At 72.7% G+C, this 57,671-nt stretch carries 51 protein-coding genes and 1 tRNA gene (2 of these 52 running past the window's edge); 31 read left to right on the top strand and 21 right to left on the bottom strand.

Going from position 1 to position 57,671, the window contains the following annotated elements; all coding sequences use genetic code 11:
• From iolC to AQJ58_RS01530, 8 genes are all read left to right on the top strand, one after another.
• On the top strand, positions 1-891 hold the 3' portion of the coding sequence (gene iolC / locus AQJ58_RS01495) for a 5-dehydro-2-deoxygluconokinase (RefSeq protein WP_067244044.1). It extends 60 nt beyond the left edge of the window; the window shows 891 of its 951 coding nt (coding positions 61-951); its start codon lies off the left edge, out of view; the stop codon is at positions 889-891.
• The gene (locus AQJ58_RS01500; RefSeq protein ID WP_067244045.1) at positions 888-1,769 is read left to right on the top strand and encodes a Cgl0159 family (beta/alpha)8-fold protein; all 882 of its coding nucleotides are present in this window, start codon (positions 888-890) and stop codon (positions 1,767-1,769) included. Before iolC ends, AQJ58_RS01500 begins: the two co-directional genes overlap by 4 nt.
• A 7-nt stretch (positions 1,770-1,776) precedes the next feature.
• Entirely contained in the window at positions 1,777-2,592 is an 816-nt protein-coding gene (iolB, locus tag AQJ58_RS01505; RefSeq protein WP_067244047.1) for a 5-deoxy-glucuronate isomerase, read from the top strand.
• A complete protein-coding gene (iolD, locus tag AQJ58_RS01510; RefSeq protein ID WP_067244049.1) occupies positions 2,589-4,466 on the top strand; it encodes a 3D-(3,5/4)-trihydroxycyclohexane-1,2-dione acylhydrolase (decyclizing) in 1,878 nt (625 codons plus the stop codon). Before iolB ends, iolD begins: the two co-directional genes overlap by 4 nt.
• 14 nt (positions 4,467-4,480) lie before the next feature.
• On the top strand, positions 4,481-5,983 hold the full coding sequence (gene mmsA / locus AQJ58_RS01515; protein ID WP_067245614.1) for a CoA-acylating methylmalonate-semialdehyde dehydrogenase: 1,503 nt from the start codon (positions 4,481-4,483) through the stop codon (positions 5,981-5,983).
• 227 nt (positions 5,984-6,210) lie between these two features.
• A complete protein-coding gene (locus AQJ58_RS01520) occupies positions 6,211-7,626 on the top strand; it encodes an APC family permease (RefSeq protein WP_067244051.1) in 1,416 nt (471 codons plus the stop codon).
• Positions 7,627-7,757: 131 nt separating this feature from the next.
• A complete protein-coding gene (locus tag AQJ58_RS01525; protein WP_067244052.1) occupies positions 7,758-10,394 on the top strand; it encodes an alpha/beta fold hydrolase in 2,637 nt (878 codons plus the stop codon).
• Positions 10,391-11,245, top strand: a complete 855-nt coding sequence (locus AQJ58_RS01530; protein WP_067244054.1) for an ABC transporter permease — start codon at positions 10,391-10,393, stop codon at positions 11,243-11,245. Before AQJ58_RS01525 ends, AQJ58_RS01530 begins: the two co-directional genes overlap by 4 nt.
• Positions 11,246-11,361: 116 nt before the next feature.
• On the opposite strand, the gene AQJ58_RS01535 is transcribed toward AQJ58_RS01530, so the two are convergent.
• Both AQJ58_RS01535 and AQJ58_RS01540 read right to left on the bottom strand, forming a co-directional pair.
• Positions 11,362-11,769, bottom strand: coding sequence for a rodlin (locus tag AQJ58_RS01535; protein WP_067244055.1), 408 nt, complete (start codon positions 11,767-11,769; stop codon positions 11,362-11,364).
• Positions 11,770-11,955: 186 nt separating this feature from the next.
• Complete coding sequence (locus AQJ58_RS01540) at positions 11,956-12,366, bottom strand: rodlin (protein ID WP_067244057.1); 411 nt, start codon at positions 12,364-12,366, stop codon at positions 11,956-11,958.
• 228 nt (positions 12,367-12,594) lie between these two features.
• Between AQJ58_RS01540 and AQJ58_RS01545 the strand changes: the two genes are divergently transcribed.
• The 3 genes from AQJ58_RS01545 to AQJ58_RS43705 all read left to right on the top strand — a co-directional run bounded on the left by AQJ58_RS01545 (position 12,595) and on the right by AQJ58_RS43705 (position 14,540).
• Complete coding sequence (locus AQJ58_RS01545; RefSeq protein WP_067244059.1) at positions 12,595-13,005, top strand: rodlin; 411 nt, start codon at positions 12,595-12,597, stop codon at positions 13,003-13,005.
• Between the two features lie 220 nt (positions 13,006-13,225).
• The gene (locus tag AQJ58_RS01550; RefSeq protein WP_067244061.1) at positions 13,226-13,453 is read left to right on the top strand and encodes a chaplin; all 228 of its coding nucleotides are present in this window, start codon (positions 13,226-13,228) and stop codon (positions 13,451-13,453) included.
• A gap of 106 nt (positions 13,454-13,559) precedes the next feature.
• On the top strand, positions 13,560-14,540 hold the full coding sequence (locus AQJ58_RS43705; protein ID WP_199844507.1) for a hypothetical protein: 981 nt from the start codon (positions 13,560-13,562) through the stop codon (positions 14,538-14,540).
• 61 nt (positions 14,541-14,601) lie between these two features.
• Here the strand turns inward: AQJ58_RS43705 and AQJ58_RS01560 are convergent, their stop codons facing one another.
• Positions 14,602-15,876, bottom strand: coding sequence for a carboxylate--amine ligase (locus AQJ58_RS01560; RefSeq protein ID WP_067244064.1), 1,275 nt, complete (start codon positions 15,874-15,876; stop codon positions 14,602-14,604).
• A 152-nt stretch (positions 15,877-16,028) separates the two neighbouring features.
• Here AQJ58_RS01560 and AQJ58_RS01565 point away from each other — a divergent pair, with 152 nt between their 5' ends.
• On the top strand, positions 16,029-17,471 hold the full coding sequence (locus tag AQJ58_RS01565) for a glycoside hydrolase family 26 protein (RefSeq protein WP_067244066.1): 1,443 nt from the start codon (positions 16,029-16,031) through the stop codon (positions 17,469-17,471).
• Between the two features lie 25 nt (positions 17,472-17,496).
• Here the strand turns inward: AQJ58_RS01565 and AQJ58_RS01570 are convergent, their stop codons facing one another.
• The 8 genes from AQJ58_RS01570 to AQJ58_RS01605 all read right to left on the bottom strand — a co-directional run bounded on the left by AQJ58_RS01570 (position 17,497) and on the right by AQJ58_RS01605 (position 27,124).
• Complete coding sequence (locus AQJ58_RS01570; RefSeq protein WP_067245617.1) at positions 17,497-18,588, bottom strand: GNAT family N-acetyltransferase; 1,092 nt, start codon at positions 18,586-18,588, stop codon at positions 17,497-17,499.
• Between the two features lie 116 nt (positions 18,589-18,704).
• A complete protein-coding gene (locus tag AQJ58_RS01575; protein ID WP_067244067.1) occupies positions 18,705-19,355 on the bottom strand; it encodes a YveK family protein in 651 nt (216 codons plus the stop codon).
• A complete protein-coding gene (locus tag AQJ58_RS01580) occupies positions 19,352-20,521 on the bottom strand; it encodes a glycosyltransferase (protein WP_067244069.1) in 1,170 nt (389 codons plus the stop codon). Before AQJ58_RS01580 ends, AQJ58_RS01575 begins: the two co-directional genes overlap by 4 nt.
• The gene (locus AQJ58_RS01585) at positions 20,518-21,252 is read right to left on the bottom strand and encodes a polysaccharide deacetylase family protein (protein WP_067244071.1); all 735 of its coding nucleotides are present in this window, start codon (positions 21,250-21,252) and stop codon (positions 20,518-20,520) included. Before AQJ58_RS01585 ends, AQJ58_RS01580 begins: the two co-directional genes overlap by 4 nt.
• Complete coding sequence (gene murJ / locus AQJ58_RS01590) at positions 21,239-22,864, bottom strand: murein biosynthesis integral membrane protein MurJ (protein ID WP_079078632.1); 1,626 nt, start codon at positions 22,862-22,864, stop codon at positions 21,239-21,241. The genes AQJ58_RS01585 and murJ overlap by 14 nt, the downstream gene beginning before the upstream one ends.
• 71 nt (positions 22,865-22,935) lie before the next feature.
• Positions 22,936-24,516 (bottom strand): O-antigen ligase family protein, encoded by a 1,581-nt coding sequence (locus AQJ58_RS01595; RefSeq protein ID WP_420712127.1) that lies wholly within the window; start codon positions 24,514-24,516, stop codon positions 22,936-22,938.
• A gap of 8 nt (positions 24,517-24,524) precedes the next feature.
• Entirely contained in the window at positions 24,525-25,952 is a 1,428-nt protein-coding gene (locus tag AQJ58_RS01600; RefSeq protein WP_079078633.1) for an exopolysaccharide biosynthesis polyprenyl glycosylphosphotransferase, read from the bottom strand.
• Positions 25,949-27,124 carry a glycosyltransferase gene (locus AQJ58_RS01605; RefSeq protein ID WP_067244073.1) on the bottom strand — a complete coding sequence of 392 codons (1,176 nt, stop codon included), beginning with the start codon at positions 27,122-27,124 and terminating at the stop codon, positions 25,949-25,951. Before AQJ58_RS01605 ends, AQJ58_RS01600 begins: the two co-directional genes overlap by 4 nt.
• Before the next feature lie 447 nt (positions 27,125-27,571).
• Between AQJ58_RS01605 and AQJ58_RS01610 the strand changes: the two genes are divergently transcribed.
• The 7 genes from AQJ58_RS01610 to AQJ58_RS01640 all read left to right on the top strand — a co-directional run bounded on the left by AQJ58_RS01610 (position 27,572) and on the right by AQJ58_RS01640 (position 31,740).
• A complete protein-coding gene (locus tag AQJ58_RS01610; protein ID WP_067244075.1) occupies positions 27,572-27,811 on the top strand; it encodes a chaplin in 240 nt (79 codons plus the stop codon).
• Between the two features lie 152 nt (positions 27,812-27,963).
• Positions 27,964-28,254 (top strand): hypothetical protein, encoded by a 291-nt coding sequence (locus AQJ58_RS01615; protein ID WP_067244077.1) that lies wholly within the window; start codon positions 27,964-27,966, stop codon positions 28,252-28,254.
• 135 nt (positions 28,255-28,389) lie between these two features.
• Positions 28,390-28,893 (top strand): DUF5949 family protein, encoded by a 504-nt coding sequence (locus tag AQJ58_RS01620; protein WP_067244079.1) that lies wholly within the window; start codon positions 28,390-28,392, stop codon positions 28,891-28,893.
• A gap of 5 nt (positions 28,894-28,898) precedes the next feature.
• Entirely contained in the window at positions 28,899-29,519 is a 621-nt protein-coding gene (locus AQJ58_RS01625) for a vitamin K epoxide reductase family protein (RefSeq protein ID WP_067244081.1), read from the top strand.
• Positions 29,520-29,725: 206 nt separating this feature from the next.
• The gene (locus AQJ58_RS01630; protein ID WP_067244082.1) at positions 29,726-30,244 is read left to right on the top strand and encodes a hypothetical protein; all 519 of its coding nucleotides are present in this window, start codon (positions 29,726-29,728) and stop codon (positions 30,242-30,244) included.
• A 145-nt stretch (positions 30,245-30,389) separates the two neighbouring features.
• A complete protein-coding gene (locus AQJ58_RS01635; protein WP_067244084.1) occupies positions 30,390-30,890 on the top strand; it encodes a tyrosinase cofactor in 501 nt (166 codons plus the stop codon).
• The gene (locus AQJ58_RS01640) at positions 30,874-31,740 is read left to right on the top strand and encodes a tyrosinase family protein (protein WP_067244086.1); all 867 of its coding nucleotides are present in this window, start codon (positions 30,874-30,876) and stop codon (positions 31,738-31,740) included. Before AQJ58_RS01635 ends, AQJ58_RS01640 begins: the two co-directional genes overlap by 17 nt.
• 191 nt (positions 31,741-31,931) lie before the next feature.
• Here AQJ58_RS01640 and AQJ58_RS01645 read toward each other — a convergent pair whose 3' ends face one another.
• From AQJ58_RS01645 to AQJ58_RS01660, 4 genes are all read right to left on the bottom strand, one after another.
• Positions 31,932-32,279, bottom strand: coding sequence for a chaplin (locus AQJ58_RS01645; RefSeq protein WP_067244087.1), 348 nt, complete (start codon positions 32,277-32,279; stop codon positions 31,932-31,934).
• 142 nt (positions 32,280-32,421) lie between these two features.
• Complete coding sequence (locus AQJ58_RS01650) at positions 32,422-32,700, bottom strand: acyl carrier protein (RefSeq protein ID WP_067244089.1); 279 nt, start codon at positions 32,698-32,700, stop codon at positions 32,422-32,424.
• Positions 32,697-33,782, bottom strand: a complete 1,086-nt coding sequence (locus AQJ58_RS01655) for an HAD-IIIC family phosphatase (protein ID WP_067244091.1) — start codon at positions 33,780-33,782, stop codon at positions 32,697-32,699. Before AQJ58_RS01655 ends, AQJ58_RS01650 begins: the two co-directional genes overlap by 4 nt.
• Positions 33,779-35,764 (bottom strand): GNAT family N-acetyltransferase, encoded by a 1,986-nt coding sequence (locus AQJ58_RS01660; protein ID WP_234359929.1) that lies wholly within the window; start codon positions 35,762-35,764, stop codon positions 33,779-33,781. The genes AQJ58_RS01655 and AQJ58_RS01660 overlap by 4 nt, the downstream gene beginning before the upstream one ends.
• Before the next feature lie 414 nt (positions 35,765-36,178).
• On the opposite strand from AQJ58_RS01660, the gene AQJ58_RS01665 reads away from it, so the two are divergent.
• Both AQJ58_RS01665 and AQJ58_RS01670 read left to right on the top strand, forming a co-directional pair.
• Entirely contained in the window at positions 36,179-36,559 is a 381-nt protein-coding gene (locus AQJ58_RS01665; RefSeq protein ID WP_055639048.1) for an S-adenosylmethionine decarboxylase family protein, read from the top strand.
• A gap of 28 nt (positions 36,560-36,587) precedes the next feature.
• The gene (locus AQJ58_RS01670) at positions 36,588-37,298 is read left to right on the top strand and encodes a 4'-phosphopantetheinyl transferase family protein (protein ID WP_067244092.1); all 711 of its coding nucleotides are present in this window, start codon (positions 36,588-36,590) and stop codon (positions 37,296-37,298) included.
• 71 nt (positions 37,299-37,369) lie between these two features.
• On the opposite strand, the gene AQJ58_RS40295 is transcribed toward AQJ58_RS01670, so the two are convergent.
• Positions 37,370-37,570 carry a dehydrogenase gene (locus AQJ58_RS40295; protein ID WP_079078635.1) on the bottom strand — a complete coding sequence of 67 codons (201 nt, stop codon included), beginning with the start codon at positions 37,568-37,570 and terminating at the stop codon, positions 37,370-37,372.
• A gap of 119 nt (positions 37,571-37,689) precedes the next feature.
• Between AQJ58_RS40295 and AQJ58_RS01675 the strand changes: the two genes are divergently transcribed.
• The 4 genes from AQJ58_RS01675 (at position 37,690) to AQJ58_RS01690 (ending at position 43,846) form a co-directional block, all read left to right on the top strand.
• On the top strand, positions 37,690-38,361 hold the full coding sequence (locus tag AQJ58_RS01675; protein ID WP_067244094.1) for a hypothetical protein: 672 nt from the start codon (positions 37,690-37,692) through the stop codon (positions 38,359-38,361).
• Between the two features lie 392 nt (positions 38,362-38,753).
• Positions 38,754-39,398: an RNA polymerase sigma factor gene (locus AQJ58_RS01680; protein WP_067244096.1), complete on the top strand. Its 645-nt coding sequence runs from the start codon at positions 38,754-38,756 to the stop codon at positions 39,396-39,398.
• On the top strand, positions 39,395-40,474 hold the full coding sequence (locus AQJ58_RS01685; protein WP_067244098.1) for a CU044_5270 family protein: 1,080 nt from the start codon (positions 39,395-39,397) through the stop codon (positions 40,472-40,474). The genes AQJ58_RS01680 and AQJ58_RS01685 overlap by 4 nt, the downstream gene beginning before the upstream one ends.
• Positions 40,475-43,846 carry a S8 family peptidase gene (locus tag AQJ58_RS01690; RefSeq protein WP_067244099.1) on the top strand — a complete coding sequence of 1,124 codons (3,372 nt, stop codon included), beginning with the start codon at positions 40,475-40,477 and terminating at the stop codon, positions 43,844-43,846.
• A gap of 528 nt (positions 43,847-44,374) precedes the next feature.
• On the opposite strand, the gene AQJ58_RS01695 is transcribed toward AQJ58_RS01690, so the two are convergent.
• A tRNA-Arg gene (locus AQJ58_RS01695) sits at positions 44,375-44,447 on the bottom strand.
• 321 nt (positions 44,448-44,768) lie between these two features.
• Between AQJ58_RS01695 and AQJ58_RS01700 the strand changes: the two genes are divergently transcribed.
• The 5 genes from AQJ58_RS01700 (at position 44,769) to AQJ58_RS01720 (ending at position 51,761) form a co-directional block, all read left to right on the top strand.
• On the top strand, positions 44,769-46,376 hold the full coding sequence (locus AQJ58_RS01700) for a dynamin family protein (protein ID WP_067244101.1): 1,608 nt from the start codon (positions 44,769-44,771) through the stop codon (positions 46,374-46,376).
• Between the two features lie 3 nt (positions 46,377-46,379).
• Entirely contained in the window at positions 46,380-48,314 is a 1,935-nt protein-coding gene (locus tag AQJ58_RS01705) for a YfjP family GTPase (RefSeq protein ID WP_067244103.1), read from the top strand.
• A 244-nt stretch (positions 48,315-48,558) separates the two neighbouring features.
• On the top strand, positions 48,559-49,041 hold the full coding sequence (locus tag AQJ58_RS01710) for a single-stranded DNA-binding protein (RefSeq protein WP_067244105.1): 483 nt from the start codon (positions 48,559-48,561) through the stop codon (positions 49,039-49,041).
• Positions 49,042-49,327: 286 nt separating this feature from the next.
• On the top strand, positions 49,328-50,743 hold the full coding sequence (locus tag AQJ58_RS01715) for a thioester domain-containing protein (protein WP_067244107.1): 1,416 nt from the start codon (positions 49,328-49,330) through the stop codon (positions 50,741-50,743).
• Between the two features lie 406 nt (positions 50,744-51,149).
• Positions 51,150-51,761: a hypothetical protein gene (locus tag AQJ58_RS01720; RefSeq protein WP_067244108.1), complete on the top strand. Its 612-nt coding sequence runs from the start codon at positions 51,150-51,152 to the stop codon at positions 51,759-51,761.
• Between the two features lie 30 nt (positions 51,762-51,791).
• Here the strand turns inward: AQJ58_RS01720 and AQJ58_RS43710 are convergent, their stop codons facing one another.
• The 4 genes from AQJ58_RS43710 to AQJ58_RS01740 all read right to left on the bottom strand — a co-directional run bounded on the left by AQJ58_RS43710 (position 51,792) and on the right by AQJ58_RS01740 (position 55,738).
• Positions 51,792-52,412, bottom strand: coding sequence for a hypothetical protein (locus AQJ58_RS43710; RefSeq protein WP_199844509.1), 621 nt, complete (start codon positions 52,410-52,412; stop codon positions 51,792-51,794).
• Positions 52,413-52,595: 183 nt separating this feature from the next.
• Positions 52,596-53,195, bottom strand: coding sequence for a hypothetical protein (locus tag AQJ58_RS01730; protein WP_067244112.1), 600 nt, complete (start codon positions 53,193-53,195; stop codon positions 52,596-52,598).
• Positions 53,196-53,320: 125 nt separating this feature from the next.
• Positions 53,321-53,914 (bottom strand): DUF4760 domain-containing protein, encoded by a 594-nt coding sequence (locus AQJ58_RS01735; protein ID WP_067244113.1) that lies wholly within the window; start codon positions 53,912-53,914, stop codon positions 53,321-53,323.
• 180 nt (positions 53,915-54,094) lie between these two features.
• A complete protein-coding gene (locus tag AQJ58_RS01740) occupies positions 54,095-55,738 on the bottom strand; it encodes a flavin monoamine oxidase family protein (RefSeq protein ID WP_067244115.1) in 1,644 nt (547 codons plus the stop codon).
• Positions 55,739-56,195: 457 nt separating this feature from the next.
• Between AQJ58_RS01740 and ettA the strand changes: the two genes are divergently transcribed.
• Positions 56,196-57,671, top strand: partial view of an energy-dependent translational throttle protein EttA gene (ettA, locus tag AQJ58_RS01745; RefSeq protein ID WP_067244117.1) — the 5' portion only. The gene runs 189 nt beyond the window's last position; 1,476 of the gene's 1,665 nt are visible here — the first part of the coding sequence; its start codon is at positions 56,196-56,198; its stop codon lies off the right edge, out of view.

The raw sequence follows: 57,671 nt of genomic DNA on the forward strand, positions 1-57,671 counted from the left end.
GGTGTGCCGCTCCCGCAGGTCACGTCCTTCGGGAAGTTCCTCGGCGGCTCGGCGTCCAACGTCGCGGTCGCCGCGGCCCGCCTCGGCCGGTCCGCCGCCGTGATCACCCGCACGGGCGACGACCCCTTCGGCACGTACCTGCACGAGGCCCTGCGCGGCTTCGGCGTCGACGACCGCTATGTCACGCCGGTGCCGGGCCTGCAGACGCCGGTCACCTTCTGCGAGGTCTTCCCGCCGGACGACTTCCCGCTGTACTTCTACCGCCGGCCCAAGGCCCCGGACCTGGAGATCGACGCCCACGAGCTGGACCTCGACGCCATCCGCGAGGCCGGGATCTTCTGGGTCACCGGTACCGGTCTGAGCGAGGAGCCCAGCCGCACCGCGACCCTCGCCGCCCTCGCGCACCGCGCCAAGGCCGGCATCACGGTCTTCGACCTCGACTGGCGCCCGATGTTCTGGACCGACCCGGACGCGGCCCGCCCGTTCTACGCGGAGGCCCTCAAGCACACCACCGTCGCGGTCGGCAACCTCGACGAGGTGGAGGTCGCCACCGGCGTCCGCGAACCGCGGGCCGCCGCCCAGGCGCTGCTGGACGCGGGCGTCGAGCTCGCCGTCGTCAAGCAGGGCCCCAAGGGGGTCCTCGCCGTCCACCGCAGCGGTGAGTCCGCCGAGGTCCCGCCGCTCCCGGTGAACGTCCTCAACGGCCTCGGCGCGGGCGACGCCTTCGGCGGCTCCCTGTGCCACGGTCTGCTCGCCGACTGGGACCTGGAGCAGATCATGCGCCACGCCAACGCGGCCGGCGCGATCGTCGCCTCCCGGCTGGAGTGCTCCTCCGCGATGCCGACCGGCGACGAGATCGAGGCCGCGGTCGAGGCGGGGGCCGTCCTGTGACCGTCGACATCTCCGACATCGTCCGGCTGCGCGCCGAGCGGCCCGAGGCGATCGCCGAGGCCGCCGCCCGCCGCCCCCGCCGCCCGCTGCTGGGCGACAACGGCCGGCTGATGATCGTCGCCGCCGACCACCCCGCCCGGGGCGCGCTCGGCGTCGGCGGAGACAAGCTGGCCATGGCCAACCGCGCCGACCTGCTGGAACGCCTGATGCTGGCGCTGTCGCGGCCCGGCGTGGACGGCGTCCTCGCCACCGCCGACATCCTCGACGACCTGCTGCTGCTCGGCGCTCTCGACGCCAAGGTCGTCATGGGCTCGATGAACCGCGGCGGTCTCCAGGGCTCGGTGTTCGAGCTCGACGACCGCTTCACCGGCCACCGCGCCGAGGACATCGAGCGGCTGAACTTCGACGCCGGCAAACTGCTCCTGCGGATCGACTACGACGACCCGGGCTCCCTGACCACCATGGAGACCACGGCCCGGGCCGTCGACGACATGGCGGCCCGCAGACTGCCCCTGTTCGTCGAGCCGTTCCTCAGCCGGCGCACCCCCGGGGGCAAGGTGCAGAACGACCTCTCCGCCGAGGCCGTCACCAAGTCGATCGCCATCGCCTCCGGCCTGGGCGGCACCTCCGCCTACACCTGGCTGAAGGTCCCGGTCACCGACAACCCCGACGACATGGCCCAGGTCATGGAGACCTCCACCCTCCCCGCCGTCCTGCTGGGCGGCGAGGTCGGCGACGACCAGGACGGGGCGTACGAGAAGTGGCGCGGGGCGCTGCAACTCCCCACCGTCCGGGGCCTGGTGGTCGGCCGTTCGCTGCTGTACCCGGCCGACGGGAAGGTCGCCGCCGCCGTGGACACCGCCGTAGGACTGCTGTGAGGGCCGCATGACGAACGACAGCCTGTACGTAGCGCGCGGCACCACCGCCGACGCCGACCACGTCCTCGACATCGACCCGAAGCGGGCCGGCTGGACCTACAGCAGTCTGAGGATCATCGAGCTCGCCCCGGGCGGCAGCCACACCCTCACCACCGGTGAGAGCGAGTGGATCGTGCTTCCGCTCGAAGGCGGATGTACCGTGCAAACAGACGAGAACGAGTTCCAACTCCTGGGCAGGGAAAGCGTGTTCGCGTCGGTCTCCGACTTCGCGTACGTTCCCCGCGACGCCCGGGTCACGATCGCCTCCGGCGCGGGAGGCCGCTTCGCCCTGGCAGGAGCGAAGTGCGAGCGACAACTCCCCGCCCGCTACGGCCCCGCGCCGGAGGTCCCCGTCGAAGAACGCGGCAGCGGCACCCAGTTGCGCCATGTGCGCAACTTCGCCTCCGCCGACGCCTTCCACTGCGACAAGCTGATCGCCGTCGAGGTGATCACCCCCGGCGGCAACTGGTCCTCGTACCCGCCGCACAAGCACGACGAGAACCGGCCGGGCGAGGAGGCCGAGCTCGAGGAGATCTACTACTTCGAGATCGACGGCCCGCACGGCTTCGGCTACCAGCGCGTGTCCCCCTCCCGCGAGGGCGGCTCCGACGTGCTCGCCGAGGTCCGTTCCGGTGACGCCGTCCTCGTCCCCGACGGCTGGCACGGCCCGTCGATCGCCCAGCCCGGCCACGCCATGTACTACCTGAACGTCATGGCGGGCCCCGGCGAGAACCGCGAGTGGCGGATCTGCTTCCACCCGGACCACACGGAGGGTTACCGATGACCATCAGGCTCACAGTGGCCCAGGCCCTGGTGCGCTTCCTCGCCGCCCAGTACACCGAACGCGACGGCGTGCGGCAGCGGCTGATCAGCGCCACCTGGGGCATCTTCGGGCACGGCAACGTGGCCGGCCTCGGCCAGGCACTGATCGAGTACGGCGACGACATGCCGTTCCACCAGGGCCGCAACGAACAGTCGATGGTGCACGCGGCCGTGGGCTACGCCCGCCAGTCGAACCGGCTCTCCACGCACGCCGTGACGACGTCCATCGGCCCCGGCGCGACCAACCTGGTCACCGGCGCCGCGCTGGCCACGGTCAACCACCTCCCCGTCCTGCTGCTGCCCGGCGACATCTTCGCCACCCGCGTCGCCGACCCGGTGCTCCAGCAGCTGGAGGTGCCGTACGCGGGCGACGTGTCGGTCAACGACTCGCTGCGCCCGGTCTCCAAGTACTTCGACCGCGTCACCCGCCCGGAGGCGCTGATCCCGGCCGCCCTCCAGGCCATGCGGGTCCTCACCGACCCCGTGGAGACGGGCGCGGTCACCCTCGCGATGCCGCAGGACGTGCAGGCCGAGGCGTACGACTGGCCGGAGGAGTTCTTCGCCGAGCGCACCTGGGTGGTCCGGCGCCCGGGCGCCGACCCGACCGAACTCGCCGAGGCGGTCCGGGTGATCCGCGCGGCGCGGCGCCCCCTGGTCGTCGCGGGCGGCGGTGTCCACCACAGCCGCGCCGAGGAGGCCCTCGCCGAGTTCGCCGAGGTCACCGGCATCCCGGTCTCCTCCACCCAGGCCGGCAAGGGCTCCCTGCCGTACGACCACCCCCAGGACGTCGGCGGCGTCGGCCACACCGGCACCGCGACCGCCGACGAACTGGCCCGCACCGCGGACCTGATCATCGGCGTCGGCACCCGCTACACCGACTTCACCACCGCCTCCCACACCCTGTTCCAGGGCCAGGGGGTGCGCTTCCTCAACCTCAACATCGCCGCCTACGACGGCCACAAGCTCGCCGGGCAGCCGCTCATCGCGGACGCGAGCAGCGGCCTGGCGGAGCTGACGGCGGCCCTGCGTACGCACGGCCACCGGGTCGCCGACGCGTACGTCACCGAGTACACCGAGGACAAGGAGCGCTGGGAGCAGCGCGTCGACGCCTGCTACGAGGCCGAGGAACCCGACGCCCGCCCCACCCAGCCGCAGGTCCTCGGCGCGCTCGACGCGCTCGCCGACGAGTCCGACGTGATCATCAACGCGGCCGGTTCGCTCCCCGGCGACCTGCACAAACTGTGGCGGGCCCGCTCCCGGGACCAGTACCACCTGGAGTACGGCTACTCCTGCATGGGGTACGAGATCCCGGCGGCCATCGGAGTGAAGATGGCCGCGCCCGAGCGCAACGTCTGGGCGCTGGTCGGCGACGGCACGTATCTGATGATGCCGACGGAGATCGTGACGGCCGTGCAGGAGGGGATCGCGATCAAGATCCTGCTCGTGCAGAACCACGGCTACGCCTCGATCGGCGGGCTCTCGGAGTCCGTCGGCGGTGAGCGGTTCGGCACCGCCTACCGCTTCACCTCGCAGGACGGCACCTTCACGGGTGCGCCGCTGCCCGTCGACCTGGCCGCCAACGTGGCGAGTCTGGGCATGCGCGTACTGCGCGCGAAAACCGTCCGTGAGCTGCGTGAGGCCCTCGCCGAGGCACGCGCCGCCGACACTCCCACTTGTGTCTACGTGGAGACCGAAACGGCCGACACTGTGTCGGGCCCGCCGCCCGCGCAGGCCTGGTGGGATGTACCTGTCGCCGAGACCGCGACCCGATCGTCCGCGGTGAAGGCACGAGAGCTGTACGAACGGCACGTCTCCACCCGACGCCGCCATCTGTGAAGGAGTACTCGGTCATGACGAAGATCGTCAACCACTGGATCGGCGGCAAGACCGTCGAAGGCGCGTCGGGCACGTTCGGTCCGGTCACGGACCCGGCGACCGGCGCGGTCACCACCAAGGTCGCGTTCGCGACGGTGGACGAGGTCGACGCGGCGGTGCGGACCGCCAAGGAGGCCTTCGTGAGCTGGGGCCAGTCCTCGCTGGCCCAGCGCACGGAGATCCTCTTCCGCTTCCGCGCGCTGCTGGACGCCAACCGTGACGCCATCGCCGAGCTGATCACCGCCGAGCACGGCAAGGTGCACAGCGACGCGCTCGGCGAGGTGGCCCGCGGCCTGGAGATCGTGGACCTCGCCTGCGGCATCAACGTGCAGCTGAAGGGCGAGCTGTCCACCCAGGTGGCGAGCCGGGTGGACGTCTCCTCCCTCCGCCAGCCGCTGGGTGTGGTCGCCGGCATCACGCCGTTCAACTTCCCGGCGATGGTCCCGATGTGGATGTTCCCGATCGCCATCGCGACCGGCAACACCTTCGTGCTGAAGCCCTCCGAGAAGGACCCCTCGGCCTCGATCAAGCTCGCCGAGCTGCTGGCGGAGGCCGGTCTGCCCGACGGTGTGTTCAACGTCGTCCACGGTGACAAGGTGGCGGTGGACCGCCTCCTGGAGCACCCGGACGTCAAGGCCGTCTCCTTCGTCGGCTCCACCCCGATCGCCCGCTACATCCACGCCACGGCCTCGGCGAACGGCAAGCGCGTCCAGGCCCTGGGCGGCGCCAAGAACCACATGCTGGTCCTGCCGGACGCCGACCTGGACGCCGCGGCGGACGCCGCCGTGAGCGCGGCCTACGGCTCCGCGGGCGAGCGCTGCATGGCGATCTCGGCCGTGGTCGCGGTCGGCGCGATCGGCGACGAGCTGGTGGAGAAGATCCGCGAGCGCGCCGAGAAGATCAAGATCGGTCCCGGCAACGACCCGACCTCGGAGATGGGCCCGCTCATCACCGCCGTCCACCGCGACAAGGTGGCGTCCTACGTCACCGGCGCGGCCGCCGAGGGCGCCGAGGTGATCCTCGACGGCACCGGCTACACGGTCGACGGCTACGAGGACGGCCACTGGATCGGCATCTCGCTCCTCGACAAGGTCCCGACGACCGCGAAGGCCTACCAGGACGAGATCTTCGGTCCCGTGCTGTGCGTCCTGCGCGTGGACTCCTACGACGAGGGCGTGGCGCTGATCAACAGCTCCCCGTTCGGCAACGGCACCGCGATCTTCACCCGGGACGGCGGCGCGGCCCGCCGCTTCCAGCTGGAGATCGAGGCCGGCATGGTCGGTGTGAACGTCCCGATCCCGGTCCCCGTCGGCTACCACAGCTTCGGCGGCTGGAAGGACTCGCTCTTCGGCGACCACCACATCTACGGCAACGACGGCACGCACTTCTACACCCGCGGCAAGGTCGTCACCACCCGCTGGCCCGACCCGGCGGACGCCCCGGCAGGCGTGGACCTGGGCTTCCCGCGCAACCACTGACGCAGGGACAGGGGCCGTCCGCAGAGCGGACGGCCCCGTTTTTTTGCGCTCCGCACCTACGGTTCCCGTACGACCGAATGAGGCGAGTTCCCGCACAGGTGTGCCGTATCCGGGACCGAAAGGCGATTTGATCTACGGATTTCGTAGGTAGAGGGCTATTGACGCGCTGGTTTTCGTTGGGATTCCATGCAGCACACTCTGCTGCTCCCCGGCGATCGGAACCGCGCATGACCGACACGCTCCGCCCCGTCGACACCGCCGCCGACACCAACGTCGGCACCGCCGTCGACGCGCCCCACGGCGCTCAGCTCAAGCGCTCCATCGGCGTGGTGGGCGGAACACTGCTGACCCTGTCGTGCGTGACCCCCGCCTCCACCCTCTTCGTCGTCGTCCCGGACCTGTTCGGCTCGCTCGGCACCGCGACCGCCCTCACGATCGCGATCGGCTCGCTGCTCTGTATCGCCGTGGCGTTCTGCTACTCGGAGCTGGGCACCCTCATCCCCAGCGCGGGCGGCGAGTACGCCATGGTCTCCACGCTCGCCGGACGCCTCGCCGGCTGGCTGGTCTTCGTCCTCTCCCTGCTGGTCGTGATGATCGTCCCGCCGGTGATCGCCATGGGCACCGCCGACTACCTCGCCCCGGTCGTCCACCTCGACCCCGCCCTCGCGGGCGCCGGCGTCATGCTGCTCGCCACCCTCGCCGGGCTGCTGGACCTGCGCGCCAACGCCTGGATCACCGGCGTCTTCCTGGTCCTGGAGGTCATCGCCGCGGCCGTGGTGGCCGTCCTGGGCTTCGCGCACGGCCACCGCGGCCCCGGCAGCCTGGTCTCGATGCAGGTCGCGGACGCCCACGGCGGCACCGACACCGTCACCGCGATGCTGGTCGTCTCCGGCCTCGCCATCGCCCTCTTCGTCACCCAGGGCTTCTCCACCGCCGTCTACCTCTCCGAGGAGCTGGAGCACCCGCGCCGCAACGTCGCCCGCACCGTCCTCGCCACCCTCGCCATCTCCTCGGTGATCATCCTGGTCCCGGTCGTCGCCATCACCTTCGGCGCCCCGGACCTCGCCCGGCTCACCGGCGGCGACATCGGCTCCATGGTCACCGCCTGGTCGAACTCCGCCGTCGGCACCTTCGTCAGCCTCTGCGTGGCCCTGGCGATCATCAACGCCGGCATCGTCATGGTCATCCAGAACTCCCGCGTCCTGTTCGCCTCCGCCCGGGACCAGGCCTGGCCCGGGCCGGTCAACCACGTCTTCGCCAAGCTCGGCCGCTTCGGCTCCCCCTGGGTCGCCACCCTCGCCGTCGGCGTCCCCGGCGCCGCCCTGTGCTTCGTGAACCTCGACACCCTCTACGGCGTCACCGGCGTCTCCGTGACCGGCATGTACCTGCTCGTCGCGGTCGCCGCCCTGCTCTCCCGCCGCGGCCACCACCGCCACACCCCCGCCTGGCGCATGCCTCTGTGGCCCGCCGTGCCGGTCCTGCTGATCGCCGTACTCGCCTACATACTGACCCAGCAGGAGACGGCCTACCTCCTGTGGACCGGCGGCATCACCGCCGCCGCCACCCTGTACTGGGCCCTCTACCTGCGCCCCCGCCCCGACACCCGCTGGCTGGTCACCCTGCCCGAGGACGCGCAGGCCTGACAGCGCGCCCGACAGCACACCTGATACCGCGCCTGCTGTACGTACGAGCGCTCACGTACGCCCCAGGTAGGGCGGGCAGTTCGGCCTCCGGTCGACAACCCCCCTTCAGGCCGACCCCGTACCGTTGAAGCATGGATCTTCGACTGCCCGGTCTGCGTGGACCACGGCGGCCGCGACGGCTCCTCGCCGCCGCGGCCGCCGTCGTCGTACTCGCCGGTGCCGGCACGTGGACGGCCGTCGCCGACGACGACCGGCCCGCGGTGCACCACAGCGATCAGGTGATGTCCGTGGACGGCGTCCGCCTGGACACCTCCTACTTCACCTCCGGCGCCTCCGGCCGCCGCCCCGCCGTCCTCCTCGGCCACGGCTTCGGCGGCACCAAGGACGACGTACGGCAGCAGGCCGAGGACCTCGCCCGCGCCGGGTACGCGGTCCTGACCTGGTCGGCGCGCGGCTTCGGCAAGTCCACCGGCAAGATCGGGCTGAACGACCCCAAGGGCGAGGTCGCCGACGTCTCCAAGCTGATCGACTGGCTCGCCGGCCGGCCCGAGGTGGAGCTGGACAAGAAGGGCGACCCGCGCGTCGGCGTCGCCGGCGCCTCCTACGGCGGCGCGATCTCCCTCCTCGCCGCCGGCTACGACGACCGGGTCGACGCCATCGCCCCCTCGATCACCTACTGGAACCTCGCGGACGCCCTCTTCCCCGACGGCGTGTTCAAGAAGCTGTGGGCCGGCGTCTTCGTCAACTCCGGCGGCGGCTGCGACCAGTTCGAGCCCGTGCTGTGCGCGATGTACCAGCGGGTCGCCGAGTCCGGCACCCCCGACGCCGCCGCCCGCGCGCTGCTCGACGCCCGCTCGCCGTCCGTCGTCGCCGACCGCATCAAGGTCCCCACCCTCCTGGTGCAGGGCCAGGCCGACTCCCTCTTCACCCTCGCCCAGGCGGACGCCGCGGAGAAGGCCATCAAGGCCAACGGCGCCCCCGTGGACGTCGACTGGATCGCCGGCGGCCACGACGGCGGCACCATGGAGACCAGCCGCGTCCAGGCCCGCGTCACCGCCTGGTTCGACCGCTACCTCAAGGACGAGAAGCACACCGACACGGGGCCCGCCTTCCGGGTCACCCGCACCGGAGGCGTCGACTCCACCGACGGCACGGTCCCGCTGCGCGGCGCGAGCGGCGACAGCTACCCCGGCCTGGAGAACGACCCCCGGGACATCGCCCTGACCGGCCGCGAGCAGTCCTTCGAGAACCCCGCCGGCGCCGGCCCGCCCGCCATCTCCGCCCTGCCCGGCCTCGGCGGCACCGGCCTCGGCCAACTCTCCGCGTTCGGCGTCGGCGTCTCCCTCGACTTCCCCGGCCAGTACGCCGCCTTCGACTCCGCCCCCCTCACCCGCGCCCTGCGGATCACCGGCTCCCCGACCGTCACCGTCCACGTGAAGTCCACCGGCGACACCGCCGTCCTCTTCGGCAAGGTGTACGACGTCGGCCCCGACGGCAGCCGGCAACTCCCCTCCCAGCTCGTCGCGCCGATCCGGGTCGACGGCGCCCGGGCCGGCAAGGACGTCACGCTCACCCTCCCGGCCATCGACCACGACATCGAGGAGGGCCACCGGCTGAGCCTGGTCCTCGCCTCCACCGACCTCGGCTACGCCTCCCCGGCCGCCCCGGCGACCTACACGGTCTCCCTGAAGAGCGAGCTGCGCGTGCCCACGGCCCCCGGCGTCACGACCGCCGCCGCCCCGCTCCCCTCCTGGGTGTGGTGGCTGCCCCTCGCGGGCGCGGGCCTCGCCCTGCTGCTCCTGCTGACCGGCCGCCGCCGCACCGCGATGCCGGCCCCCGACCCGGAGCTGGCCGAGGTGCCGCTGCAGATCGCCGGCCTGAGCAAGAAGTACGCGGGCGGCGACCGCTACAGCGTCCGCGAACTCTCCTTCCAGGTGGAGAAGGGCCAGGTGCTGGGCCTCCTCGGCCCCAACGGCGCCGGCAAGACCACCACCCTGCGCATGCTGATGGGCCTCATCACACCCGACGAGGGCGAGATCCGGGTCTTCGGCCACGCCGTCCGCCCCGGCGCCCCCGTCCTCTCCCGGGTCGGCTCCTTCGTCGAGGGCGCGGGCTTCCTGCCGCACCTCACCGGCCGCGAGAACCTCGACCTCTACTGGAAGGCCACCGGCCGCCCCGCCGAGGACGCCCACCTGGAGGAGGCCCTCCAGATCGCCGGCCTCGGCGACGCCCTGGCCCGCGCCGTCCGGACGTACTCCCAGGGCATGCGCCAGCGCCTGGCGATCGCCCAGGCCATGCTGGGCCTGCCCGACCTGCTGATCCTCGACGAACCGACCAACGGACTCGACCCGCCGCAGATCCGCGAGATGCGCGAGGTCATGATCCGGTACGCGGCCGCCGGACGCACGGTGATCGTCTCCAGCCATCTGCTGGCGGAGGTCGAACAGTCCTGCACCCACCTCGTGGTCATGGACCGCGGCCGGCTCGTCCAGGCCGGCCCGGTCGGCGCGATCGTCGGCTCCGGCGACACCCTCCTGGTCGGCACGGCCGCCCCGGTGGAGGAGCCCGTCCTGGAGAAGGTGGCGGCCCTGCCCGGCATCGCCTCCGCGGACCGCACCGACGAGGGCCTGCTCGTACGGCTCGACGCCGACGGCAGCGCCCAGCGCCTGGTCGCCGAACTCGTCCGGCTGGACGTGCCCGTGCAGTCGGTCGGCCCGCACCGCCGCCTGGAGGACGCCTTCCTCACCCTGATCGGAGGTTCCGCATGAGCACGCTCACCGAGGTCGCCTCCGGCTACCGGCCCGGCCGCACCCTGCCGTTGCGCGTCGAACTGGCCCGCCAGTTCAAGCGCCGCCGCACGATCGTCATGGGCGGCATCCTCGCCGCCCTGCCGTTCGTGCTGCTGATCGCGTTCGCCGTCGGCGGCGAGCCCGGCAGCCGCAACAACGCGGTGACCCTGATGGACACCGCGACCGCGTCCGCCGGCAACTTCGCCGCCGTCAACCTGCTCGTGTCGGCGGGCTTCCTGCTGGTCATCCCGGTCGCCCTGTTCTGCGGGGACACGGTCGCCTCCGAGGCCGGCTGGTCCTCCCTGCGCTATCTGCTCGCCGCCCCCGTGCCCCGGGCCCGGCTGCTGTGGTCCAAGCTCGTCGTCGGCCTCGCGCTCAGCCTGGCCGCGATGATCCTGCTGCCGGTCGTCGCCCTCGCCGTCGGCACCGCCGCCTACGGCTGGGGACCGCTGCACCTGCCCACCGGAGGCACCCTCGACGCGGTCACGGCGGCGCAGCGCCTGGTGGTCGTCGTCGGCTACCTCTTCGTCTCCCAGCTCGTCACCGCCGGGCTCGCGTTCTGGCTGTCGACCCGGACCGACGCCGCCCTCGGCGCGGTCGGCGGCGCGGTCGGACTGACCATCATCGGCAACGTCCTGGACGCCGTCACCGCCCTCGGCGACTGGCGGGACTTCCTCCCCGCCCACTGGCAGTTCGCCTGGGCCGACGCCGTCCAGCCCACCCCCGAGTGGTCCGGCATGCTCCAGGGCACGGCCGTCTCCGTGACCTACGCGCTCATCCTGTTCGCCCTGGCCTTCCGCGGGTTCGCCCGCAAGGACATCGTGTCCTGAGACCGGTCCGCAACCTCCCGTACCGCACGTTGCGGCCCCCTGTCCCGTCACACACGCGAACGGCGGGCCACCGGAGAACCGGTGACCCGCCGCGGCGGTACGTCGGACTGCTGGGTTCAGCCGTTCTGGACGCCGTTGCCCGACAGGGCCGAGATGTCGTCCAGGATGTGCGACAGCGGCTCGTCGCCCTTGGCCTGGGTGGAGTTCTCGACGCACTGCTGGTTCTGCGGGGCGGACAGGACCGGGATGTCCTGGAGGGCCGCGCCGATGCCCAGGGCGAGACCGCCGAGGTTGGCCTTGAGCGGCAGACCCACACACGGCTTGTTCAGGGAACCCTGGACCAGCGAGAGCTGCGGGCTCATGTCGCCGAACGTGGCCGAGTTGCCGAACTCCTGCGAGGCACCGTTGCCGCTGGCGGAGGTGGTGCCGCTGTCGTCGCCGATGGCCAGGGCCTGCGGCGCGGAGGCGACCGCGACACCGGCCAGGGACGCGGCGACGGCCGCGGTTGCCCACAGCTTCTTCATGATCTTTCCCTTTCGAAAAGCGGACTCCGGGGGAGGAGCTGCGTGATCGTCAACGCGTCGTCCCCGGGGAATGTTGCGCACTTTGCCCCGTTCGGAGCAGCGCATCGGGCAGGGACCGTGCGCTCCTCACCCGGATGCGGAACAGCGGGCCGCCGGTGTCCGGCGACCCGCTGTCGGTGGGGAACGTCAGTGGTTGCCCGCACCGTTGCCGGCGAGCAGCGAGATGTCGTCCAGGATGTGCGACAGCGGCTCGTCGCCCTTGGCCTGGGTGGAGTTCTCGACGCACTGCTGGTTCTGCGGGGCCGACAGGATCGGGACGTCCTGGACGGCGATACCGGCGATGCCGCCGATTCCACCGAGGTTGAGCTTGGCCGGCAGACCGATGCAGGGCTTGTTCAGGGAACCCTGGATGAGGGCCATCTGCGGGCTCATGTTGCCGAAGGTGGCCGAGTTGCCGAACGACTGGCTGGCGCCGTTGCCGCTGGCGGAGGTCGTGCCGCTGTCGTTGCCGATGGCGAGCGCCGGAGCTGCGGCAGCGGCGCCGACGCCGACGACGGAAGCGGCGACCGCGGCGGTGGCCAGTACCTTCTTGATCACTTGCTAGTCCCTTCTGGAGAAACCCCGGCCATCGGAGCGATCTGATCAACTGCCCCCGCCGTGTTTGGTTCCTGCCCTTCACTCCGATGGCCTATTTCTCCGAGGAGTGGATCAGCGGTGGAACCCCTATTGAGTGAAGCGCCGCAACCATTCCCGGCGGCCTGGGTTGAGTCGGGCGCAGACACATGGTCCTGGCGTCGGAGCCGGGGCAGGGAAAGGAAAAGCGAAATGCTGAAGAAGGCAATGGCCGTGGCGGCGGTCGCCGCTTCCGTCGTGGGTGTGTCGGCGGCGGTCGCGCCTCAGGCGCTTGCCATCGGCGACGACGCGGGCACCACCTCCGCCAGCGGCAACGGCGCGCGGGAGGCGTTCGGCAACTCCGTGACCAAGGGTGACATGAGCCCCCAGGCCACGCTGGTCCAGAGCTCCCTGAACAAGCTCTGCATCGGCCTGCCCGCCAAGCTCAACGCCATCGGGTTCGGTGTGGTCGCCGGAATCGCCGCCCAGGACATCCCGATCCTCTCCGCGCCGCAGAACCAGCAGTGCGCCGAGAACTCCACCCAGGCCAAGGGTGACGAGCCGGCGTCGCACATCCTGGACGACATCTCCGCGCTCTCGGGCAACGGCGTGCAGAACGGCTGACGGCCCGCACCACCCGTCACGGACGGCCCGCACATCGGTGCGGGCCGTTCGGCTTTTTATATGAAGACTTTCGAGTGAATACCACGACCGCACGCGTTCGTCGCTTTCCCTCGCCGTCAATCTCTCGTGTGCAGCCTGCGGGTCATGGTGCGAGCCCATCCGACTGCGCTCGCTCGGTTCCGACCGTCAACGAGGCATGGCCGCAGAGAAGGGAAAATTCATGAAGAAGAGTGCTGCTGTCGTCGCGGGCCTGGTGCTGGCCCTGGGCGCCGCCACTCCGGCGTTCGCCGACAACGAGACCACCGGTGTCGCCGTCAACTCCCCGGGTTTCCTCTCCGGGAACGTGGTCCAGATCCCGATCGACGTGAACGCCAACATCTGCGGCAACTCCATCAACGCGTTCGCGTTCCTGAACCCGGCCTTCGGCAACCACTGCAGCAACGGCTGACGCCACGCCACCCCAGCCCTGCGGCTGGGCCGAGGCCGGTCACGGGACAGCTTCCACGCGTTCCGGGGCCGGCTTTCCCACTTCTTCGAGCAGGAAGACAACGAGAGTGCGACAGACCCTGAGAAAGGGGATGGTCGCGGCCGCCGCCGCGACGAGCATCCTGTACCTGTGCGGAGGCACCGCCGTCGCGGACACGCACGAGGACGGTACGGCCGCGAGTGCGCCGGGCGTGGTGTCGAGCAGCCCCGACGCACCCCAGACGGACGAACCCACCAGCCACACCCACGAGACGTCGTCGTCCGGCGACCAGGAGTCCGCCCCCCGCGGCTACGGCGACGAGGACTCCGGCTACGGCAGCTCCGAGAAGCCGAGCCATGAGAAGCCTGGGCACGAGAAGCCCGGCTATGAGAAGCCTGGTTACGAGAAGCCGGGTCATGAGAAGCCTGGTTACGAGAAGCCCGGTCACGACAAGCCCGGTCACGACAAGCCCGGCTACGGCGGTGAGGAGAGCCCGAGCCAGGGGGAGCACGAGAAGCCCAGCCACGAGAAGCCCAGCCACGAGAAGCCCAGCCACGAGAAGCCAGGGCACGAGAAGCCAGGGCACGAGAAGCCAGGGCACGAGAAGCCCGGCCACGACAAGCCCGGTTACGGCGGTGACGAGAGCCCCAGCCCGAGCGGGCACGAGAAGCCCGGTCACGGCAAGCCGAGCCACGAGAAGCCCGGGCACGAGAAGCCCGGCCACGGTGACCACGGCAAGCCCGGTCACGGCAAGCCCGGTCACGACTCCGGCTACGGCGACCACGGCAACGGCGGCTCCGACTACGGCCAGGGCCACGACGACGACAGCCACGGCTCGCACCCCCCGCACACCAAGCCCCCGTACACGCCCCCGCCGACCCACAGCTACCCGCCGCACACCCACCCCCCGCACACCGCCCCGCCGGAGCACACCTACCCGCCCCACAAGCCGCCGGAGCTGTCCCACACCGGCAGTGAGGCGATGCTGGCGGCCACCGGTGTCAGCGCCGCGCTGATCGCGGGCGGCGCCGTCCTGTACCGGCGAGGCCGGACCGCCTCCCGCCGGTGACCGCGCCGGGTGCCGGACGCCCGCGCGCCCGGCACCCGCGCCGCCGGAGCCCGTACGCCCGTCAGCGGCTGCCCGCCTTCTCGTCGTCCGCCTGTTCCGCCGGGGGCGGCGGCACGCGGCCGAGCAGGGCGGCGGCGTGGGGGCCCGGCGCGCCGGAGCGGGGGAGGCGGTCCCGCAGCCGCCGGGTGACATGGGCGCACCACAGCCGCCGCATCGCCCGGCCGGGGGCGGGGTCGTCCCCGGCGTACCAGGCCAGCTCACGGCCGTGCGGGGCCGGACGCAGCGCCGCGAGCGGGGCGTAGTTCTCGACCACGAAGGTCCGCCCCGGCAGCGGCTCTCCGGCCGGCAGTGGACGGTCGGTCAGATCCAGGTGCTGGGCGCGTACGACGTCCAGTCCGGCGGCATCGGCGAAGAGCCGGAACTGCGCTCCGGGACGGGGGTTGAAGTCGAGCAGGTGATAGGCGCCGGTACGGCCGCACCGGCGGAAGTCCAGGTCGAGGACGCCCCGGTAGCCGAGCGTGCCGACGAGCCGTTCGGCGAGCGTGCCGACCTCGGGGTTCCCGGTCCACTCACCCACCGCCGTCAGTCCGGCCCCGCGCGGCCAGGCGCACAGCTTGCGCCCCGTCCCGCCGCCGTGCAGCGCGCCGTGACGGTCGGCGTACCCGTGGAAGAACCAGTCCCGGTCCGGGCCCGGCGGCAGGAAGGCCTGGAGCAGCAGCCGGCTGCCGGCCTCCTCGGCGCGCAGATACAGCTCGCGCGCGTCCCGGGCGGAGCGCACGACGACCGTGCTGCGCAGTCCGCTGCCGGCCGGGAGCAGCCAGGGCCGGCTCCACTTCGCCACCAGCGGCAGCCCGAGGCGCCCGGCGGCCCGGGCGGCCTGCTCGGCGCTCTCGGGGACGGCCGTCTCGGGATGCGGTACGTCGGCCGCGGCGCACAGTGCCGCCAACTCGGCCTTGTCGGCGACCTGTTCGGGCAGCGCGCCGGGCTGCTGCGGCAGCACGAGGGCGGGCGCCAGCTCCTCGCGCAGCCGCGCCACGGCGACCGCGCCCGCGTCGTCCATGGGGATCAGCACGGCGGGCCGTTCGATGCGGGCGGCCACGCGCAGCAGGGCGGCGGCGATGTCGGCGGGCGTGGCGCCCGGCGGCGGCGGGGGGTGCAGCCGGCGTACGAAACGGGATCTGGCCACGGGGCTTCCCGTCGCGTCGGCGACCACGTGCACCTCGATCCCGGCCCGGCCGAGCGAGCGTACGGCGCCGAGGGTTCCGTGGTGGAAGGGGTTCCGGTCGATCCGCAGCAGTACGGCGGGGACGCGGGTGTCGAGCAGCGACACGGGCATTGCGCTCCTGTGATGGGGCCGGGTCACCGGTTCGGGCGAGCAGGGCACTCGAACGCCGTAACGGCGGTGGCGGCGCGTCTTTTTGTGTGACTTTCATGTGACTACGTATCAGTAGTGCGATTTCATCCCCCGGCGGGGAGGACGGAGCCGGCATGGCCTCACAGCAACGACGCGCCCGGTCCCGGCGGCCGGCCCTCGCCGTCGCCACGGCGGCGGCCGCGATGTCGGTGGTCCTGGCGTCCGGCCCCGGACCCGCCGTCGCCGACCCCGCCCCGGTGCCGAGCACGACAGCACCGGCGCGGACCGAGCAGGCGGCACCCCCGCAGGACCCCGGCCCCCAGCCCGAACCTCCCACCGCCCCGGCCGCGCAGACCGCGGGCACCGCGCCCACCGCCCCGGCCGCGGAGACCGAGCCCCCCGTCCCGCCGCCCGACCCGGCGGTCACCGAGTCCGCATCCCCCGCCGCCCCGTCCCCCCTCCAGCCGACCGCCCTCGCACCCACCCCCACCCCCACCCCTTCGACCACTCCCGCCACGGCCCCCACCCCCGCCTTCGGGGCCTACCTCGACTTCGGAGCGCGCGGGGTGGCCCGGATCGCCCAGCTCAGCGCCTGGCTGGGCGGGGTCGAGCTGCGGGTCGGGCACACCTATCTGCCGGGTGACCAGTGGCGGAACATCGAGGGCCCGCCCGGCTTCCTCGACGTGTGGGCGCACTGGCGACGGGAGAAGGACGACCGGATGCTCGTCCTCAACGTGCCCATGCTGGAACGCAACGAGGAGGGCGTCTCCGACCCCGAGGTCCGCGACCTGCTGCAACGGGGCGCGGCCGGGGAGTTCGACCACCACTTCCGCGCCCTCGCCGAGCGGCTGGTCGCGCTCGGCGTGCCGGACACCGTGATCGTGCTCGGCTGGGAGATGAACGGCACCACGTACACCCACCGCTGCGGCCCGGACCCGCAGGCCTGGAAGGCGTACTGGGACCGGATCGTCACCGCCATGCGCGCGGTGCCGGACCAGCGGTTCCGGTTCGACTTCGCGCCCACCCGCGGCGAGGACGCCGTGCCGTGGACGGAGTGCTACCCCGGCGACGACACGGTCGACATCATCGGCATGGACGCCTACGACCAGCCGAGCGGACTCTCCTTCGACGAGCAGGTGTCCGAGCCGCTCGGCCTCCAGGAGCACGTCGACTTCGCCCGGGCGCACGGCAAGCCCGTCTCGTATCCCGAATGGGGCCTGTTCCGCAACGGCGACAACGCCGAGTACATGCGCCGCATGCTCGACTGGATGGACCGGCACGGAGCCCTCTACAACACGCTGACCGACTACTGCCCGCACGGGGTGTGGCAGTGCCGCAGGAACCCCCGGGCGTCCGCGGTCTACCGCTCCCTCCTGTCCCCCGAGTCCCCCGAGCCCGGTGGGGCCTCCGCGTCCCCGGCATCCGCCGGGACCACCGGGACCCCGAGCGCCCCCACGGCGCCCGCGTCCCCCCAGCGCCGGGACGACTGCACGCCGATCGTGCTCGGGGCCTGGCTCGAGAGCCGGCTCGGCGTCCGGCTCTGCCTGCGGCTCGGCTGGTGGTCGCCCGCCCGCTGATCCCACCCCGGCGGGCGGGCCCCCGTCAGGTCCCCCCGTCACCGGCGCGCTCCTTTCGCCGCTCCCGGCGCAGCAGCAGTTCCTTGCCCTTGCGGCGGGCGGCCACGTCACCGACGACCGCCAGCAGCAACGGGGCGGTCCGCCGCCGGGCCAGCAGCAGCCGCTGGTTGACGACCGGTTCCGGCCGCCAGTGATGCTTGTACGGCTCGTCGCCGCGCAGCAGGCTCAGGGCGGCCCGCCCCCCGTCCCGGGTGTGCTCGGCGCACGCGTCGAGCAGCATCACCGCCACGTCCGCCTTGCGCTCCCGCAGCCGGGGATGGGCGCCGTAGAGGTACCCGCCCGCCAGCCGGTGCGACAGCAGGGTCAGATCGACGGCGACCACGTCGTCGTCCAGCCGGAACTCGGTGACCACCGCGTTGCCCGAGCGCACCATCGGCCCGACCGAGCGCACCAGGTGCTCGCGGAAGCGCGGTCGCAGATGCTCACCGGTCACCTTGCGGCCCTGCCACTGCAACCGGTGCAGGTCGAGGAGCCGGTGGAGCGCCGCGTCCACCTCCTCGGGCCGTACGGCGTGCCGCTGAACGCCGAGCGCGGTCAGCTTGCGCAGCTTCGCCCGCACCCGCTGGGCCTTCGCCGCCGGCAGCCGGGCGACCAGCTCGTCCATGGGCAGGGCCGGCAGCTCCAGGCACAGCGAGTCGCCCACCCGTCGGCGCGGCCCGCGCCAGCGCTCGTAGACCTGCTCGACCGCGCCGCCCGGCCGGACCTCGCGGAAGTCGACGAGGGCTGTGCGGGCGGCCGCCGCGAGGCCTTCGGTGAGCGCGGTGACGGCCCGCTCGCCGTGGCCGTCGTCGACGAGGACGTCCGCGTAGTCGGAGATCGCCCCGCCGAGCGGGACCAGCGAGGGCACCGGGCGGCGGACGGCCATCAGCGGGGCGACGGCGACGAGTTCGGCGCCGTCGTGGACCACGAGCAGCCGCAGCCGGCCGGGTGTGCCGTACGACAGCCACCAGGAATGCAGCCAGGCATGGCTCTGGAACGGGGTGGCGCTCGCGCACCGCCGGTAGAGGCGGTCCCAGGCGGGCGCGAGCCCGGCGAAGTCCCGCTCCTCGGTGATCAGTCCGGTGACGAGTCCGGTGACGAGTCCGGTGACGGGTCCGGTGACGGGTGTGGTGACGAGCCCGGCGCTGCGGCCCGTGCTGCGGCCGGCGGCGCGCGCGGCGGTGTACGGCGGTTTCACAGCGCTCCATGCAGCACGTCGTCCCGCGCGGCCGGGGCCGGTACGGCGGTCGGGGCGCCCGGCGTCTCCCGTTCCCGTCGCGGCCGTACCAGCACCACCAGCCCGCCGAGCAGCCCGCCCGCGCTCGCCCCCACCAGGGAGGTCAGTGCCGGGGACGGCGAGGACGGGTCGGTGGGCTCGACCGCCCGGGCGAACTGCTGGAGCTCGACGCGGGTGGTCTTCCGGGTGCTCAGCGCGTGCTCGGTCAGCGAGCGGGACACCGCGTTGGCCATGGCGGCGGCCAGGGCGGCGCGCGGGGCGGTGGCCGTGACGGAGACCATCGGCGCGTCCGGCGAGGTCGCCGTCGTCACATGGCGCTGGAGCGTGCGGGCCGGTACTCCGGCCGCCGACTCCGCGTCCCCGAGCACCGCGAGCTGGGTGGCGACCCGCCCGTAGGCCTGCGCGAAGCCCAGCGCGGACGCCGGGTCGGACTTCTCGGTGGGGACGGCGACGACATAGGCGGTGGCCGTGTACTCGGGCGGGGTGAGGGCGCCGTACGCGCCGCCGGCCAGACCGCCGGTGACGACCCCGGCGGCCAGCAGGGACCACGGCGGGAGCGTCCTGGCGCGGCGCAGGGCGGAGGGTCGGCGGCGGTGGTGCTCGGTCATGCGGAACTGACTCCCTGGGAGGTCGGGGAAGCGGCGGAGGAGGCGGGGGGCGGCAGGGGCCGTCCGGTGACGGCGGCCGTGTACACGTCCATGAGCCGGGCGGCGCTGCGGGCGATGTCGTAGCGGTGGGCCGCGTCGGGCGCGGTGCGCGGCCCGGGGGGCGCGGCGCGGGCCTCGGTGAGCGCGCGGACGAACGCCTCGGTGCCGCCGGTGACCCGGTGGGCGCCGGGGGCGGTGAGGCCGTCGAGGGCGGGGCAGGAGGCGTAGCGCACGGGCAGTCCGCAGGCCAGCGCCTCGACCACGGCGAGCCCGAAGGTCTCCTCGGGGGACGGGGAGACGAGCACGTCCATCGCGCAGACCAGGGACGGCAGATCGGGGCCGGGGGTGCCGTCGGGGACGTAGGGGCGTTCGCCGGTGAGCAGGACCCGGTCCTCGACCCCCGTCCGCCGGGCGAGGCGGCGCAGCGCCTGTGCCTCGGGGCCGTCGCCGACCAGCAGCAGCCGGCTGTCGGCGGGGAGCCGGGAGAGGGCCGCCACGGCGATGTCGAAGCGTTTGCCCGCGGTCAGCCGGCCGATGCCGCCGACGACGTACGCGTCCGGCGGCAGGCCGAGCTGCCGCCGGGCCCGCTCGCGGGCGGCCGCGTCGAACCGGAAGCGGGCCAGGTCGATGCCGTTGGGCACCACCGCGATCCGGGTGTTCGCCACGCCCCAGCCGCGCAGCCGTCCGGCGACCGCGGGGGAGACCGCGACCGTGGCCCGGCCGAGCCGCTCACTGGCCAGATACAGCGCCCGGACCCCGGCGGTCAGCCGACGGCCCTCCAGCTGGGTTCCGCCCAGGGAGTGTTCGGTGGCGACGACGGCCCGTACCCCGGCGAGCCGGGCGGCCGGGCGGCCGTAGACGCAGGCCCGGTACAGATGGGTGTGGACGAGGTCGTAGCGGCCGGCGCGGATGATCCGCACCAGGCGGGGCAGCGCGGCCAGGTCGCGGTTGCCGCGCATCCCGAGGTCGACGACCCGGACGCCGTCGGCCCGCAGCCCCTCGGCCACCGCGCCCGGGTTCGTCAGCGTCACGACCTCGCAGTCGGCCGGCAGATGCGGCAGCAGCAGCCGCAGTTGCTGCTCGGCGCCGCCCACGCCGAGGCCCGTGATGATGTGCAGGATTCTCACCGCGTCGCCTCGACCCGGCGGCGGCGCAGCGGGTGCAGCCGGTACTTGAGGAAGAGGCGCGCGGAGGTGTCGTTCTGGCCGACGTGGACGCGCGGGAAGGCGTGCGGGCCGGTGAGCGGGCCGGGGTCGATGGCGCAGGCGTAGCGGTATCCGGCGTCCCGGACCGCGTCCACGGCCCGCCGGTCGATCGTGCCGTAGGGGTAGCAGAAGCCGGCGGGCGCCGTGCCCAGCAGGTCGGCGAGGGCGTCGCGGCTGCCGGCGGTCTCCGCCTTCAGGGTGAGGTCGTCGGCGCGGGTCAGGTCGAGGTGGGTGAGACCGTGGGAGCCGATCTCGACGCCCTCGGCGGCGGCCTGCCGGATGCCGTGGGCGGTGAGCAGTGGTCTGCGCGGGCCGAGCGGGTCCCAGGCGTTGTCGCCGCCGAGCCGGCCGGGCAGCACGAACAGGGTGGCCGTGCAGCGGTGGCGGCGCAGGACGGGCAGGGCGTGGGTGAGGAAGTCGGCGTACCCGTCGTCGAAGGTGAGGCCGACGAGTCGGCCGGGGGCGGGCGCGGCGAGCAGTTCGGCCATGGAGACGCCCCGCAGGCCCCGCCGGGCCAGCCAGGCGAGCTGCCGGTCCAGCCGCTCGGGCGTGACGGTGACGCGGTACGGGTCGTCGGCGCGGTCCTCGGTCACCGAGTGGTACATCGCCACCCAGGGGACGGAGTTGCGTCTGGTGGTGTCAGGAGCGGCCATGGGCGAGCCTCCGGGTCGCGGAACGTACGGTGCGGAGTGCGCGGGCGACGCCCTGGACACCCAGGGCCCGGCCCAGCAGGACGAAGACGGCGGTCACGGTGAGGGCTCCGGCGACGAGCCCGGTGAGGGTGCCCGTGCAGCGGGCGGTGACGAGGAGCCCCGCCACGGTCGCGAACACCGCGGCGAGCACCGGGCGGCCGAGTTCGAGCAGCACGGCCCGGGTGCGCAACGGGACGCTGCGCGGACCCGTCCCGGCCAGCAGGACCGTCGCGGTGACGGTGATGCCGGCCGCGTTGGCGACGGCGATCCCGTACACCCCCCAGGGGCCGACGCCCAGCGCGCCGACGCCGGACGTCACCAGGATCCCGGTGGCCATCGCGCCCACCGGGTACCAGCGCCCGCGGCCGCCCGAGAAGTAGGAGCGGACGAGGACGCCGGTGAGGGTCTGGCCGAGCAGCCCGAGCGCGTACACCCGCATCACGCCGGCCGTGGCCGCGGTGTCCCCCGCGGTGAACGCGCCCCGCTGGAAGAGGATCCCGATGATCTGCGGGGCGCAGGCCACCACGGCGGCGGTGCCGAGCAGCACGATGCACGCGGCGAGCGAGAGGTCCCGCTCCACCCGGTTGCGGGCCCGCTCGGTGTCCCCCTCGGCCAGGGCCCGCGCGACCACCGGGAAGGTGACCGTGCACACCATCACCGACAGGATCATCGGCATCTGGGCCACCTTCTGCGCGTAGTTGAGGTGCGAGATCGCCCCTGCGGGCAGGTTCGAGGCGAGGAACCGCTCGATGAGCACCTGCGACTGCCGGCACAGGGCGAACAGCAGCACGGTGGTCAGCAGCGCGGTGTCCAGCGGCCGGGGCTCCTCCCCGGCACCCTCCCGGTCGACCGCCCCCTTCCTCAACTGACGTACCAATGAGGGGAGTTGTACGAGAAGCATCAGTACCCCGCCGACCGCCACCCCGGCCGCCGCCGAGCGCACCCCCCACCGGCCGCCGAGCGTGAACATCCCGCCGACGATGCCGACGTTGTACGCCACGTAGATCGCCGCGGGCGCCACGAACCGCCGGTGCGCGCGCAGCGCGGCGCTGCAGTACCCGGCGAGGCCGAAGCTCACCACACAGGTCGCCGTGAGCCGGGTGCAGTCCACGGCGAGCGCCGGGTCGGGCAGTCCCGGGGCGAGGATGCCGACCAGGCGCGGGGCGACACCGGCGAGCAGGGCGCCGATCGCCACGAAGGCCAGCGACAGCCGCGGGAGCGTGCCCGCGACCAGGGCCCGGACCGGATCGCCGGGGGCACCCTGGGCGCGCCGGGCCAGCGCCATGCTGAACGCGGGGATCAGCGCGAACGCCAGCCCGTCCTCGATCAGCAGGGTGGCCGCGAACTCCGGGACCGTCCAGGCGACGAGGAAGGCGTCCGTGTCGCTGCCCGCCCCGAACAGCCGCGCCAGCGCCTGGTCCCGGACCAGCCCGAGCAGCGACCCGGCGACCGAGAGCACGGCGGTGACCAACGCCGCCCTGGCGAGGAACCCGCCGGAGGCCGGGGGCAGCCCGGCGGCCCCACCGCCGCCCGACTCCGCCCCGCTCTCCACGGCACCCCGCGCCGCGGGCATGACCGCACCGCCACCACCGGACCGGCCCGTCCGCCGGCCCGTCCGCCGGCCCCGCCGAGAGGACAACACCTTCACGCCCCACCCTCCCCGACACCCGAGCCCCGCGCCCCCGCCGCGCTTTCCCCCACGCGCCGAGCCGTCCCACGCCTCACGTGCTCCCCGACCAGCGACACAGGCGCCGGTCCTCGCGGGTCCCGCACCTCCGTCGCGGCTCCTCCGGTTCGTGGGGCCCGCGCATCTGCCGCCGTACCGCCGGTCCGTGCGGCCCCTGCGTCCGTCGTGGAGTGCCCGTCACTCGAGGCCCGCGCCCCTGCCGCGGCATCCCCGGCTTCCCCGGCCTCCGAGGCCCGCGCACCCGCCGTGCTCTCGCCCCCCGTCAGGGCCCACCACGCGACCAGGCCGAGGACCACGGCCGTCAGGACGGTCGAGGGGCCGCCGATGTCGGCGTACATGAAGTCGACGAGCTGCCAGACCAGCAGGCCGCAGGCGGCGAGGGCGCAGTCCAGACCGGGGCCGGCGCGGCGGACCCCGAGCAGGCCGCGCACGGCGAGCAGGAGCAGCGCCGACCAGCCTCCCGCCAGGGCCAGCAGCCCGATCAGCCCCTGCTCGCTGAGGATCAGCAGATACATGTTGTGCGGGGACAGCAGCGGCTGCCGGACGAAACCGGAGCCCGCGCCGTCCGTGTCGCTGCCGGAGGACAGCGCCAGCGAGGCGTGCGCGTCGCGGTGCTCGGGGAAGCCCTTCAGCCCGACCCCGGTCAGCGGATGCTCGCGCCACATCCCGACCGCGGCCGCCCACATGGTGTACCGGTCGGTGACCGACTGGTCCGGCGCGTCCGTGACCTGGGTGATGCTGCCGACCCGCTCCTGGAGCATCGCCGAGCCCACCCCGAAGCCGCCGACCAGCACCACCCCGGCCGCGACCCCGACCGCCCCCACCTTCAGCGCCCGCACCGGCCCGGCCAGCACCAGCTGCACCGCGCAGGTCACCGCGGTCGCGATCCAGGCGCCCCGGCTGAAGGAGAGCGCCAGCGGCACGCACAGGGCGAGCGCGGCCAGCGCGGCCACCGTCCGCTGCCGTACGCAGGCCCGGCCCAGCGCCAGCCCCACCGCGCAGACCAGCCCGAAGGACACCACCGTCGCCATGCCCATCACGTCCTGCGGCCCGAACGTGCCGACCGCGCGGATCATCTCGCCCTGGTAGGACGCACCGGTCCCGGTGACGAACTGATGGACGCCCACCGCGCCCTGCCAGCCCGCCAGCGCCACGAAGGACCAGGCCAGCACCCGCAGATCGCGCCGGTCCCGGACGAGCAGCAGCACCGCCGCCGGGACCAGCACGAACACCTGGAGATAGCGGCCGAGGCCGGTCAGCCCCTCGCCCGGCGAGGACGCGCCCGTCGCGGCGAGCGCGAGCCCCGCCACCGGCAGCCCCAGCACCACGGCGGCCGTACGGGACAGGGGGCGCCGCCGCTGCCGTACCAGCCGGACCAGGCAGAACAGCACGACGAGCGCGGAGACCGCGTCCGCCGGCCCGGCGCCGCCCTCCCCGCCGGGCGAGACGGGCAGGGCCAGCAGGGCGATCACCGCGACGACCGGCAGCACCGGCGACACGGACCGGGCGGCACCCGGCAGCGGCAGCACATGCGTCATGGTCGGGCTCAGCTCCCGGTCGGTCGCACGAGCGAGGCCGCGGTGCGCACCAGGATGCACACGTCCTGCCACAGCGACCAGTTGTCGATGTACGCGTTGTCGAAGCGCGCCCGGTCCTCGATCGAGGTGTCGCCGCGCAGCCCGTACACCTGGGCGAGCCCGGTGATGCCGGCCCGCATCCGGTGCCGGGCCGCGTAACCGGGGTACGTCTGGCTGAACTGGCCGACGAAGAAGGGCCGCTCGGGACGCGGCCCGACCAGGCTCATGTCGCCCCGCAGCACGTTCCACAGCTGGAGCAGCTCGTCCAGCGAGGTCTTGCGCAGGAACCGGCAGAACGGGCTCATCCGCATCTCCCCGGCCACGCTCCAGCGGGTCGCGGACTCGTGTTCGTCGACCGGCCGCAGCGTGCGGAACTTCAGCAGCGTGAACGGCAGCCCGTCCTTGCCGATGCGCTCCTGGCGGAAGACCACCCCCGGCCCGTCGGTGCACCGCAGCACCGCCGCGCACACCAGCAGCAGCGGGCTGATCAGCAGCAGCAGCGTCCCCGACACCGCGACGTCGAGCAGCCGCTTGCCGATGCTGCCCCGCCCGGACCCCAGGTCCAGCCGCCGGCAGGCGAACCCGGCGAGCTGCTCCCGGCCGGTGTACGAGGGCGAGTCGGCGTCGACCTCCCACACCGTGCAACCGGAAGCGGTCAGCGCCCGCAGCAGCGGGCCCTGCTTGGAGCGGACGGCGGGGTGGACGCACAGGACGTCCCGGACGCCGTTCTGGATGAGGGCCCGCTGCACCTCCTGGCCGGTCGTCAGCACCGGCAGCCCGTCGGGGCCGTCCGGCCGCTCCGCGACCACGCCCACCGGCCGCACCCCGCAGCGCGGATGCCGCAGCAGCGCGGCGGCCACCCGCTGGGCGGTCGCGGCGGGCCCGATGACCAGCGCGGCGCGCGGATGCCTGACCATCGTCCGGCGGCGGCGCAGATGGACCAGCGCCCGGCCCGCGCAGGCGGTCAGGGACTGTACGGCGAAGCCGGTGGCCAGGGTGGCCGCGGTGAGCGCGTGCCCCGGGTGCCAGGCCGCGGCGAGCGCCCCGAGCGCCAGCCAGGCCACCGTGACCCGGCCGCAGACGGTGGGCAGCTCGTCCAGCACACCCGGCACGGGTGGCTGCCGCCGGGGCCGCACCGCTAAGGCCAGGGCCGCCAGCACGGCCATCAGGGCACGGTGGTGGCCGGCGCCGAGCAGCACCGCCCCGCCCGCCAGCGCGGCGAGCCCGTCGGCGAGCAGCAGGAGCGGGGGCGCGGTGGCCCGGACCGGGGGCCGCCGGGCCGGGAACCTCAGGTTCGCGCCCGTGCTCTCCGGCCGGGGGATGACCGACAGGGGTGGATAGCCGCCCTGGACGCCGGGCGGGGAGACAGTCGATTCCGCAGTACTTTCGGCAGTCACGGGTGGAGGGACTCCCTGGACTCGGTGGGCACGACCCGGGGCGCGGGCCTGGGACGGAGCAGGTCGCGGTACACGTCCGCGACCGCGGCCGCCATGTGCCGCGCATCGTGCGTGGACAGGACGTGGCGGCGCCCCCGCTCGCCGAGAAAGGCCCGCAGGGGCGCGTCGGACAGCAGCGCGGCGACGGCCCGGGACAGCGCCGCGGGATCACCGGCGGGCACCAGACAGTGGGGGGCGAGCGCGGCCGGCAGGCTCTCCCGGGCGCCGTCCACCTCGGTCACGACCACCGGCCGCCCGCAGGCCAGCGCCTCCAGCGGGGCCAGCGCCATGCCCTCCCAGCGGGAGGGCAGCACCACCAGGTCGGCGGCCCGGTACCAGGGGACGGTGTCGTCGACGGCCCCCGCGAACAGCACCGACTCCGGCGCCCCGGCCCGCAGCCGCTCCGCGTCGGGCCCGTCGCCGACGAGCACCAGCCGCGCCCCGGGCACCTGCCGTACGACGTCCGCCCAGGCCTCGAGCAGCACGTCCTGCCCCTTCTGCCGGCACAGCCGCCCGACGCACACCGCGAGCGGTGCGGCCGGGTCGACCTCCGGCAGGAGGGCGGCGCGTACGGCGTCGGCGGCCCCGGGCCGGAACCGCTCGGTGTCGACGCCGTTGGGTACGACGCTCCACCGGCCGCTGATCCCCGCGCCGAGCCCGGTCGCGCGCTCGGCCTCGCTCACGCACACCAGGCGGCCGGCCCAGCGGGCCCCGAACCGCTCCCACCGCAGGGCGAGCGCGGCGGTGGCCCCGCCGACCGCCTCGAACGACCAGGCGTGCGGCTGGAACACGGTCGGGATCCGCCCCCGCACGGCGAGCCGGCCGGCCAGTCCCGCCTTCGCACTGTGGGCGTGCACCAGTGCGGGGCGTACCTGGTCGAGCAGGCGTACGAGCCGTCGTACCTCACCCGGCAGCGAGGGCCCGGGGGACCGGGTCGCCTCCCAGCGCCGCACCTGCGCGCCCAGGGCGCCCAGGCCGTCGGCGAAGGGGCTGTCGGGGCAGGCCACGGTGACGTGGAGCCCGGCCGCGAGCTGAGCCCGCGTCAGGTCGGTGACGACGCGGGCGACGCCGCCGTCCACAGGCTGGGTGAGATGCAGGACCCGGGTTCCTCCGTCGGGTTCTGGCTGGTGCATCGCGCGGTTTCCTCGCTCGTGGTGGCGCTCGGGACGGGCCGGAACGCGCCGACGGCTTCGTCCGTGTCCCGATGGCCGCGAAGAGCGCCCCGGTACACGCCGCGTCCCGGTGGAAAACGAGCCTGAACGTCCGCTGGTCACCACCGGGCCGCAACCCGCGCCGAGATCGAACACGTCACCGCAACGGCCCATGACGTCGTCATACGCCGGGACGTGCGCCGCCGGAGCCGCCCCGGCCCGCTGATCACCGTGTTCAACACATCGTCGGATGGGCAGACCGGCGCGCCCGGGGCCGGGCGGGAGCGGCGCGACCGCGTGGCGATCGAGCACATGGGCGAATCAGTTCACTCCTTTGGCGGCACAACCCCGGGCGGTACAGCGCGTTGACACAGCGCCGGGCATCCCCGCCCGGGTGATTGGTGTCAAAACCCCAAGGAGCACTTCTCCATGTCGCGTATCGCGAAGGGCCTGGTCCTGACCTCCGTTGCCGCTGCGGCCGTCGCCGGCGCCTCCGGCATCGCCGCCGCCGACAGCGGCGCGAGCGGTGTCGCCGAGCACTCCCCGGGCGTGCTCTCGGGCAACGTCGTCCAGGTTCCGGTCCACATCCCGGTCAATGTCTGCGGCAACACCGTCGACATCGTCGGCCTGCTGAACCCGGCCTTCGGCAACACCTGCGTCAACGACTGACGCCACCCCACGTCCTCGTCGAACGGCCGCTTTCCCCCGGGAGAGCGGCCGTTCGACGTCCGTCATCCCTTTTTTGACCACGCCTCCTGACCACTCCTCCTCATCACTCCTGATCACTCCGCCTGACCACTGATCTCGTTGGAAGGAACCCGATGAAGTCCCTCAAGGCCGTCGTCGTCGTCGCAGGGTCCGTCGTCCTCGCCGGAGCCGCCGCGCCCGCGTTCGCCCACGACACCGCCGACCTCACGCCCACCAGCCTCAACGGCGCCGTGAACACCCTCACCAAGGGCGATCTCACCGCCCGGGACGTGATGCCGCTCCAGCAGCAGTCGAACGCCCTCGACACCGAGAACAAGGGCTCCCTGCTGAACGCGGTCAACGGCGCGGCCGGTGCCCTCAACCAGCACACCAAGCTGCTCGGCGGGCTTCCCCTGAACGGCTGACCCTTCCCCTTGCGCGGGGCCGGTCCCGTACGGACGGGACCGGCGTCCCTCGTTCGTGTGGAGCACCCCCGAGGCGTCCCCCGGTCGGGTGAGAACACCCCCGGCCGCCCGCCGCGGCGCTTGTAGGGTCGCGCGGTGACCTCAACCCCAAGCACAACCCGCCCCTTCAGCGTGGCCGACCTGGGCACCCTCGTCGTGATGCCGTGGAGCGGCGAGGCCCCCGACGGCAGTGACATGCCCTATCTGCTCGCCTACTCCCTCGGTGACGCGGCGGACGGCGGCGCCGAGACCACCGCCGTCGCCATCGAGCGGCTGCTCGCCGACAACGGCCTGCCCGTCGGCGGCGACCTCGTGGACGGCGGCGAGCGGCCCAGCCTGCCGGTCACGCTGCTCGTCACCGCCGGCTCCGCCGTCCTGAACATGCCGATGCTCAACGCCCAGTGCGTGCCGCCGCCCGAGTGGCTCGACGCCGTCGAGGCCCGCGGCTACGCCTACCTCGTCTTCACCACCCGCCCGTGGCCCGACGCCGTCCCCGGCCGGCCCGTCGAACCCGAGGCGCTGGCCGCGTTCGCGGGCGCCGAGGAGACCCTCACCGCGGCGGCCCACATCGTGCTGCCCGCCCGCAGTCTGCGCGGCTGACACAGGTGCCGGGGGCAGCCGAGCCGGAGTCCGCGGCCCCGGGGGCCGGGCGGGCGGGCACCGGCCGGGGTTTCGCCGTACTCCTCGTCCTGTGCGGCGCGGCCGGGCTGCTGGCCTCCTGGGTCATCACCCTCGACAAGTTCAAGCTGCTGGAGAACCCGGACTTCGTGCCGGGGTGCAGCCTGAACCCGGTGGTGTCCTGCGGCAGCGTCATGAAGAGCGACCAGGCCTCGGCGTTCGGGTTCCCGAACCCGATGCTGGGCCTGGTGGCCTACGGCGTCGTCGTGTGCGTCGGGACGAGCCTGCTGGCCCGGGCCGCCTTCCCCCGCTGGTACTGGCTCACCTTCACCGCCGGATGCCTCTTCGGCGTCGGGTTCGTGACCTGGCTCCAGTTCCAGTCCCTGTACCGGATCAACGCGCTGTGCCTGTGGTGCTGCCTGGCCTGGATCGCCACCATCGTGCTGTTCTGGTACGTCGTCTCCTTCGACGTACGCCGGGAATTCCTCCCGGCACCGCCGGCCGTGCGCGCCTTCTTCGCGGACTTCACCTGGGTCCTGCCGCTGCTGCACCTCGGGGTCGTCGGCATGCTCATCCTGACCCGCTGGTGGGATTTCTGGACGAGCTGACCGGCTGAACACCGGACGGTCCGACGAAAGGACGTTCTGACGAACGGACGGTCTGACGAACTGCTCGTCGGGCGACTGCGGCGTGCGGGGGAATTGTGCGCTGGTGGCGATTTCAGGCTCGTTACCCGGTACGGACGTACAGCCGCACAGTCCCACGGCCGTACAGCCGCACAGCCGCCGACCGTGACGAAAGGGCCCGTACCGAGATGAAGCCGACCACCCGAGGAACCCTCGCCGCCGTGCTGACGTGTGTGGCCGCCGCGGCGGGAGCCGCCGCCGCGACCCCCGCCGCGGCGATCGGCACGGTCCCCGTCCCCGTCCCGCTGAACGGCCTGGAGAACTCCCTCGGCATGGAACTGCCCGAGGTCGGTGGCGAGATCCCGCTGCCGACGCCCGGCTCGCCCGAGGGCCCGCGCTACGCCGAGGGCCGGCTGATCCCCGAGCGGGCCGTCCCGCAGCTCCCCGTGAGCGCCGGACTGCCCGGCGCCGACGTCCGGGCACCCCTGCCGGAGATCCCCGGGAACGGCTTCCAGCATCTCGGTCTGGACGCCCCGGCCACCGACCTGCGCACCCTCGGCCCCGGTCTGGCCCTCGACGCCCCGCTCACCCCGCCCAACCCGGACAACTTCGGCCTGCCGGAGCCGAAGCTGCCCCAGGCGGGTGTGCTCACCCCGATGGCCCAGGCCGTCCCTGTCGCCCACCTCGGACTGGGCCAGGGCCTGTAGTCCCGAGCGGACGACGACGCCACGCCCACGAGCCCGGACGGCCTCCCGTCCGGGCCCGTCCGTGTGCTTCGGGCGCCCCAAGGTGACCCGGAGGGCCGCCGGGCGGTTACCGCTACGGACAACCGCACACGAGAAGGAGCACCCCATGGTCGTCGACGTCGACGGAGTACCCGGATCCACGAGGCAGCCCGGGCCGGCCAGGGCCGGTACCCGGCGGGAGACGCTGCGCGGGCTGCTCGGCGTCGCCGCCGGGCTCGCCCTCGTCCCGGTCGTCGCCGCCGCCTGGCCCGGCCGGGTGGACGACACGGGCGCCGCCTCGCGCACGGACGACGCGGCCGGCACCGGCTTCGACGAGGTCTACCGCGGTCGCCGTATCCAGGGCGTCCCCACCTCGGCCGGCCGCTCGGCCGTCGGCGGCGCCCAGTGGGAGGTCACCGTCGACGGCCGCCCGCTGCACCTGATGCGCCGGGCCGACGGCACCTGGCTGAGCATGGTCGACCACTACCGCTCGTACCGCACCCCGCTGGAGGCCGCCCGCGCCGCCGTGGACGAGCTCGGCCCCGGCGAGATGCTGCGCGAGGGCGACGACCCGGCGTACGGCGGCCACCCGCACGAGATGGGGGGACGCCGTGGTCTATACGCGTAAGGATGTCAGCACCCTGACCGCCGACGAACGCCGGCGGTTCGTGAAGGCACTGCTGGAGATCAAACGGCGGGGCGAGTACGACGAGTTCGTACGGATCCACATCGACTACTACGTCTCCGACGGCGAGGGCGGCCTGCGTACGGCCCACATGGCGCCCTCCTTCCTGGCCTGGCACCGGCGGTTCCTGCTGGAGCTGGAGAAGGCGCTGCGCCGGGTCGACCCCTCGGTGACCGTGCCGTACTGGGACTGGACGCGCAATCGCAGCGCGACCGCCGTGCCCTGGACCGCGGACCTCCTCGGCGGCAACGGACGCCGTTCCGACCGCCAGGTCACCACCGGGCCGTTCGCCTACGCCACCGGCAACTGGACCCTCAAGGAGAACATCACCGACGGCGAGTTCCTCACCCGGGACCTCGGCCGCTCCGCCGGGCCCATCGAACTGCCCACCGCCGCCGAACTGGAGTGGGCCATGAAGGACCCGGTCTACGACACCGCGCCCTGGGACTCGACGGTCACCGAGGGCTTCCGCAACAAACTGGAGGGCTGGGGCACCGGCCGGGGCAGCGTCGCCTGGCGCAACCACAACCGGGTGCACCGGTGGGTCGGCGGGGAGATGCTGGGCGGCGCCTCCGTCAACGACCCCGTGTTCTGGCTCCACCACGCCTTCATCGACCTGGTGTGGACCCGCTGGCAGGCCCGCCACCGCGTGCACCGCTATCTGCCCGCGGAACCGCCCGGACCGTCGAGCCGGCAGTACCGCCGGGTCGTCTCCCGCAAGGAGAAGCTGCCGCCGTGGAACGTGACGCCGGATCAGCTGGAGGACCTGTCGGGGATCTACAGGTATGCGTAGGCAGGTAGGCAGGTAGGCAGGTAGGCAGGTAGGCAGGTAGACCTGTGGGCCTGTGGACCTGTGAGCCCGAAGGCCTGTGGCCGGTAGATCTGTGGCCGTAGACCTGTGGCCGTAGACCTGTCGGCGGGACAGGCGAGAGCCCCGGCGCTCGAGGTGCCGGGGCTCTGCCGATGCGTGGGGGGACGCGTGCGTCAGTCGCCGTAGCCGGCGCCGCCGCGCTTGCCGCCGCCGTTGCTGGAGCTGCTGCCGTGGCGGTCGTGACCGTAGTCGCCGCCGTGCTCCTTGCCCTTGTCGTGGCCGCTGACGTTGGCGCACGTGTTGCCGAAGGCCGGGTTCAGCAGAGCGAGCCCGTTGAGGGTGTTGCCGCAGATGTTGACCGGGACGTGGACCGGAACCTGGACGACGTTGCCGGACAGGAAGCCCGGCGAGCCCACGGCCGCACCCTGCGCACCCGCGTCCGCCATGGCCAGGCCGGCCCCGCTGACCACCACGGCGCCGGTGCCCAGGGCAACGGCCGCCACCTTCGCGATGCGAGACATCACGTTCTCCTTTAAGTGATTCGGTTCGCGCGACAGCAGGGAACGCCGTCGCACATGCCCTTCAACGCCGCCGCCCCGGCGGGGTCACGGCGCTTCGGTCCGGATCACCCTTTTTGAACAGGAGAGACCTACGGCCGGGTGCCTACCCGGCCCGGAGGTGTGCCGCGACGAAGCCGGCGAGCGTGGCGATGGACTCCAGACTGTCCAGGCTCAGGTCCAGCGCGGCGACGTCCACGCCGAACCGGGCGTCGATCGCGCCGAGCAGGGTCACCCCGGCCAGCGAGGTGAGGGCGATCTCCGGGCCGAACAGCGCGGTGTCCGCGGGGAGTTCCGCCACCACGCCCGGGTCCAGCCGGGCGGCCTCGGCGATCATCGCGCGCAGTTCCCCCTCCACCGCGGGCGGGTCCTGGATGTCGGTCACGCCTCGGCGTCCTCTCGGTCGGTCACGTGCAGATAGGGGGGCGGCTTCGGGAGCTCGCCGTGCAGCGCGCGCCCGAGGACGGCCGAGTCGGGCGTCGCGCCCTCGGTGTCGTCCACCCGGCGCAACCCCGCCTGGCGGAGCAGGATCCGCATCTCCAGGTTGGCGTCGGTGGGGCGCAGGGTCACCCGGAACTCCTCGGCACCGGCCTGCCGCGCCCGTCCCATCAGCGAGAACAGGAAGGCCGCCGCCGCGCCCCGGCCGGCGACCCGGCAGGAGAGGGCGAGCAGCGGGATCGACCAGGTGGTCGCGCTCGCGCCTGCGCCGCCGCGGTCGACGAGTGCGGCGCCGATGATGCCGTACGAGCCGAAACGGTCCGTCATCCGTGCCGTGTACAGCTCGTACCCCTCCGAGCCGGCCAGCTCGCGCAGCCGGTCCGGGGTGAGGCCGGAGGAGTTCAGCCGGTGGGTGCGGGCGGCGAGTTCCAGGGCGCGCGGGATCTCCTCGGGCGTGGCCGCGCCGACCGTGAGCCGCATGGCGCACCAGCTCAGGAACTCCTCCCGGCTGCCGTGGAAGCGTTCGCCCTCGGCCCGGCGCGCCTCCTCGGTGCGGTAGCGGTCGACCCGGGCGCGTGACTCGGGGGTGACCTCGCGGCCCTCGAACGCGGCCAGCAGCGCGGGCACGTCCTCGGGGGCGAGGGTGCCCACCGCTGGAAGCAGGGCCTCGACCTCGGCGCGTTCGTAGGGCGAGTCGTCGACCAGCACGAGAGCGTCCACCGCGATCCCCAGGCTGTCGGCGATCCTGCGCAGCGACTCGCTCTTGTCCTGCCAGGACACCTGTGGGGCGAGGAACCGCTCGCGGACCTCGGGCCGGGTGGCCGCGAGCCGGTCGAGCACGGCGGGCGCGCTGCGGCTCGCGACGCTGCTGAGCACGCCGCGCGCCGCGAGCGCGTCGATCGCGGCCAGCATCTCGGGGCGGGGGACGGGCAGTTCGTCGGTGGGGGACTCGACGGCGATGTCGTCCCAGAGGGTGCCGTCGAGGTCCCAGACGACGCACTTGACGCGGTCGGCGTCGAAGGCGGTCATCGCTCACTCCGGGGCAGGAACAGCTTCATGGAGAGGCTGGTGGGGTCGAAGCCGAACTTGCGGTAGACCGTGCGCATCGGCACGTTGCCGACGTGGACCCGGCCGGTGACCTCGGTGATGCCGCCCGCCAGACAGAACTCCAGGCCCGCGGTGAGCAGGAGTTCGGCGACGTCACTGCGGTTGTCCACCGGGGCGACCGCCAGGGAACGGAAGTTGGCGTAGCGGTCGCCGGTCATCGCGTTCTGGTTGATGCTCACCCAGCACCAGCCGACGGGTTCCCCGCCCGGCCGCCCGGCGACGATCATGCCCTGCTTCGACTTCTCCATCGCCTTGCCGAGGCGGGTCGCCCAGCGGACCGGGTCGTCGATGGCGTCCTCACCGAAGGAGACCCGGGCGATCTCCGCCTCGAACGCCCCGATCGCCGGAAGGTCACGCTCGTCGGCCTGGCGGGTGACATAGGGGTGCGCGCGCTTCTCGAGGGCGGCACGCTCCTCGGGGGTCGGGAGGTGCCAGCCGATCGTGCGGGTGGTGGACGGCACGGCGGGGGTGACCGGGACGTCCGCACGGACGGTCGCCGCGCGTTCCTGCCGCTCCTGACGCCCCTGCCGCTCCTGCCGCTCCTTCGGCTCCTGACGCCCCTGTGCCTCGGAGGGCGCCGCCGCCTTCGACGCGTGCGAACGCTCCTGCGCCTCCGAAGGTGTTGGGGCCTCCGCGCGCTCCTGCGCCCCCGAAGGTGCTGGCGCCTCCGCGCGCTCCTGCGCCCCCGACGGCTCCGTCGGCTTCATCGGCTCCGGTGCTTCCGAGACCAGTCGTCCCGGCCGGAAGGGGCCCTTCCCGCAGTTCGGACAGCCCTCGGCGCGCAGGGCGGCGACCTGGGCCCAGCGGGCGCCGGGGCCGACACGGACCTTGTGGCCGCAGGCCACGCACTCGTACTCGCGCTGCCGGGTCCGCTTGTCGCCCGTGTAGAGGGGACCGCTGTAGTCGCCCTGGCGGGAGGCGGTGGAGGTGGTGGTGAGGAGCTGCTGGAAGAAGCCGACACCGCCGAGGATGCCACTGCCCTCGTACTCGTTGAAGTTGCGGATGTAGCCGTGGGTGACCAGGCCCAGGGCCATGATCTCCCGCTGGACCTCCAGCATCTCGTCCGGGCTCTTGCCGCCGAAGGAGAAGAAGACACTGTGCGCCGGACCGGGCCGCAGGCCCTCCACGGCGCGGGACAGGAAGAGCCGGGCGCCTTCGGGCGTGTACGGCGGGTCGGTCATCGCGACGTCGTGCTGTCCGTGCAGCCGCTCGGGCAGCGGGTGCCGCAGATCGTGCTGCACCGTCTCGACACGGGTGCCGAGTCCCCCCGCCACCTTCTGGATGTAGTCGAGGATCTCGGCGGAGATGTCGACCACGGTCACCCGCTCGACGATCGGCCCGCCCAGCACGTCGCCCACGACGGCCACGGCCAGCGACACCAGGTCGTCGTCGCCGATCAGCAGCAGCGAGCCGCCCGGCAGCGCGCCCGCCGTCAGCAGCGCCAGCACCCGGCGCACCTTGGTCTCGGCCGTGCAGTGCGACTGGTCGATCGCCATGTCGGCGGCGGGACCGGACTCCATGAGCGCCCGCAGCCGCCGTACGGCCTCGTCGAGCACCTCGGGGATCACCAGCTCACGGCCGTCGCAGGTGCGGCAGGTGGCGTCCATGGTGAGGTCCATGCCGAGCCGGGCGACGAGGTCCGAGCCGGCCTCGGTCAGCCGGCTGGGGCGCTCCTTGGTGACGAGACCGCGGCGCCGCAGTTCGTTCCCCAGGGCGGCGACGATCGGCACCGGCAGGCCGGTGGCCCGGCTGAGGTCCTTGGTGGAGGCGGGGGCCAGACGGCGCAGCGCACGCAGCACGGACCGCACCCCGGGCGGGCCCTCCTGAAGCCGGACGGCGTCCGCGACTTCCGTGAGCAGTTGATCGGCGGTGGTACTCCGGGGGTGCCGACGCGCGTTCGTCACAATGCTGCTCCAGGGAAGCTGATGGATTCCGTGGGTATCGAGTATACGGGCTGGTAGGCGCCCCGATCGGACGTGGTACGGCGACCGCGAATGCGGAGAGGGAAGGGCAATTCCGGTGACGGGCCCCCACCCTTCCGGCAGGCGGCATTCCGCACCCCGGAGGGAATGTTTTAGCGGAAGGGTTTACCGGAAGCGGTTACCGGAATTCCCCCCATCGTTTCCGGCCGAATATGCCCCCGGTCTTCCCGCCCCCTTGACGGGAAGCGCTCGCGAGCCCCATAGCGCCCCGGATGCTAGGCTTGGCCCGACCGAGCGCCAGCAACCGGCCTCGCGACCTTCCTCTTCAGCCGCGCGGACCAGCGCTGATCTATCTGAAAGGAGACGGGGGCAGCGGTTCCTCACCCCCGGTTCCCCATGACCAACTCCACCGACCTCGCCACCGAGGGCATAAACGTCGACGATCTCTGCTCTTATGCCGTCGACGTATGGGTGAGCGACCACAGCATCCTGACCGACGAGGAGCGCCTCCTCCAGGTGCTGCGCACGGCCGCCGAAAAGGGAAACGCCACGGTACTCGGTGAGGCTTCCCACGTTTTCCCGAACGGCGCCGTGACCGCCATTCTCCTGCTTTCCGCCTCGCATCTGAGCATTCACACCTGGCCCGAATTCAGCCTGGCGAACGTCGACCTGCTCGCGTACGGCCGGCTGAACGGCGAGCGGATGATGCAGAGCGTGGAGCTGGGCCTTTCGCCGACGAAGATCAACGTCACGCGCATGCTGCGCGCCGTGCACTGACCTTCTCCCTCGTCCTCCTGTCCCCGGCATGCATTCCGTGCAGGTCTCGTGGGCGCGCTCGGCCGACGCCCACGAGGAACTGCTGGCCACGCTCGACCTTGTGGAGCGCGCCCGCTGGTCGGCGACGGTGGACCCCGCCACCCGTGACCGCTTCCTCGTCGGCTGTGCCCTGAGCCGCCGGCTCCTGGGCGAGCTGCTCGGCGTACCCCCCGAGGACGTCCCCCTGCGGCGCGTCTGCCCGACCTGCGGCGGACCGCACGGCAAGCCCCGGCTGGCCGTACCTGCCGGGTACGCCGGGTACGCCGAGTACGACTTCTCGGTCACCCACAGCGGCGATGTCGTCGGGGTGGCCGTGTGCCGGGGCGCCCGGGTGGGCCTCGACGTCGAGGAGGCCGGCACCCCCCTCGACGTCGACGCCGCGGCCCGCACCGCCCTCTCCGCCCGCGAGTCGGCCGCCCTGTACGCCCTCCCCCCGGACGCACGGGGGGCCGCCTTCCTGCGGATCTGGACGCGGAAGGAGGCGGTGCTCAAGGCACTCGGCGTGGGCCTGCGCGCACCCCTGCGGCAGTTGGAGGTCTCCGCCCCCGACACCGCCCCGGCGGTACTGACCTGGCCGGACCGGCTCGCCGCTCCCAGCCCCACGCCCCTGACGGACCTGACGGACCTGACGGACCTGACGGTGAACGGCCTCCACCCGGCGGCGCTGGCGGTGATCCCCCCGGCCGTCCGAACGGCATGAAAAACCCCTGCGACCGACGAGGACGAGGGCACACGCACGTGCTCCGGCTGATGGCAGTAGGCCGTTGGAGATCAGCGGAACAGCTGCGGCACCGGGCAGACCTCCAACGGCTCCTCGGGCCGGTCGGCCCAGCCCCACCAGACATGCCGACCTGCACACCTCCACAGCGACCGGCAGGCCCGTCGGCCGTCGTCGTCCCGCCCGGACAGTACGAGGCCACCGGATTCCATGGGCAGGCCGCAGTCGGGACAGGCCGGAGCGTGGTGGGTCATGCAGCGGACCCTAACGCTGCTGACCCCGTGGGTGCGGCGAGTGGAGGCGGAGCCGGGCCTCGACGCACTGGGTCTGGAAGGATCTCCCCCATGCTCGAAGAGAAGCTCGACGCGCGGGCTTGACCGGGCTCACAGCGGCGCTCGGCAGAGTTCTGCCCGCGATCGATGACGAGTACGGGGCCAAGCACAACACGCATGTGCACGACATGGCCATGCTGGCGGCCGAGATCGAGACCTCGCGCGACGAGCAGACCTCCAACCGCCGTTCCCTGGACGGGGCCCCACCCTGCCCGGCGTGGCACCATGCTCCCTCCAACACACCGTTCCATGGGGGAGACATGCGTATCCGCGCGGCCATCACACTCGCCACCGCCCTACTCGCCACCCTCGCCGCCTGTTCATCGTCCAGCGACGACAAAGCCGAGCCCCCGAAGCGCAGCACCACCACGGTCGCCGAGACGCCGACCACCACCCCGACGCCGCCCGACGCCATCGAACTGGAGCGCGTCGCGGACACCTACGTGAACCTCTACTTCGGAGGGGACGGGGAGGGGGCGTACGCCTTCCTGTCGAAGCGCTGCCGCGCCAAGGCGGGCTCGGCCAGTTTCGCGGCCACCGTGGAGCAGGCAGCGAAGGCGTACGGTCCCGACCACCCGGCGACGGACGTGCACGCCACCGTCTCAGGGGACACGGGCCGCGTCTCGTACAAGGTGAGGGGCCTGCCGAAGCTCGACCAGCAGGGGCAGCCGTGGACGGTTGAGGGCGGTGCCTGGAAGTACGACGCCTGCTGACTCCGCATCAACGCCTGCCTGTGAACCGCCCGTTCGGCTTTCCCGCGTGGAACCCTTCCCAGACGGACGCTGTACTGCGCCGAGGGGTGCCGTCACGCGTGGCACCACCTGCCGGGTCCGCCGCTGGACGCGGAGAGGTCGGCCAGCGGTTGATCGGAATCTCGTGAGGTTGCCCGCAGACCCGAAGACAAGGCGCCCCGATCCGATGCGGGACCCGGTCCGGGTGTACGCAGGCTGGTCGAGAAGCTGTTGGAGACTCCCAGCCTGAGCGGTGCGTGGCTGAGCGGCTGCCATGTCCGCCGAGTCCTCGTGCGGTCACCGCACCGGTGACCTGTGCGACGGCTGTGACGTGTCTCACCGGAACCCGCCCGCACCGAACGTCAGTGCAAGACGTGACCACAGATATGCGAACCCGGGTGCGAAGCGGAGATCCGGACGCCTTCGCGGAACTCTTCGACGAGTGCGCCCGCGCGGTGTACAACCACGCCTTTCGGCTGACCGCCGACTGGTCGCTGGCCGAGGACGTGTTGTCGACGACCTTCATGGAGGCGTGGCGGCGCCGGGCCTCGGTCGAGGCCGAAGGTGGCTCGCTGCGGCCGTGGCTGCTGGGCATCGCCACCAACGTCGCCCGCTCCCACCACCGCAGCAACCGCCGCTACCGCAACGCGGCGAGCGCCGCGGCCGCCGCGCACGCCGCTGAGGAGCGGGTCGAGGACCACGCTGAGGAGACCGCCGGACGCCTGGACGACCGGCGCCGTATCAACGCCACGCTCGCCGCCCTCAGCCTGCTCAAGCGCCCCGAGCGTGAGGTCCTGACGCTGTGTTTGTGGGAGGGGATGGAGTACGCCGAGGCGGCCCGCGCCCTCGGTATCCCGGTCGGCACCGTCCGCTCCCGCCTCTCCCGCGCCCGCGCCAAGCTGCGCAAGCTCGCCGATGCGCAACTGCTCGAAGAAAAACGGGAACCCACCCGCACGAACCGGCAGATAACAGGTGATCGCGGATACGCGGTCCGGTCCGCACAGGAAGGAAACCGATGAACGCCAGCCCCTCCCACCGGCCCCACCCGGCCGAGTGGACGGAGACGCAGAGTCTGCTGCCCTCCGCCGAGCGGGATCTGCCGGCGGGCCGCCACCAGTTCCACAAGGAGCAGATGATGGCCCGGATCCACGAAGACCTCCGCACCCCCTCCCGCACGTCCGTTACCTCTCCGGTCGCGCCCGTGAAGCGCTCCAACCCGTTCCTGCGCCGTACGATCCTCCTGCCCGCCGCGGCCTTCGCCCTGGCCGGCGCGGTCGCGGGCGGCCTCGCCCTCACCGGTGGCGGGACCGACGGCGGCAAGACCGCCCTGGCCACCGGCCCGGCACTGACCACCAGGATCGGCGTCGCCGACGCCAAGGGCGCCCCCCAGCTCCTCGAACGCATCTCCCTGGCAGCCGCCGACACCTCCGAGCCCACCCCGCGCAAGGGCCAGTACATCTACATCGCCTCGAAGGTGGCCGACAGCTACATCAAGACCGTCGGCGACAAGAGCGAGGCGGTCAGCGACGAGCTGCACTCCCGCCAGGTCTGGAACTCCCTCGACGGCAGGGACGGCTGGCTGATCGAGGCCGGTCAGACCAGCGACAAGGGCATCACCCTGAAGGGCGACACCCCGTTCAGCGGCGCCTACAACGCCCTGGCCGCGCTGCCGACCGACCCCGACGCGCTGCTCCAGCGGATCTACCGCGAGTCGGACGCCGTCCGGGACCCCGAAGTCCCGCGCGACCAGGCCGCCTTCGTCGCGATCGGCGATCTGCTGTTCGAGAGCTACCCGCCCGCCGAGGTCGGCGCCGCCCTCTACCAGGCCGCGGCCAAGATCCCCGGCGTCGTCTCGGTGGATGACGCGGTCGACGCCACGGGCCGGCACGGGGTCGCGATCGCGCGGGAGAACGACGGCGAGCGCACCGAGTGGATCTTCGACAAGAAGACGCTGCGGTTCCTCGGCGAGCGCATCGTGGTGGTCAAGGCCACGGCGGGCAATCCCCTCAAGGTCGGTACCGTCACGCACACCAGCGCGATCACCGAGCGCGCGGTCGTCGACGCCGCCAAGCAGGTCCCCGGGCAGGCGAGCTGAATGCGCGACAGAACCACCAGCGCCTCGCTGGCCGCCCTGCTGGTGGCGGGGCTGATGACGGGTGTCTCGGTGGCGGCCACGGGCTCCGGCCTCGGCGTACGGACGCAGGACACCGCCACCGTCGCGGCGCCCGGCAGCCACGCCCTCGGCGCACGGGCCCCCGGCTCCGCTTCCGCGGCAGGCCGGTACGTCACCCTCCTCACCGGCGACGGGGTCCGGCTGGACGCCCGGGGCCGGGTGACGGGCGTACGGCGGGCACCGGGCCGTGAGCATGTCCCGGTGTCCGTGCGCGGCGCCGGGGGCGATCAGTACGTCGTTCCCGCCGACGCCGCCGCCCTGATCGGCCAAGGCGTCCTGGACATGCGGCTGTTCGATGTCAGCGGCCTGATACGCGCCGGCTACGACGACACCCGGCGCGGCACGCTCCCGCTGATCGTGGCGTACGAGGGCACGTCCGCCCAGCGCCGGAGCACCCAGAAGTCGCTGGTCGCGGACGCGGACGCCACCGTGCGCCGGGAACTGCCCAGTGTGGCGGGCGCCGCGATCACCGTCCCCAAGGCCGGGGCCGACGACATGTGGCAGGCCCTCACCGAGGGGAAGGGAGTCGCGCGGGTCTGGCTGGACGGCCGGTTCAGGGCGCCGGCGGACGAAGACGGCGCGAAGGCCGGGGAGGCGGGCGGCGGCGTCGCGCAGATCGGCGCCCCGGCCGCCTGGGCGGCCGGATACGACGGCAAGGGCGTCAAGGTCGCCGTCCTGGACACCGGCGTCGACACCACACACCCGGACCTCGCCTCGGCGGTGAAGGCGTCGAAGAACTTCACCGGCACCGGCAGCACCGACGACATGGCCGGCCACGGCACCCATGTGGCCGCGACGCTGGCGGGGTCGGGCGCACGGTCCGGCGGCCGGTACAAGGGGGTCGCGCCCGGTGCCGGGATCCTCAACGCCAAGGTGCTGGACGACAGCGGTGAGGGCAGCGACTCCAGCGTCATCGCCGGCCTGGAGTGGGCCGCCGGGCAGGGCGCCAAGGTGGCCAACCTCAGCCTGGGCCAGGCCGACACCCCGGGCGAGGACCCGGTCGAGGCGGCGGTGAACGCCCTCTCGAAGAGCACCGGCATGCTCACCGTCGCCGCGGCCGGCAACGAGGGCCCCGACGCGGGAACCGTCGACTCCCCGGGGGCCGCGGAGTCGGCGCTCACCGTGGGCGCCGTCGACGGCGAGGACCGGCTCGCCGACTTCTCCAGCACCGGCCCGACCGCCGACAGCGCGCTGAAACCGGACCTCACGGCGCCGGGCGTGGGCATCGTCTCGGCGAGGGCGGCGCACGGCAACCTGGGCGACCCGGCTGCCGACGGCTATGTCTCCATGTCCGGTACGTCGATGGCGACGCCGCATGGCGCGGGGGCGGCCGCGATCCTCGCCCAGCGGCACCCCGACTGGACCGGCGCACGGATCAAGCAGGCGCTCACCGCGTCCACCACCCCGGCCACCGGCGCGACCGGCTACCAGCAGGGGACGGGCCGGCTCGACGTGTCCCGGGCACTGGAGGGGGCGGTGGCGAGCGAACAGACCTCCGTGTCCTTCGGCAAGCAGCTGTGGCCCCACACCGACGACCGGCCGGTCACCCGGCACCTCACCTACCGCAACGACGGCGACCACCCCGTCACCCTGGACCTGACGGCCACCGCGACCGGCCCCGGAGGCAGTACGGCCCCCGAAGGCATGTTCACGCTGAGCACCACACAGCTCACCGTCCCGGCGGGCGGCACCGCCGGTGTCGACCTCACCGCGGACACCCGCGTCGAGGCGGCGGACGGCGCCTACTCGGGCGCGCTGGTCGCCACCGCGCGGAACGGCGCCGACCCCGCGGCCGTACGGACCGCCTTCGGCGTCGTACGCGAGGCCGAGGCACACGACCTCACCCTGAAGTTCCTCGACCGCGGCGGCAAGCCCGTGAGCGCGCCGCTGACCGAGATCCTCGGGTACTCGGGCACGTACTGGACCACGAACCTCAGGGACTCCGAGCAGATCTCCCAGGGCGTGTACCGGGTGCGGGTCCCCCGCGGCGACTACGTCGTGGACACCGTGCTGGACGACGCCAGGGGCACCTCCGCGCTGGTCCGGCCGCGGCTCTCGCTGACCGGGGACACCACGGTCGTCTTCGACGCGCGCAAGGCGAAGCCGGTCCGGATCACCGCGCCGCAGGGCGCGAAGATGTCCGACGGCCAGCTCAACCTCGCCGTGGGCACCGGAGACACCGGGAGCGAATCCCACAACAGCACCCTGTTCTGGGGAACGTTCAAGGACCTGCGCACCGCGACCCTGGGACCGACCGCCCCGGCCGGGAGGCTCAGTACGCAGCTCGGCGGCCTGTGGCAGAAGGGCAGCACCACCTACCACCTGCTCCACAACCTGCCCGACCGCTTCCCCACCGGCTATCGGCACACCACGCGCATGAACGAACTGGCCCTGCTGAAGCGGGACTTCGGCTCGTCCATCGCACACCGCAAGGGCATCGTCAACGTCCTGTGGAGCGGCCCCACCCTGTCGCTGGGCACGGTGAGCGACCCCTTCCCGCTGCCGACGACCGCGAAGATCTACGTCACCACGCCCAAGGGCTTCAAGTGGACGGCCAACCTGGGCCAGCGAAACGCCTCCGGAGACGACGACGTCTTCTACGGCACGGAGAGCGCGCAGTCGTACCAAGCGGGCCGGACCTACGCGGCCACGTACAACGTCGGTGTCTTCAGCCCGGTCACCGGCGGCCCGTACGGCGCACGGCGCGACGGCGACACCCTCGACCTGTGCGTCCCCGACCTCGCCGACGGGAGCGGACACCCCGCCTCCTCCACAGCGAAACGCCGCACCACGGTCACCGCGGACGGCAGCACCCTGCTCGACAACGACGGCGACCTCTGCCAGAGCGTGGCGAAGCTCCCGTCCGTCCCGGCCCGCTACACGATCCGAACGGACCTGACCCGCCCGCCAGGCGTGGCCACGACCACGAGCCGCCTGACAGCGGCCTGGACCTTCACGTCCAGCCCGTCCGACTCCGGCTCCCTGCCCCTCTCCACGGTCCGCTTCCACCCGAAGCTGACCCCGACGGGCACGGCCCCCGCAGGCCGCCGCACCACGATCCCCCTCTCCCTCCAGGGCCCGGCGGCCACTGACCTGAAATCCCTGACGGTGAAGGTCTCCTACGACGCCGGCAAGACCTGGTCCCCCGCCCCGGTGACCACCACCCACGGCAAAAGGACCCTCACCCTGACCCACCCGGAAAACGCCCGCTCGGTCTCCCTCAAATCCACCCTGACCGACACCACCGGCAACACCTACGCGGTGACGATCCTGAAGGCATACCTCCTGACCTGACGTGGTCCAGACACTGCGGGCACGGAGGGCTGCGGGCGTCACGGCCGAGCTGCGACTGGATCCGGAGCCGGCCGCGGGGCGGGAAGCGGCTGCACGCGTTCTTCGCCAGGCTGTACCACGGCGCCTCGCGACCGGAGGAAGCCGTAGCCATGCGAGTGCAGGACGTGACGATTCCGGGCCTGATGCCGCAGATCAGTGGTGCGAGCCGGTGATCCACACGGCGACCCCGGAGGTCGGCAGTGCCGGTGCTGCCGGCCACCTACGCGAGGTGCGTCAAGGGCAGCTTCCTGACCTGAAAAGGCGGGTGGAAGCGGCGGGAGACCTTCCCGAGCCGCCCGACGCGGGCTGAGACTCCCGCCGAGAACATCGACACGTATGCGACAGGGCCACCCGCCAAAACCCGGCGACAGCCGGACAGCCCCGGAACCTCCCCATGATCGCCGGGGGGGGTGTCCGGGGCTTCGCCGTGTCACGTGAAACATGCTCTGAACAGCAAAAATGCCCTCCCGGAGGGAGGGCGGAGACTTGCGCCCCCGGCAGGACTCGAACCTGCGGCCAAGCGCTTAGAAGGCGCCTGCTCTATCCACTGAGCTACGGGGGCCGGATGGGATGGCCTCGTACGTACTGCCCGGGTGTGGGGCGATCCGTGACGTTGCCGGGGACAAGGATAGGGCTCCCGGTTCCTTGTCCTGGTTGCTTCGCCTCCGTGGCTCAATGTGGAGGTTCGGTGAAGCGGTCCTGATAATCGCAGGCAGGTGCGAATCGTGCATCGCTTTTGGCGTCTCGCAACCCGGGTGTTGTGCACTCGTTATGCCTGGGCTGTGCCTGTGTCCCAGTCATCCCCTCCGCCCCTTCTGTCCTATCGGCGCGCAGACATGCCTATATGCTTCATAAATCCCCTAAAATTGGGCATTCTTCGCATGTGGTGACCTTGGACGTACGGCCTCAACTGCTCGACGCACTCTCCGCCCTGCGCGACCGTGTCGCCGCCGCACGCTACCCGCTGCCCCTGGCGGGCGCGCCACGCGCGCGTGCCAACCGCGACGAACTGCTCGCCCAGCTCGACGACTATCTGGTGCCCCGCCTCAGACAGCCCGAAGCGCCGCTCCTCGCCGTCATCGGCGGCTCCACCGGCGCGGGCAAGTCCACCCTCGTGAACTCCCTGGTCGGACGGCGCGTCAGCGAGGCGGGCGTGCTGCGGCCGACCACCCGGACCCCGGTGCTGGTCTGCCATCCGGAGGACCATCACTGGTTCAGCGGCATGCGCGTCCTGCCCGGCCTCACGCGCGTGTGGGTGCCCCATCAGGAGCTCACGGACGACCTCTTGCTGCCCGGCGAGGACGGCCGGCGCGTCCTGCGCATCGAGACCGCCGAAACCCTCCCGCCCGGCCTCGCCCTCCTCGACGCCCCCGACATCGACTCCCTCATCGCCGACAACCGCGCCCTCGCGGCCGAACTGATCTGTGCCGCCGACATCTGGGTGATGGTCACCACGGCCGCCCGCTACGCCGACGCCGTGCCCTGGCATCTGCTGCGCACCGCCAAGGAGTACGACGCCACCCTCGTCACCGTCCTGGACCGCGTCCCCCACCAGGTCGTCGCCGAGGTGTCCCGGCAGTACGGCGCCCTCCTCACCAAGGCCGGCCTCGGTGACGTGCCCCGCTTCACCGTCCCCGAACTCCCCGAGTCGGCCTGGGGCGGCGGGCTGCTCCCGGCCACCGCCGTGGCCCCGTTGCGGACCTGGCTCGTCCACCACGCCCAGGACCCCGGCGCCCGCCACCACGCCCTCGCCCGCACCGCCCACGGCGTCCTCGACTCCCTGAAGTCCCGGATGCCGGAACTCGCCGGTGCCGCCGCCGCGCAGTACGCCGCCGCCCTGAGGCTCACCACGGCTGTGGAGAAGGCGTACGACAGCGAGTACGCGCGCGTACGGGGCCGCCTGCAGAACGGCGCCGTCCTCGCCGGGGACGCCCTCAAACGCTGGCGCGCCTTCCCCCTCGACTGCACCGCCGGCGAACTCCTCGACGCCCTCGCGGAGAGCCTCGCCGCCCTCCTGCTGTGCGCCGTCACCGCCGCCGACGAACGCGTCGACGAGGCCTGGCGCCGCGAACCCGCCTCCGCCGCACCGGCCCTGACCGACGCCGAGTCCACCCCGGAACACGCCGAACACCGCATCGCGATGGCCGTACGGCGGTGGCGGCGGGAGCTGGAGGAGTACGCGGAGGACGAAGTACGCGCCCTGGAACGCGGCGCCGCACCCGACCCCGAGGCGGTCGCCGCGCTCGTCGCCACCGCCCTGCTGGGCGGCCGCCGGGCCCGCACCGCGGGCGAGGGCCTCGCCGAACGGCTCGGCGCACACGGCGCGCTGAGGCTGCGCGACCGCGGCGGACGGCTGCTCACCGAACATCTGGACCGCGTCCTGCACGCCGAACGCGAGCGCCGCCTCGCCCCCCTCGACGGGCTCGACGTCCACGCCGAACCCCAGGCCGAACTCATCGCCGCGCTGTCCGTACTGCAGAAGGAGAGGTGACCGGTGACCGCCGTCACTGACGAGGACCACACGGATCACACGGATCACACGAACCATACGGACCACACGGGGCGCTCGGAAGCCTCCGACCGCACGGCAGCGCACGCGGGCGGCCGCGACGCCAAGGGGCTCGGGGACGGCGGGCGCGGCGGGCCGCGGGACGCCTCCCAGGGCGCCCCCGAGCAGGCCGCTTCCCGCGCGGAGGCCGGTGGCGCCGATGCGGGCGACCCCGTCGCCGAAGCGGTCGACGCCTGGGACGACGGTCTCATCGCGCGCCGGGTGAACGAGGGCGCGGGCGGCGAGCACGGCCCGGTGCCGGTCCGCACCGGTGGCGCACCCCCCGCGGGCCCACCCGTCTACGACGGCCCCCTGCGGTCCCGGCTCGACGCGCTGCGCGAACTCGTGGGCCTGTCCCGCACCCGCCTCGACAACCGGACGCTCGCCGAGGCCGGCCGGGTGCTCGACGAGGCGGCGGCGCGGCACAAGCTCTCCGGGCAGCACACGGTCGTCGCCCTCGCCGGCGCCACCGGCAGCGGCAAGTCCCAGCTCTTCAATGCCCTCGCCGGAGTGCCCATCTCGGAGACCGGCGTACGGCGCCCGACGACCGCCGCGCCCATCGCGTGCAGCTGGAGCGACGGCGCCGCGAGCCTCATCGACCGCCTCGGCATCCCGGGCCGGCTGCGCCGGCGGCCGGTGCAGAGCCCGGAGGCGGAGGCCCAGCTGCGCGGACTCGTCCTGATCGACCTGCCCGACCACGACTCCGCCGCCGTACAGCACCGCGAACAGGTCGACCGCATCCTGAAGCTCGTCGACGCGGTCGTCTGGGTGGTGGACCCCGAGAAGTACGCCGACGCCATGCTCCACGAGCGGTATCTGCGCCCCCTGGCGGGGCACGCGGAGGTGATGTTCGTCGTCCTCAACCAGGTCGACCGGCTGCCCGGCGAGGCCGCCGAACTGGTCCTCGACGATCTGCGCCGGCTCCTCGACGAGGACGGCATCGCCCTCGGCGAGTACGGCGAACCCGGCGCGACCGTCCTCGCCATGTCCGCGCTCACCGGGGACGGCGTCGGCGAACTGCGGGAACTGCTGGGGCAGTTCGTCACCGAGCGGGGCGCGGCCGGCCGCCGGGTCTCGGCCGACGTGGACGCCGCTGCGGCCCGGCTGCGGCCCGTCTACGTCACCGGGCAGCGCACCGGGCTGAGCGAGGAGGCGCGGGAGGAGTTCTCCGACCGGCTCGCGGACGCGGTGGGCGCCACCGCGGCGGGCGAGGCGGCCGAGCGGGCCTGGCTGCGCAACGCGGGCCGGGCCTGCGGGACGCCGTGGCTGCGGCTGTGGCGGTGGTGCCAGTCCGGCGGGGACCCGGTCACCGGGCGGCTCCCGGCCCGCGCCCAGGCCGACGAGGAGGCCACGGCCCGCCAGCGGGTCGAGCAGGCGGTGCGCACGGTGTCCGAACGGGCCTCCGCCGGGCTGCCCGCGCCCTGGGCGCAGGCGGTACGGGAGGCGGCCGTCCGTGGCTCGCAGGGGCTGCCCGAGGCGCTGGACGAACTGGCCGCACGCGCCGGACTGCCGCCCGGACGGCCGCCGCGGCCGGGGTGGTGGCCGGTGGCGGTGCTGGCGCAGGCGGCGATGACGCTGCTCCAGGTCGTCGGCGGCCTGTGGCTGGCGGGGCAGATCGCCGGGGTCATGGACCCGAACCTGGGGGTGCCGGTGCTGCTGATGGTGGCCGGGATCGTCGGCGGCCCCCTGGTGGAGTGGAGCTGCCGACTGGCGGCCCGGGGCCCGGCCCGGCGGTACGGGCAGGACGCGGAACGCCGACTGCGGGAGGCCGCCGCCGGCTGCGGCCGGGCTCGCGTCCTGGACCCGCTGGCGGCGGAGCTGCTGCGGTACCGGGAGGTGCGGGAGCAGTACGGGCGGGTGGTGGGCGCGGGGGTGCGCTGAGCCGGGACGGGGCGGCGGGGGCGGGACGTGATCCGGCCGGAGCCGTGGCTCACTCGTCCGGGTGACGGGGTTGTCCACAGGCGGGCGGCGGTCCACAGGGCGCGGCGGGCTCGGTCCGGTGGCGGCAGTCTGGCGGTGCGGCGATCGCGACGGACGCGGTCGGCGCGACCAGGCAGCCGTACGGGACGGGCCCGTAGGCGACTTAGCCCGGCGGGACGGCCGGGCTACGGGAGGGGTTCGGGACATGAACGAGACGATCGTGTGCGCGGTGGGGAACGTGGCGACGCAGCCGGTCTACCGGGAGCTGGCGGCGGGGCCGTCGGCCCGGTTCCGGCTGGCGGTGACCGCGCGCTACTGGGACCGGGAGAAAGGCACCTGGGCCGACGGGCACACCAACTTCTTCACGGTGTGGGCCAACCGGCAGCTGGCCGTGAACGCGGCCGCGTCGCTGAACGTCGGCGATCCGGTGATCGTGCAGGGCCGGCTCAAGGTGCGCACGGAGACACGGGAGGGGCAGCAGAACCGGACCTCGGCGGACATCGACGCGGTGTCGATCGGCCATGACCTCGCCCGCGGCACCTCGGCCTTCCGGCGCTCGGGCCGGCCCGAGCCGGCCGCTGTGGGCGCCCCCGCACAGCCCGAGCCCGACTGGGAGACGCCCGCGCCCGCGGCGGACTCCGGCGGGGTGGAAGCCCAACAGCCGCGTGAGGCCGTGGCCGTGACGTGAGATCGGGTCACCCGAGGGCGGGCGGCGCCCCGGGCCGACGGGTGGGTGGCACATCGCCGGATCCCTCCGAGTCGCCCGGTGGATTTGTCGACAAGTGCGGCTTGTTCCCCGCCTGTTGGCGATCTTGGGGATAACGATTCCGAGTCGGATCACCCATCCGATGACAGGACCGGGAAACCGGGTGCGCGGGCGTCTCTAGGATGCCGATCGTGGCTCACGGGGCTTCTGATGCTGCTGACGGGACCGTACCCCCAGGTCAACGGGTCCTGCTCGAAGGGGAATTACGTTGATTTCTTCGTTCTCCGCGCCGTTCGCGCGCACGCGCGGCGCCGCCCGCCTCGCCGCGTCGGCGCTGGTCGGTGGGTTCGTCGCCATCGCGGGCGTGATCGTCGCCGCGAGCCCGGCCGCCGCCGACGAGACCGCGCAGACCCCGGGCGGAGCCACCGCCACCATGGGCGGCCTCAAGACGTACGGTGCCGCGGTCCTCCATGACGACGGCGGCGACCAGGAGATCTCGGCGGGCCTGTTCGAGATGTCCGTTGACGGCGGCGGCACCCTCCAGACCTACTGCGTCGACCTGCACAACCCCACCCAGCGGGACGCGAAGTACCAGGAGACGCCGTGGAGCGGCACCTCGCTGGGCGCCGACGACGACGCGGGCAGGATCCGTTGGATCCTGCAGAACTCCTATCCCCAGGTCAACGATCTGGCCTCGCTGGCGACGAAGGCCGGCATCTCCGGCGGGCTCACCGAGCAGGACGCGGCGGCGGGCACCCAGGTGGCGATCTGGCGCTACTCGGACGGCGCCGACGTGGACGCCGTCGACCCCCAGGCCGAACAGCTCGCGGACTACCTCCAGAAGGCCGCCCGCGACACCGCCGAGCCGCAGGCCTCCCTGACGCTCGACGCGCCGGCCGTCTCGGGCCACCCCGGCGAGCCCATCGGACCGGTGACCGTGCACACCGACGCGAGCGCGGTGACGGTCACCCCGCCGCTGGACGCCGGGATCACCGGGGTGCGGATCGTCGGCAAGGACGGCAAGCCGGTCACGACCGCGACGAACGGCAGCCAGCTGTTCTTCGACGTGCCCGCCGACGCCGACCCCGGCTCCGCCGCACTCACGGTCCAGGCCTCCACGACCATCCCCGTCGGCCGCGCCTTCACCTCCGACAGCCGCAGCCAGACCCAGATACTGGCCGGCTCCAGCGAGTCGACCGTTTCGGCGACGGCGAGCGCGACCTGGGCGCAGCAGGGCGCCGTACCGGCCCTGTCGGCCGCGAAGAACTGCGCCGAGAGCGGTGTGGACATCACCGTGGCCAACCAGGGCGACGAGGCCTTCACCTTCGAGCTGATGGGCGCCGAGCACGCCATCCCGGCGGGCACCGTCCAGACGGTGACGATCCCGCTCCAGGAGGATCAGCCCTACGACTTCACGATCACCGGCCTTCAGGGCGCCGAGTCCCGCTTCACCGGCCTCCTGGACTGCCGGACCCGGACCGCGGAGACGGCGAACGTGACCACGCAGACCCTCAGCGACCCCAGCCCGGCCACCGTAGGGGGCACCGGAACCTCCGTCACCGACACCAACCTCGCCGAGACAGGCGGCTCCAGCGCCACCCCGATCATCGCGGGCACGGCCATCGGCCTGGTGGTGATCGGCGGAGCGGTCCTGGTCCTGGCGGGCCGCAAGGAGAACGCCTGAGGGGGGAGCGGCGGGCCTCGCCACTGACGGCCGGACGGTCAGCGCAGTGCGGCGGCCTCGCCGCCACGGACGGCCCGCAGGGCGCGTCCACGGTCTCCTCGTTCTCGCCGACGGGGGCGACGTAGTCGAGGCCGCCCCGCGCGGCATCCATGCCGACCGTCCTGCCGATCACCCAGGTGGCCGGGTAGCCGTCCAGCAGCCCGAGCCGGGCGAGCAGCCGGTCGTCGGCGGCCGCCTCCCGCGCCTTGATCCCGCTGCCGATCAGCACGACGGCGGCTCCTCCTCACAGCACAGCACAGCACAGCACAGCACAGCACGGCACATCACGGCACGAGGGATCACAGTCTCGCAGCCGCGCGCTGCGCCCGGGTGCAACTGCCGGTGCGGGAAGGTCGTCGTATCCGCTGTGACGGAAGCATGCGCACGACGTGAGTCGAGGTGGTCGCCGGCCGTCGCCGCGGCGGCGGGCACCGGGGCCCTGGCGCTCGCCGCCGTGGCGAGCTGGAGCAGTTTCCTGCTGGTCGTGCGGGGCCGGGTGGTACCCGGCTGGGGTGTGAGTGCGGCCTTGCTGGTCCTTGTGCTGGTCCTGCGTCTGGTCCTCGCCCGCAGGAGCCGCCGTCCGGGCGCCGCGGCGCTCCCGCCGACGTACGCGAGAGGGGCACGGCTGGGGGGCTGGCTGCTGACGGGCCTGGCCGTGCTCGGCGTCGCCTGGGGAGCGATGGACGATCTGATCTCGGACGCGAAGTACTACGTGCTGCGACCTGCGGGGCCGGAGGGCTGCACGGCCGTGGTGCGGGAGACGTCCTTCCTCGTGCTGGGCACCGCCGAGGCCTACGCGGTGGGGCCCACCGGCCTGGCCCTGGGCGCGGCGGGGCACTGGACGGTCGACGACAACGGCCGGCCCGTCGGGGCGGGCGCGTACGCACTGACCTGGGGGCGGGACGGGGGCCGCCTTCAGGTGGACGGTGCGGCCGGCGATCCGGTCTTCGACGGGGGAGCGGTCGACATCGACTGCTGACGGCGGCACGGAGAAGATTGCCGCAATTTCTCAGTCGAACCTGACGCAATAGACGAACGGGACGGCGGCCGTGCGGCGACCCGACGTCAGATCGATCGCGCGAACCTGGGCGTTCGGGTTTCCGGGAGCGCACGGTCCGGTGAATCCGGGGACGAATCCGAAGCTTCCGCCGGCATATCCGGAGTGCCTGGTGGCTGTGATCGTCCAGGATTTGCTGACCGCTCCGGAAAAGACGAGGCGGACCTGGCCGTTCACGTTGAAGTGGTCGCCGCTGACCTTGAGGGTGCCGTTCTCCGTGGTGACCCACAGCCGCACCGCCAACCGCCGGTCGTCGGCCCGGCTGTTGTCGTACCGTGCCTGCGCGCGGGTCTGCGGGGTCACACACGTCAGGTCGTCGGAGCCCCACGCCTCACGCCAGACATAGCCCTGCTTGCAGTAGCCGTTCGGGAGGGTGCGGCCCGGGGCCAGGGCGTTGTCGTCGGCGGTGTCCGCACGGGTCTGCGGCGTGACACAGACGAGGTCACCGGCCCGCGCTTCCCGCCAGACATACCCCTGTCTGCAGGTGTTGGGCCCGTAGTCCTGGGCGCCTGCGGTCGACGGCGCGATCAGCGCGCCCCCTGCACCGGCGGCAATCACCATCGCGGCAGCCATGATTCGCCTGAACATAGTCTCCTCCGCTGTTCCGAGGTCGCTATGTTTCTATCGTCTGCCGGTGCCGCGGGGTCATCAAATTCTACGGAGTGAAAAAATTCAACGGATTAGGCCGTCAAATGTCGAACGCTAATCAATTGAGGCGTGGCCGTGTCACCTGTGGAGGCTCGAATGCATTCGTGTTTATTTCTCGGGGTCGGCCCACGTCGCCGCGAGCGCGCGCCGATCCGGAAAGCGGGGACCGCCGACCAGGTCCTGGGTGGGTTCACCGTTGAGCCAGCACACTTGCTCGGGGGCGCCGTCCCCGGTGTCGAACAGGCAGCACACTCCTCCGCTGTCGGCCGTGAGGTCGGTGAACGCCTTCCTGATGTTGGCCGACCGCTCGAACAGACGGCTCATCTCCGACGTGGCCGCCCAGCACTCCACCGACGCGTAGTCAGGGCGCAGCCCGGACTCGAACCGGATCGTCGCGTAGATGTACCCGATCCGGACGCGTCCGTCCGCCTCGGGCCGACGGTCGTTCGTCCGCGCGTACTCGCGCAGTGCGTCATCGGCGTCGAAGAGGAGGGAGGTGTCGAGGTCGAGGGTGCCGCTCGCGGAACAGTCGACCGGCTCGCTCTTGAAGCGGGACGTGAACGGGAGGTCGAGCAGCGCACCACCGGGCAGGGTGACCTCGAGCGGCGGCACGGCACCGTCCGGCGGCGCCAGCCGGGCCAGATTGGCCAGCGCCCTGGCGACATTCCGAGGACGTAGATAGATGTCGTAGCCGTAGGCCAGCCCCATGTCTCCCCCTACTTCAGACCGAACCGCACCCTTTCACGTCCCACGCCGTGGGCGCTTGCCGTTTTGTCAGCCTCGACGAATGCGAGGCCGACCGCTTTCCTGCCTTCGTCGGCACGGCTGTGGCGCTATTCCGCTCCGGAGGGAGGGACGGGGGCCGGGGGTGCCTGCCGCAGTGCGGCACGGCGGCGCAGCACGGCCCTGCGGCGCCGCCATGTGCGCTGGGCCCGGCTGGTCTGCATCAGTCGGTTGACCGTGTCGTGCGGCATGTCCTGCGCGTCGGACGCGAAGTCCTCCAGACCGCGGAGCAGATACTGTCCGCCGGTACCCATGACCTCGCGCTCGCGCAGCACGAACGGCCCGACCGCCGCCCACACCTTGACCACGCGAACCCGGAGCAGCGCCATCATCTCGTCGTCCACGATGTCGGCCAGCCGCAACACCGCGATGTTCTGGTAGTAGTACACGATGTCGTACACCTGCCGGCGCACGTCGTCCGGCAGCCCGGAAAGGCCCAGTGCCGGGTCGTACTCGGCGAGCAACCGCTGCGTCACGAACTGGTAGCGGTCGTGGAACTCCACCGAGCGGAAGTCCGCGAGCAAGTCGACGTACGCCGGTAACTGGTTGTTCCGGCGTTGCAGACCGGCTTGCGAGACGGCCGAATACGACGTGACAAGCAGCGCCACTATCGACAGCCCTGTGGCCACGAGATTGAACACCATGACTTCGCCCCCCGGCCGCCTGCCCCATCAGCCTGCCCCTGTCATAGTGACCCTTCCGAGGCGACTGCGTAGGCAAATGCCACAAACCTGACGACGTATTGGCCGCCGTCAGGGCACTTGCGGCGTGTGCCGATCGGGGCCCGGATGCGCAAGGGACCGGGCCCCGAGTGCGGGCCGGGGTCAGAGCCCCTGGGTCAGGAAGGCGGCGTCCGGTACCTGGACGGTTTCGGGGGCCGTGCGGGGGAGGAGGCCGTGGATCTGGGCGGTGACGTACTGCGCCGACATCATGGCTCCCTCCTGCCAGCCGGGCAGGGGAGAGGCCTGGTCGCCGACGACGTAGAAGCGGCCCTCGCCCTCGGGCTGGAGGAGCTGCTTGTAGGCGACCTGGTGGGCGGGGTCGGACGGGTCCCAGTCGGCCCAGCCGCCGAGCTGGTGGGGCACCTTGTGCCAGGCGATGGTGACGCCGAGGTCCTGGGGCACGGTGGTCTTCTCCAGGAACTCCTTGTGCAGCTGCGCCGCTCCGTCCCGGGCCAGGGCCAGCCGCTCGGCCGGCGAGCGCTTGCCCATGTCCTCGGCGTGGTCGCCGAAGTTGTAGGCCCCGGTGAGGGTGCCGGCCTGGGAGAAGTAGTCGTTGGACGGGTACCAGAACTGGGTGATGGGGTGATCGGTCCAGCTGATGCCGCCGTAGATCTGGTGGTGGTCGTCCTCCCAGAACCGCCGGTTGGCCTGCCAGCCGACCTTGCACGTCGGCGCGTAGTCCACCGCCGTCACCGCGTTCGCGAACTCCCGGGAGAAGCCGGTCAGCGTGAGCTGCTTGAGCACCGGCAGCGGGATGTTGCTCACGCAGTAGTCGGCCTTCGCCGTCATCTCCTTTCCGCCCGAGCGGTAGGTGACGCCGACCCCGTCGCCCGTCAGGTCGACCGAGGTGACCTCCGCCTTGAGCGCGACGGTCACGTCGTACGCGGAGGTGATCCGCTCGGTGAGAGCCGTGACGATCTTGTCCATGCCGCCGACCGGCTGGAACATCATGGCCTGCCAGAGGTAGTCCACCGGCTGGTAGAAGCGGTGCTTCCAGAACTCCGAGGTGACCAGATCGGCCAGGCCCAGCGGGGGCGCGGGCGCGGGGAAGTCGTGGACGTCAAGGGGCTCGGTGTAGCCGGAGCGGGTGGAGCCGTGGTACTCGCCCTCCTCGTCGAGGTCGCCGAACTTGCGCAGCAGGTCCCGCAGCAGCCCGGTGAATTCGTCGCGCCCGGTCAGGGTGGCGGACAGGAGCGCGGCGAGGTGGCCGCGGGTGTCGTTGGCGATGCGCCGGTTGCGCCAGGGCCGGCCGGGCGGGGTGTGTCCCGCGCGGTGCAGCACGTTCGCCGTGGTCTCCATGACGTACGGCTCCAGCGCCACCTTGAGGTCGGTGCAGTACTTCAGGACCCGGCGGTGGTGGTACGGGATGCGGCCGGGACCGAGGTTGAGGTACAGGCCCTTGTCGAAGCCGCAGGTGTGGGTCAGTACCGGCGCGTTGCCCTCGCCGTCGAGTTCGTACAGCTTGTCGCCGTTGCGGGCGGTGCGGTTCCGGCCACCCGTACGCTCCTGGGGCTCCAGGACCGTACACCGGTAGCCGAGCTTGCCCAGTTCGTAGGCCGCGGTCAGGCCGCCGACCCCCGCGCCGAGGATCAACACCGACTTCTCTTCGCCGGCCGCCGCTCGCGGTGCGGCAGCGAAGTCCGGCGCGGCACCCTCGCCGGAGCTCAGCGGGCCGGCGAGGCCGGACATGGCGTGGTGGAGCGACTGCGCGGATTCGGACGGGGTGGCAGACGTGCGGGTACTCATGGCTCACCTTTCGGGTCGGTCACACCAGGGCCGCTCCCGGTTCGTCTGGCTCCTGTGGCTTGTGGTGACGAAGCCCGGAGGACCCGGCCGCGGGATGGCCCCGAAGGAGACGAAACCCGGCCATGAAATGCCACGCGAAGTGCGAGGACGGCCTGCACACGGGGGTCCTTCCCGATCTTGCGGAAGCGGACGCCGACCGTCCGGGGGGCGCACGAAGTGCAGCGTCGCGCCCGCTTGCACGCCCCCGCACGCCCGCCACCGTGGTCGCCCCTGGGCCGTACGAGGTCACCGGAGGCCACTCGACAGCAACCGGTGACGACGGACGTCCCGCACCTGTCAAGTGTGAAACCCCAGGTCACAGCCCCCCGCCCAGACGGGTTTCCCCCCAGGGGTGGCCGTCCGGCAAGATGGGGTGTATCTGCCCACTGCCAGATTTCAAGCTGCCGGACGGTTTCTCTTGGCTGAGTACATCTACACCATGCGCAAGACGCGCAAGGCACACGGCGACAAGGTCATCCTTGACGACGTAACGCTGAGCTTCCTGCCCGGCGCGAAGATCGGTGTGGTCGGCCCGAACGGCGCCGGTAAGTCCACCGTTCTGAAGATCATGGCGGGCCTCGAGCAGCCCTCCAACGGTGACGCGTTCCTGTCGCCCGGGTACAGCGTCGGCATGCTGCTTCAGGAGCCGCCGCTCGACGAGTCCAAGACCGTCCTGGAGAACGTGCAGGACGGCGCCGCCGAGGTCATGGGCAAGCTCAAGCGGTTCAACGAGGTCGCCGAGCTGATGGCGACCGACTACTCGGACGCCCTCCTCGACGAGATGGGCAAGCTTCAGGAGGACCTCGACCACGCCAACGCGTGGGACCTGGACACCCAGCTGCAGCAGGCCATGGACGCCCTGGGCTGCCCCCCCGGCGACTGGCCCGTCACCAACCTCTCCGGTGGTGAGCGCCGCCGCGTCGCGCTGTGCAAGCTGCTGCTGGAGGCCCCCGACCTGCTGCTGCTCGACGAGCCCACCAACCACCTGGACGCCGAGTCCGTGCAGTGGCTGGAGCAGCACCTCGCCAAGTACCCCGGCACCGTCGTCGCCGTCACCCACGACCGGTACTTCCTCGACAACGTCGCCGAGTGGATCCTGGAGCTCGACCGCGGTCGCGCCCACCCCTACGAGGGCAACTACTCCACCTACCTCGACACCAAGGCGACCCGCCTGAAGGTCGAGGGCCAGAAGGACGCCAAGCGCGCGAAGCGTCTGAAGGAAGAACTGGAGTGGGTGCGGTCCAACGCCAAGGGGCGTCAGGCCAAGTCCAAGGCCCGTCTCGCCCGGTACGAGGAGATGGCGGCCGAGGCCGACAAGATGCGGAAGCTGGACTTCGAGGAGATCCAGATCCCGCCGGGCCCGCGCCTGGGCTCCATCGTCGTCGAGGTCAACAACCTCTCCAAGGCCTTCGGCGAGAAGGTCCTCATCGACGACCTCAGCTTCACGCTGCCGCGCAACGGCATCGTCGGCGTCATCGGCCCGAACGGCGCCGGCAAGACCACGCTCTTCAAGATGATCCAGGGCCTCGAGACCCCGGACTCCGGCGACATCAAGGTCGGCGAGACCGTCAAGATCTCCTACGTCGACCAGAGCCGCGAGAACATCGACCCGAAGAAGACGCTGTGGGCCGTCGTCAGCGACGAGCTCGACTACATCAACGTCGGCCAGGTCGAGATGCCGTCGCGGGCGTACGTCTCCGCCTTCGGCTTCAAGGGCCCCGACCAGCAGAAGCCGGCCGGCGTGCTCTCCGGCGGTGAGCGCAACCGTCTGAACCTCGCGCTCACCCTCAAGCAGGGCGGCAACCTGCTGCTCCTCGACGAGCCGACCAACGACCTGGACGTCGAGACCCTCTCCAGCCTGGAGAACGCGCTGCTGGAGTTCCCCGGCTGCGCC

It is taken from the genome of Streptomyces sp. DSM 15324 (genome assembly GCF_001514285.1).
Taxonomy (GTDB): domain Bacteria; phylum Actinomycetota; class Actinomycetes; order Streptomycetales; family Streptomycetaceae; genus Streptomyces.

Coding starts and splice junctions, on each gene's coding strand:
- AQJ58_RS43710 (WP_199844509.1), bottom strand. CDS start 52,412: ATGGCTGCCGCGATGGTGATTGCCGCCGGTGCAGGGGGCGCGCTGATC.
- AQJ58_RS40295 (WP_079078635.1), bottom strand. CDS start 37,570: ATGACCCACCACGCTCCGGCCTGTCCCGACTGCGGCCTGCCCATGGAA.
- AQJ58_RS01655 (WP_067244091.1), bottom strand. CDS start 33,782: ATGACCGCCTTCGACGCCGACCGCGTCAAGTGCGTCGTCTGGGACCTC.
- AQJ58_RS01550 (WP_067244061.1), top strand. CDS start 13,226: ATGAAGAAGAGTGCTGCTGTCGTCGCGGGCCTGGTGCTGGCCCTGGGC.
- AQJ58_RS01735 (WP_067244113.1), bottom strand. CDS start 53,914: ATGGTGTTCAATCTCGTGGCCACAGGGCTGTCGATAGTGGCGCTGCTT.
- AQJ58_RS01670 (WP_067244092.1), top strand. CDS start 36,588: ATGCATTCCGTGCAGGTCTCGTGGGCGCGCTCGGCCGACGCCCACGAG.
- AQJ58_RS01730 (WP_067244112.1), bottom strand. CDS start 53,195: ATGGGGCTGGCCTACGGCTACGACATCTATCTACGTCCTCGGAATGTC.
- AQJ58_RS01595 (WP_420712127.1), bottom strand. CDS start 24,516: ATGACGCATGTGCTGCCGCTGCCGGGTGCCGCCCGGTCCGTGTCGCCG.
- AQJ58_RS01630 (WP_067244082.1), top strand. CDS start 29,726: ATGAAGCCGACCACCCGAGGAACCCTCGCCGCCGTGCTGACGTGTGTG.
- AQJ58_RS01690 (WP_067244099.1), top strand. CDS start 40,475: ATGCGCGACAGAACCACCAGCGCCTCGCTGGCCGCCCTGCTGGTGGCG.
- AQJ58_RS01635 (WP_067244084.1), top strand. CDS start 30,390: ATGGTCGTCGACGTCGACGGAGTACCCGGATCCACGAGGCAGCCCGGG.
- AQJ58_RS01585 (WP_067244071.1), bottom strand. CDS start 21,252: ATGGCCGCTCCTGACACCACCAGACGCAACTCCGTCCCCTGGGTGGCG.
- AQJ58_RS01740 (WP_067244115.1), bottom strand. CDS start 55,738: ATGAGTACCCGCACGTCTGCCACCCCGTCCGAATCCGCGCAGTCGCTC.
- AQJ58_RS01530 (WP_067244054.1), top strand. CDS start 10,391: ATGAGCACGCTCACCGAGGTCGCCTCCGGCTACCGGCCCGGCCGCACC.
- AQJ58_RS01545 (WP_067244059.1), top strand. CDS start 12,595: ATGCTGAAGAAGGCAATGGCCGTGGCGGCGGTCGCCGCTTCCGTCGTG.
- AQJ58_RS01710 (WP_067244105.1), top strand. CDS start 48,559: ATGAACGAGACGATCGTGTGCGCGGTGGGGAACGTGGCGACGCAGCCG.
- AQJ58_RS01665 (WP_055639048.1), top strand. CDS start 36,179: ATGACCAACTCCACCGACCTCGCCACCGAGGGCATAAACGTCGACGAT.
- AQJ58_RS01525 (WP_067244052.1), top strand. CDS start 7,758: ATGGATCTTCGACTGCCCGGTCTGCGTGGACCACGGCGGCCGCGACGG.
- AQJ58_RS01520 (WP_067244051.1), top strand. CDS start 6,211: ATGACCGACACGCTCCGCCCCGTCGACACCGCCGCCGACACCAACGTC.
- AQJ58_RS01685 (WP_067244098.1), top strand. CDS start 39,395: ATGAACGCCAGCCCCTCCCACCGGCCCCACCCGGCCGAGTGGACGGAG.
- AQJ58_RS01615 (WP_067244077.1), top strand. CDS start 27,964: ATGAAGTCCCTCAAGGCCGTCGTCGTCGTCGCAGGGTCCGTCGTCCTC.
- AQJ58_RS01605 (WP_067244073.1), bottom strand. CDS start 27,124: ATGCACCAGCCAGAACCCGACGGAGGAACCCGGGTCCTGCATCTCACC.
- iolB (WP_067244047.1), top strand. CDS start 1,777: ATGACGAACGACAGCCTGTACGTAGCGCGCGGCACCACCGCCGACGCC.
- iolD (WP_067244049.1), top strand. CDS start 2,589: ATGACCATCAGGCTCACAGTGGCCCAGGCCCTGGTGCGCTTCCTCGCC.
- AQJ58_RS01610 (WP_067244075.1), top strand. CDS start 27,572: ATGTCGCGTATCGCGAAGGGCCTGGTCCTGACCTCCGTTGCCGCTGCG.
- AQJ58_RS01565 (WP_067244066.1), top strand. CDS start 16,029: ATGGCCTCACAGCAACGACGCGCCCGGTCCCGGCGGCCGGCCCTCGCC.
- mmsA (WP_067245614.1), top strand. CDS start 4,481: ATGACGAAGATCGTCAACCACTGGATCGGCGGCAAGACCGTCGAAGGC.
- AQJ58_RS01535 (WP_067244055.1), bottom strand. CDS start 11,769: ATGAAGAAGCTGTGGGCAACCGCGGCCGTCGCCGCGTCCCTGGCCGGT.
- murJ (WP_079078632.1), bottom strand. CDS start 22,864: ATGCCCGCGGCGCGGGGTGCCGTGGAGAGCGGGGCGGAGTCGGGCGGC.
- AQJ58_RS01560 (WP_067244064.1), bottom strand. CDS start 15,876: ATGCCCGTGTCGCTGCTCGACACCCGCGTCCCCGCCGTACTGCTGCGG.
- AQJ58_RS01645 (WP_067244087.1), bottom strand. CDS start 32,279: ATGTCTCGCATCGCGAAGGTGGCGGCCGTTGCCCTGGGCACCGGCGCC.
- AQJ58_RS01575 (WP_067244067.1), bottom strand. CDS start 19,355: ATGACCGAGCACCACCGCCGCCGACCCTCCGCCCTGCGCCGCGCCAGG.